The organism is Maribacter polysiphoniae (genome assembly GCF_003148665.1).
In the GTDB taxonomy this organism is placed as follows: domain Bacteria; phylum Bacteroidota; class Bacteroidia; order Flavobacteriales; family Flavobacteriaceae; genus Maribacter_A; species Maribacter_A polysiphoniae.
Genome location: NZ_QGGQ01000005.1, coordinates 1 through 57,671 on the forward strand (window position 1 = coordinate 1; position 57,671 = coordinate 57,671).

Annotated in this window: 43 protein-coding genes (1 of these 43 running past the window's edge); 12 read left to right on the forward strand and 31 right to left on the reverse strand. The window is 41.8% G+C overall.

Going from position 1 to position 57,671, the window contains the following annotated elements:
* From LX92_RS11830 to LX92_RS11840, 3 genes are all read right to left on the reverse strand, one after another.
* On the reverse strand, positions 1-281 hold a 281-nt coding region (locus tag LX92_RS11830; protein ID WP_211315872.1), incomplete at its 3' end, for a transposase.
* Positions 282-363: 82 nt separating this feature from the next.
* Positions 364-1,725: an exonuclease domain-containing protein gene (locus tag LX92_RS11835; protein WP_109650827.1), complete on the reverse strand. Its 1,362-nt coding sequence runs from the start codon at positions 1,723-1,725 to the stop codon at positions 364-366.
* A gap of 187 nt (positions 1,726-1,912) precedes the next feature.
* On the reverse strand, positions 1,913-3,406 hold the full coding sequence (locus LX92_RS11840) for an amidohydrolase family protein (protein WP_109650829.1): 1,494 nt from the start codon (positions 3,404-3,406) through the stop codon (positions 1,913-1,915).
* Positions 3,407-3,484: 78 nt separating this feature from the next.
* Here LX92_RS11840 and LX92_RS11845 point away from each other — a divergent pair, with 78 nt between their 5' ends.
* Positions 3,485-3,691, forward strand: a complete 207-nt coding sequence (locus LX92_RS11845; RefSeq protein ID WP_109650831.1) for an LrgB family protein — start codon at positions 3,485-3,487, stop codon at positions 3,689-3,691.
* A gap of 127 nt (positions 3,692-3,818) precedes the next feature.
* Here the strand turns inward: LX92_RS11845 and LX92_RS11850 are convergent, their stop codons facing one another.
* The 9 genes from LX92_RS11850 to LX92_RS22435 form a co-directional block, all read right to left on the reverse strand.
* The gene (locus LX92_RS11850; protein ID WP_109650833.1) at positions 3,819-4,526 is read right to left on the reverse strand and encodes a hypothetical protein; all 708 of its coding nucleotides are present in this window, start codon (positions 4,524-4,526) and stop codon (positions 3,819-3,821) included.
* Positions 4,527-4,723: 197 nt separating this feature from the next.
* Positions 4,724-5,506: a DUF1828 domain-containing protein gene (locus LX92_RS11855; protein WP_109650835.1), complete on the reverse strand. Its 783-nt coding sequence runs from the start codon at positions 5,504-5,506 to the stop codon at positions 4,724-4,726.
* Positions 5,503-6,000: a DUF6978 family protein gene (locus LX92_RS11860; RefSeq protein ID WP_109650837.1), complete on the reverse strand. Its 498-nt coding sequence runs from the start codon at positions 5,998-6,000 to the stop codon at positions 5,503-5,505. Before LX92_RS11860 ends, LX92_RS11855 begins: the two co-directional genes overlap by 4 nt.
* Positions 6,001-6,228: 228 nt before the next feature.
* Positions 6,229-6,591, reverse strand: a complete 363-nt coding sequence (locus LX92_RS11865) for a DUF6567 family protein (protein WP_109650839.1) — start codon at positions 6,589-6,591, stop codon at positions 6,229-6,231.
* Positions 6,592-6,876: 285 nt separating this feature from the next.
* A complete protein-coding gene (locus LX92_RS11870; protein WP_109650841.1) occupies positions 6,877-7,602 on the reverse strand; it encodes a hypothetical protein in 726 nt (241 codons plus the stop codon).
* A 24-nt stretch (positions 7,603-7,626) separates the two neighbouring features.
* Positions 7,627-7,938: a hypothetical protein gene (locus LX92_RS11875; protein WP_109650843.1), complete on the reverse strand. Its 312-nt coding sequence runs from the start codon at positions 7,936-7,938 to the stop codon at positions 7,627-7,629.
* Between the two features lie 262 nt (positions 7,939-8,200).
* A complete protein-coding gene (locus tag LX92_RS11880) occupies positions 8,201-8,866 on the reverse strand; it encodes a helix-turn-helix domain-containing protein (RefSeq protein ID WP_109650845.1) in 666 nt (221 codons plus the stop codon).
* A 12-nt stretch (positions 8,867-8,878) separates the two neighbouring features.
* Positions 8,879-10,819, reverse strand: a complete 1,941-nt coding sequence (locus LX92_RS11885) for a tetratricopeptide repeat-containing sensor histidine kinase (protein ID WP_146197824.1) — start codon at positions 10,817-10,819, stop codon at positions 8,879-8,881.
* A gap of 77 nt (positions 10,820-10,896) precedes the next feature.
* Positions 10,897-11,055 (reverse strand): hypothetical protein, encoded by a 159-nt coding sequence (locus LX92_RS22435; protein WP_170117840.1) that lies wholly within the window; start codon positions 11,053-11,055, stop codon positions 10,897-10,899.
* Positions 11,056-11,440: 385 nt separating this feature from the next.
* Between LX92_RS22435 and LX92_RS11890 the strand changes: the two genes are divergently transcribed.
* Positions 11,441-12,160, forward strand: a complete 720-nt coding sequence (locus LX92_RS11890; RefSeq protein WP_109650849.1) for a hypothetical protein — start codon at positions 11,441-11,443, stop codon at positions 12,158-12,160.
* 87 nt (positions 12,161-12,247) lie between these two features.
* Here the strand turns inward: LX92_RS11890 and galB are convergent, their stop codons facing one another.
* Positions 12,248-14,989, reverse strand: coding sequence for a beta-galactosidase GalB (gene galB, locus LX92_RS11895; protein ID WP_109651313.1), 2,742 nt, complete (start codon positions 14,987-14,989; stop codon positions 12,248-12,250).
* Positions 14,990-15,106: 117 nt separating this feature from the next.
* The gene (locus tag LX92_RS11900; RefSeq protein ID WP_109650851.1) at positions 15,107-17,056 is read right to left on the reverse strand and encodes a sialate O-acetylesterase; all 1,950 of its coding nucleotides are present in this window, start codon (positions 17,054-17,056) and stop codon (positions 15,107-15,109) included.
* Between the two features lie 381 nt (positions 17,057-17,437).
* Between LX92_RS11900 and LX92_RS11905 the strand changes: the two genes are divergently transcribed.
* Positions 17,438-18,469, forward strand: a complete 1,032-nt coding sequence (locus tag LX92_RS11905) for a LacI family DNA-binding transcriptional regulator (protein ID WP_109650853.1) — start codon at positions 17,438-17,440, stop codon at positions 18,467-18,469.
* 27 nt (positions 18,470-18,496) lie between these two features.
* Here LX92_RS11905 and LX92_RS11910 read toward each other — a convergent pair whose 3' ends face one another.
* The 3 genes from LX92_RS11910 to LX92_RS11920 are packed head-to-tail and all read right to left on the reverse strand — an operon-like array spanning position 18,497 to position 24,200.
* A complete protein-coding gene (locus tag LX92_RS11910; protein WP_109650855.1) occupies positions 18,497-19,930 on the reverse strand; it encodes a DUF1593 domain-containing protein in 1,434 nt (477 codons plus the stop codon).
* Positions 19,931-19,957: 27 nt separating this feature from the next.
* Complete coding sequence (locus LX92_RS11915) at positions 19,958-21,919, reverse strand: sialate O-acetylesterase (RefSeq protein ID WP_109650857.1); 1,962 nt, start codon at positions 21,917-21,919, stop codon at positions 19,958-19,960.
* A gap of 10 nt (positions 21,920-21,929) precedes the next feature.
* Positions 21,930-24,200: a glycoside hydrolase family 3 C-terminal domain-containing protein gene (locus LX92_RS11920; protein WP_223308280.1), complete on the reverse strand. Its 2,271-nt coding sequence runs from the start codon at positions 24,198-24,200 to the stop codon at positions 21,930-21,932.
* 223 nt (positions 24,201-24,423) lie between these two features.
* Here LX92_RS11920 and LX92_RS11925 point away from each other — a divergent pair, with 223 nt between their 5' ends.
* The 5 genes from LX92_RS11925 (at position 24,424) to LX92_RS11945 (ending at position 33,189) form a co-directional block, all read left to right on the forward strand.
* Positions 24,424-26,595, forward strand: a complete 2,172-nt coding sequence (locus tag LX92_RS11925; protein ID WP_109650859.1) for an alpha-glucuronidase family glycosyl hydrolase — start codon at positions 24,424-24,426, stop codon at positions 26,593-26,595.
* A gap of 36 nt (positions 26,596-26,631) precedes the next feature.
* On the forward strand, positions 26,632-27,366 hold the full coding sequence (locus tag LX92_RS11930) for an SDR family NAD(P)-dependent oxidoreductase (protein ID WP_109650861.1): 735 nt from the start codon (positions 26,632-26,634) through the stop codon (positions 27,364-27,366).
* Positions 27,367-27,386: 20 nt separating this feature from the next.
* Entirely contained in the window at positions 27,387-28,559 is a 1,173-nt protein-coding gene (gene uxuA, locus LX92_RS11935; protein WP_109651317.1) for a mannonate dehydratase, read from the forward strand.
* 14 nt (positions 28,560-28,573) lie between these two features.
* Positions 28,574-31,471 carry a glycosyl hydrolase 115 family protein gene (locus LX92_RS11940; protein ID WP_109650863.1) on the forward strand — a complete coding sequence of 966 codons (2,898 nt, stop codon included), beginning with the start codon at positions 28,574-28,576 and terminating at the stop codon, positions 31,469-31,471.
* Positions 31,472-31,611: 140 nt separating this feature from the next.
* On the forward strand, positions 31,612-33,189 hold the full coding sequence (locus tag LX92_RS11945) for an SGNH/GDSL hydrolase family protein (protein WP_109650865.1): 1,578 nt from the start codon (positions 31,612-31,614) through the stop codon (positions 33,187-33,189).
* On the opposite strand, the gene LX92_RS11950 is transcribed toward LX92_RS11945, so the two are convergent.
* The 10 genes from LX92_RS11950 to LX92_RS11990 form a co-directional block, all read right to left on the reverse strand.
* The gene (locus tag LX92_RS11950) at positions 33,190-33,549 is read right to left on the reverse strand and encodes a hypothetical protein (RefSeq protein ID WP_109650867.1); all 360 of its coding nucleotides are present in this window, start codon (positions 33,547-33,549) and stop codon (positions 33,190-33,192) included.
* Entirely contained in the window at positions 33,549-33,698 is a 150-nt protein-coding gene (locus tag LX92_RS22745; RefSeq protein ID WP_223308279.1) for a DUF5989 family protein, read from the reverse strand. The genes LX92_RS11950 and LX92_RS22745 overlap by 1 nt, the downstream gene beginning before the upstream one ends.
* The gene (locus LX92_RS11955) at positions 33,699-35,501 is read right to left on the reverse strand and encodes a carbamoyltransferase family protein (RefSeq protein ID WP_109650869.1); all 1,803 of its coding nucleotides are present in this window, start codon (positions 35,499-35,501) and stop codon (positions 33,699-33,701) included. It lies immediately after the preceding gene.
* A 202-nt stretch (positions 35,502-35,703) separates the two neighbouring features.
* Complete coding sequence (locus tag LX92_RS11960) at positions 35,704-37,626, reverse strand: RagB/SusD family nutrient uptake outer membrane protein (protein ID WP_109650871.1); 1,923 nt, start codon at positions 37,624-37,626, stop codon at positions 35,704-35,706.
* A 9-nt stretch (positions 37,627-37,635) separates the two neighbouring features.
* Positions 37,636-40,752: a SusC/RagA family TonB-linked outer membrane protein gene (locus LX92_RS11965; protein WP_109650873.1), complete on the reverse strand. Its 3,117-nt coding sequence runs from the start codon at positions 40,750-40,752 to the stop codon at positions 37,636-37,638.
* 748 nt (positions 40,753-41,500) lie between these two features.
* Complete coding sequence (locus tag LX92_RS11970) at positions 41,501-42,541, reverse strand: UDP-glucose--hexose-1-phosphate uridylyltransferase (protein ID WP_109650875.1); 1,041 nt, start codon at positions 42,539-42,541, stop codon at positions 41,501-41,503.
* 4 nt (positions 42,542-42,545) lie between these two features.
* Positions 42,546-43,676 (reverse strand): galactokinase, encoded by a 1,131-nt coding sequence (gene galK, locus LX92_RS11975; RefSeq protein ID WP_109650877.1) that lies wholly within the window; start codon positions 43,674-43,676, stop codon positions 42,546-42,548.
* A 166-nt stretch (positions 43,677-43,842) separates the two neighbouring features.
* On the reverse strand, positions 43,843-45,057 hold the full coding sequence (locus LX92_RS11980; protein ID WP_109650879.1) for an ABC transporter permease: 1,215 nt from the start codon (positions 45,055-45,057) through the stop codon (positions 43,843-43,845).
* 7 nt (positions 45,058-45,064) lie between these two features.
* Positions 45,065-45,817 carry an ABC transporter ATP-binding protein gene (locus LX92_RS11985; RefSeq protein ID WP_109650881.1) on the reverse strand — a complete coding sequence of 251 codons (753 nt, stop codon included), beginning with the start codon at positions 45,815-45,817 and terminating at the stop codon, positions 45,065-45,067.
* Between the two features lie 5 nt (positions 45,818-45,822).
* Positions 45,823-47,040, reverse strand: coding sequence for an efflux RND transporter periplasmic adaptor subunit (locus LX92_RS11990; protein ID WP_109650883.1), 1,218 nt, complete (start codon positions 47,038-47,040; stop codon positions 45,823-45,825).
* A 341-nt stretch (positions 47,041-47,381) separates the two neighbouring features.
* Here LX92_RS11990 and LX92_RS11995 point away from each other — a divergent pair, with 341 nt between their 5' ends.
* Both LX92_RS11995 and LX92_RS12000 read left to right on the forward strand, forming a co-directional pair.
* On the forward strand, positions 47,382-47,846 hold the full coding sequence (locus tag LX92_RS11995; protein ID WP_109650885.1) for an Hsp20/alpha crystallin family protein: 465 nt from the start codon (positions 47,382-47,384) through the stop codon (positions 47,844-47,846).
* A 114-nt stretch (positions 47,847-47,960) separates the two neighbouring features.
* Positions 47,961-50,603 carry a cation-translocating P-type ATPase gene (locus LX92_RS12000; protein WP_109650887.1) on the forward strand — a complete coding sequence of 881 codons (2,643 nt, stop codon included), beginning with the start codon at positions 47,961-47,963 and terminating at the stop codon, positions 50,601-50,603.
* A gap of 43 nt (positions 50,604-50,646) precedes the next feature.
* Here the strand turns inward: LX92_RS12000 and LX92_RS12005 are convergent, their stop codons facing one another.
* Together LX92_RS12005 and LX92_RS12010 are read right to left on the reverse strand one after the other, a co-directional pair.
* A complete protein-coding gene (locus LX92_RS12005; RefSeq protein WP_109651319.1) occupies positions 50,647-51,717 on the reverse strand; it encodes a response regulator in 1,071 nt (356 codons plus the stop codon).
* Positions 51,718-51,911: 194 nt separating this feature from the next.
* Entirely contained in the window at positions 51,912-55,154 is a 3,243-nt protein-coding gene (locus LX92_RS12010) for a PAS domain S-box protein (protein WP_109650889.1), read from the reverse strand.
* Positions 55,155-55,448: 294 nt separating this feature from the next.
* Here LX92_RS12010 and LX92_RS12015 point away from each other — a divergent pair, with 294 nt between their 5' ends.
* Positions 55,449-55,901, forward strand: a complete 453-nt coding sequence (locus LX92_RS12015; RefSeq protein WP_146197825.1) for a hypothetical protein — start codon at positions 55,449-55,451, stop codon at positions 55,899-55,901.
* A gap of 67 nt (positions 55,902-55,968) precedes the next feature.
* Here LX92_RS12015 and ligD read toward each other — a convergent pair whose 3' ends face one another.
* Entirely contained in the window at positions 55,969-56,856 is an 888-nt protein-coding gene (ligD, locus tag LX92_RS12020) for a non-homologous end-joining DNA ligase (protein WP_109650893.1), read from the reverse strand.
* Positions 56,857-57,117: 261 nt separating this feature from the next.
* Between ligD and LX92_RS12025 the strand changes: the two genes are divergently transcribed.
* The gene (locus LX92_RS12025; protein WP_109650895.1) at positions 57,118-57,516 is read left to right on the forward strand and encodes a hypothetical protein; all 399 of its coding nucleotides are present in this window, start codon (positions 57,118-57,120) and stop codon (positions 57,514-57,516) included.
* 26 nt (positions 57,517-57,542) lie between these two features.
* Here the strand turns inward: LX92_RS12025 and LX92_RS12030 are convergent, their stop codons facing one another.
* Positions 57,543-57,671, reverse strand: partial view of an exodeoxyribonuclease III gene (locus LX92_RS12030; protein ID WP_109650897.1) — the 3' portion only. The gene runs 636 nt beyond the window's last position; the window shows 129 of its 765 coding nt (coding positions 637-765); the start codon falls outside the window, past its right edge; its stop codon occupies positions 57,543-57,545.

The window sequence follows — 57,671 nt, forward strand, 5'->3', positions numbered from 1 at the left end:
TTTACAAGTTCCGGTTCAAAGCTGCTCTGCCTGTCCTGGGGCGTATCGATGTCGAAGGTGCCGTAGCCGCTCTTGATCGTCTTCTTGCCCTTGCCGTTGCGTTTGTTGCCCTTGGTCCTTTGAACTTCGTTCAAATGCCCCTCCATCTCGGCCTCAAGGGCCTTTTCGATCACGTTCTTCAGCATTGGGGCGAAAGCACCTCCTTTACCGAAAAGGTTCTTGCCGGACATGAACTGGTCAAGCACCTTCTTTTCGAATTCTGTTTGTTCTTCTTTTCTCATGATTCTGTCTGAATAAAATTAATACTTAAATTTATTTCAGACAGAGTTCAGTTTACACCCTCAATAATCCATTATTTAAACTTTAGAGAACTTTGATGCATTCTGGGTTTTTCTTAATGTATCCATGTAAGATTCTATTAATATCCCTATTATCTTTCTGCGCTACAATTCCCTCCAAATAATCATTTACCGAAAATGTCTGTTTCTTTTTCTTAAGATAGCCATACCCTTTGTATAAATTATTCAAAACCAAAACAAAAGAAAACTCTTCTTTCCTTTTCCCTTTCTCCTTAATTACAAAATTATCGGCCTGGAAGCTAACTGATTGTATTGCCTCTTCCACTCTTTTATTATACATTTCAATAGCTTCACTATCTCGGCAAACTCCTTTGCATTTCTTTATTTGATAATCAAAACAACTACTGACATTTGTTTGTAGATTACAATATTTAGGACATAATTCAAATTGTTCGCATAACCGTTCTAAAAAACTTCTTGCCTCAGAAATGGAATAAAATTTCAGTATCGGACTAGGTGTCAATTCTAGTGTATTCCATGCTAAATGCATAATGCCTTTTTTATCCTTATAGGTAATTAATCCACAACCTAAACTTGTCCGTCTCTGTGCTCTATTATATTTTGGAAGTATGTTTTTTATCTCTGCTGATTCTAAAAGTAATGCTAATAGCTCATTACCAGTTTCCGTATAAGTAATATTGGCAGTGGCCATGCACATATCTACCTCTTTCTTCTTTTTATCATGGAAATGACTTAATACACGCTTCTTAATATTATTGGATTTGCCGACATAAATAATTTTTCCCGCTTCATTCCAAAAATAATATACTCCGTGTTTTTCGGATAAATTATCGAAAACCTTTTTAGGTAATAGTGGAGGCAGTGTAGCTCCTCTTGAACTAGGATTTAGAAAAGAACTAATTACACTATTGGATTCTGCTTTGTCTAGGTTCAATAATTTTTTAAATAGTATTACCGTAGCTTCTGCATCACCTCTAGCGCGGTGTCTATCTGTATTGGAAATTCCTTCGGAAATACATAAATTACCAAGACTGTATGATTTTTTATTTGGCAATAACTTTCTTGAAAGGCGAATAGTACATAGTTTTTTTCTTCTGTAATCCAATCCTAATTCTTTAAACTCTTTTGCTATAATTCCATAGTCGAAATTAACATTATGGGCTACAAAAATGCAGTTCTCAGTTATTTCATATATTTTTTTTGCTACTTCATAAAATTTAGGAGATTCTCTAACCATCATATTATCTATGCCGGTGAGACCTATAATTCGTTTAGGAATATGGCATTCAGGATTAATAAGCGTAGTAAATTCATCTATAACGTGAATTCCATCAAAAATAAAAATACTTATCTCCGTTATTTTTACTCCTCCATTAGTCTCTATATCTATGATGGCATATTTCATATTTGCATAACAGCTACACTAATCATGTTTCGGTAAAAATAGAAATATTAATTTTCCCATGCTTCCCTAAAATATTTTGCATTTAGGTTTATAATCATCGTTTATTTGAACTTTTATTCCCTCCCGATAACTATCGGGATTATCGGGAGGGACCAGGGCTTTTCATGGGAGGTTTTGTTGTAGCCGGTTATTCCTTGACTTCTAGATCTTCCCTTTTTATGATCTTACCTCCAATAACAACCTTGTCTATAGCATCATATGCTTCAATATCCATTAAAGGGTTTTTGGCCATCATAAGTAGATTGGCTTTTTTTCCGATAGCCAATGAACCGAGGGAAGAATCTAAATGAAAGGCTTTGGCATTATTAATTGTAGCGGATGCAAGAATCTTATTTAAAGGCACTTCTGCTTTTTTCATTAATTTAAGTTCCCAATATCCATTATAACCAGGTTGATTGGTATAAATTGGACCAGATGGAGTATCTGTGCCAAATAGAATTAGACCGTTATGGTCAGAAAGGTATTTTAAAACTAGCATGGCATGAGCCTGTATATTGCCATAGATTTTATGTACCTCTTCTACATTGGATTCACCAAAAAGGTCTTTGGCGAACCATTGTGCTTCTTCCGTTTTATACCATTCAAGTAAATTTTTAGGAATCACCTTTTTTAAGGCAGGCTGATTAATGAATACCGTATCAACCAAAGCGCCCTCTCCTTCAATGACTGTTAAGGTGGGCGTGTAGCCTATTTGTTTTTGAATTTGTAAATCCAACGTTTCTTTTATTTCTAATGGAAGCGAGTCCGTTGGTACATCTTTGTATTTTTCCCAGTTCCATAGTCCGTGCGCTAAAATATCTACCCCTACGTCAGTCAAAAAGGAATGTCCTGCAAGTGAATTTGCGTGAACCGTTAGCACTAGTCCATTTGCGTGTGACTCATTAAGTAACCCAGTCATTATACTTTTGGTTGGCAAGGGTAAATTGGACATGCGTCCAAAACCTGACTCATAATAAGATTTTACGGCAATAGCCCCGGAATTTTTAATACGCTTAACCACCGCTTTGGGTGTATGGTCGGCTGGCTTATATTTATCTGGAATATGCTCCGCCTGACTCTCCACGTATATGAAATTTGGCTCAATTTCAAATCGATATTCTTCAGGTGTATAAATCATGGGGTAACCATTTGCAATCGCAGCGCCTGAATATCCAACATGATATAAGTCGGGTGTTAATGGTTGTATGTTAAAAGAATTGATTCGTTCATCTGATATACCCCCAAGATTAATGATCGTGGTAAAGCCATAGTATAAATAACTTCTAGGCATTTGGTCATTGAATTCTTTAACTAGATCAGGGTACTTTTCCTTATGGTGTTGAAGCATTCCCTGTACTTCCGTCATATGAACATGACTGTCGATTAACCCTGGGATTATGAATTTTCCAGTTCCGTCGATCTGTTCAAATACTCCGCTTATACTTGGCTCATTTTTGCCCACATAAACGATTCCATCTTTTTCAATCACTAAATGGCCTATATAAGGGCTGTAAGTGCCATCTTCTGTTGAGATTATGGTAACATTCGATATGTATACACCTTCCTTAAGATTCAGTTGTTCATTATTGTCTTGACAAGAGAATAAAAAAGTAGCAAGGAGAATAGTCAGTAAATTTTTCATTAATCAACTTCTTTGGTTCTTTAACCGAAGACGATTGTATTTTAAGATTGTTACAGCTATTGGAATTTTCAGGGTAGTATGCTATATTTTGAGTCATTATTGGCTAAACGTAATAGTCCGTTTGTAAGCTTCCACAGGGGCGCCGCAAGTCATGGTCTTGGAACGGCCCAAGCCATGGCCATAAGTCAACGGTTTGGCGCGTATTCCAGTGTGGGACGTATTTTGAACGGACTGTTTACAGCCCTATTTACGCCTATTATCTTGGCGCTGCTTGGGTTACTATAGTAAGGGGTGTTGTTGGCTCCATGCTATGGTTTACCACTTCAAGAGTGGTAAAAAAAAGGTTGTGCCTATGGTGTATACGTTGTTGGCACGAGCAGGATGCTCGCGCCAGCGGGGGATTATTTGATTTTTAAACGAGGTGTTTTAGAGAGTTGTTAATTAATGTCCAATTAAAATTTTTTACACTCAGGTCCTGATTTATATTTAAAAATCTATCCCTATCTAAATTATAAAGGGTGTAGATTGAAAATTTTTGTCCGTCATTTGTCCGTCCAATAATGTTGTGAACAGTCTTGTCATCGGAATAAGAATAGTAGCTTAGTTTTTTCGAATTAAATATACCCCAACTATCCTTGGTTTCGTAGCAAATATGTTGAGTCAATAAATTGAATTCAAAAAAGGTGATTCTTTTTGGACATTTCATTATAATAATGTTTCGGTTTATTAATTGGAAATTTTCAAAGGCCAGATTACCATTGCAAAATATGTCTAAATAATCCTTAATATATGATTCCAGTTTATCTTGAGATGTTTTTGAGATTATATACTTATCCCCAGTTTCAAAATCGAGCTCCATTTTTTTTGTTGATGGATATCTTTCCAGACCATCACTTTTTTCATCATATTTGTCCAAGATTTCAAAACCAAAAAAGTTGTCCAAAACATAACCAATTAACCAAATAGGAGTAAAAACCCATGTTCTGGGATGAAAAAGTTGTGGCTTGGACATATTTATTAGACTTCGTATAATTTCCTTGAAATCTTTGATCAGGGTATACAAAAGTCCAACAAGAAGTAAAACGAAAACTATAGCAAAAAGATATAATACTATTTCCACGTTTTTATCTTTAAAAAGTAGTTATATAGTATAGTAACGCATGAATTTTGCTTTCTGTCAAAATATTTGCTAAATCCTTTTTTTTCTTTTCCTGTCCAAAGCAACCTCGACCCTTCGGGGCCAAAGATTTTGCGGACTTCATAAAAATGCACAGACCTTTCGTTGTTACCTTAAACTTCGTTTTTGTAAGTAGTGCTTTAAGCGACTAGAAGGTCCTTATTAGCTCTAGTATCTCTTTCTGACCATAAAATATAACTTGCACTCTTTGACTTTAAAGCATCAAGGAATTCACTTTTAACTCGCTTCTCTGAGTCATTTATAATAGCAATTGCACGCACATCTTTTTTAGTTGATTTCTCTCGTACGGGTTTAATATCTTCCCAAGAGAATAGAAAAGTGGATAGATTTTGTTTGTTGACTGTATTAAATGATTTAATTACGATTTCTTTACTTTTTTGAGCTATTTGAAAATCAAAATTAAATTCTAATCCAGTTGCACCCTTAGAGATGAAATCAGGTGTGTATATAATATTTTGAGAGTCAAGATAATTTCTAACGTCTTCTTTGAAAATAGAAGCAACATTGTTTTTCGATAGCACGTAAAGATCATTTACTTCTATTATAGCTTGTAAAAAATTATGTTTAGACTGAGAAAAATTTTCCAAATTTGTTTCTACAAGAATTTCATTATTTACACAATTTAAGCCATAGCTTAGAAGAATAGAGTCTAATAATTCCTTTCTTTTTTTTGAACCTTGGATATGAAGACCTTGTAATTCTAGATTCGCCATTGTTTCGCCATTATCACTCAGGGTTAATTGGTCTCCATGCTTTCTAGCATATATCTCTATTGTGTCATTAAAAGCCCCCAGGAAAGGAGTGTTAATCAGGAACCAATCGGTTGTAGAGCCTTGCTGGATAAAAGTTTTTTCTCTTAACCACTTATAATAATCATCTACGTATGTGTTAACCCAATTCACAATATTGCTTGTTGAATGTTAATTAGAGATTTAAGATTTATTAACCTTGCGAAATTAGTTATTAAATCAGACAAGTCTGAAGCATCATTTATTTCTTTGATTGGAAAATCAGTATCCGCTAAGGGAATCGCCCAAGCAAGGGGTTTGTAACCCTCCACAAATACGTGCATATGATGGTCTTCTGGTTCAAACCATTTTCCAACGTACGGTATAAGGTCCTCTGGTAGAGTATCCTTGATTCCTGTTGGATTCTGATGAGTTCCTTTAAAATCTATTCGTAGAAGGCCTACAAAAGTGTTGCTTTCTAAGTGATGAATAGAGGTTTTGAGTATAATTTTTTGGTTAGAAGTCATTTCCACCCAAAAATTTCTTTCAGAGTCTTGATGCGAAACTAATTCCAACCGATTCTTTTTGTTTTTTAAATCAATTGTCTGATGAGGGTCAGCCAAGACTTTTTCAAGTTTTATTAAATATTCTGCTTTTTGGTTAGTCAATTTTATACTTTTTAATATTACTTAAAACAAAAGGCTAAACGTAACCAGGTACGTTTATTCCATTTTTACTAGTATTAATTTAATGTGTTCTTGATTTTTTCAAAGTGCTAGTTGCGACAGGTTAACACCCCTAAATTTAAAAAACAAATATTAAATAGAGCTAGTATTCAGGCTTTCAAATAGGGTTTGTTGGCCGTCATATAAATAAAATGTTATGGGCTGGTTGTATTAATCCGTGAATTCTACAATATGTCCCGAAACCGTTACCTTATAAAGTCTTACGAAAGGGAAAAAGGAGTGTTTGACTTCAACGGTCTCATTAATAATTGCTTTTGAACTGCCAATAATATTAGCATTAGAAAGCATCTTCGCTTTAGCTTCGGCTACTAAAGCTTTTTTCGATAACCCTCCAATTCCTAGGATATATCTTGTTTGGGCTTCTCCTTGTACACGTTCGATAATTTTGTAGTTCTTTTTAGACAAAACGACTTCTGTGGTATGATTGTTCCTGTTTGTCGTTAATCCGTTGTGTGAAGCACAACTTGTAAAAAGAAGTGTTGCTAAGAATATTAAGCTTATTGATTTTTTCATTTTTTATTTGGCTTTTTTGTTTTGCCGTGTTTGGAATAGTGGTAACTGTTACCACATTTAATTTTTTGTAAGTTGGTACTGTATTTCAAGAAGTGTTGTGGAGCATTGGGGTTTTTTTCTTTTGTTTCATTTTTCAGTTTCGGTTTTTAATCTTGCCCATAACATTTAGACAATATGTTTCAAAATGGATGTTTTGCAATTAGTTTTTTGCGACTACGATGAATAGTTTTTTGGAGCGTGGTCATTCGATAGAAATGGCTACATTTTCATCCCATTTTACCAGCATTACCCCTCCTCAAAAAAGAACTCGTGCAATTCTATTAGGCTGCCCCGTTTGATCTGTACCAGGTCTTTGGTGGCTTTTAAGAATATACCAAGGGAGCGTTCGTTGTAGATAAACTTCATGTCATCGGAATAGTCCGTTACCACGTACATGTCTCCAGAGAGTTTATAAAAGGGGATGGCCATCTTGCTTTTGACCCGTACCCCTTTGTTGACGATTTTACCTTGGGTCAATGTTTCCTCGACATGTGTGTTCACCCATTCCCCAGAGGCGACCCGTACGTAGGCGACCATCATTCTCGTCCATTCGGGTTTGTCTATCAAAAACCATTTGATCTTATTGAAATCGATACCGTATTCGTTGATCCAACCATGACTGGTAAAACCCAACAACACCTGTTTTTTGCCATCCAATTCCGGATTGTCGGCGGGTATGAACTCCTGTATTTTAAAGGTAATGACAGAGGTTGAGGACATGTCTTTCAACTTTTTGCCATCAAAATCCAAGGTTTTTAATGAAAAGCTGGTCATTTCCGGGTTATTGGCCAACAACCATTCGGTAGCGGTAAGTTCTGCCCGTTCCTTCATTTGCTCTACTGCCGCGACGCCAGCGCCTATGGCCGCCAAAGCGCCGACAGCGCCTGCGACCACGGCACCATTGTCTTGGGCATGGCTGTGTTTAGGTAGCATTAGGGATATAATCGTCAGTAATGTGATCAGTTTTTTCATAGGTATATATAATTGTAACATCGGTTAATGGTAGGGGTAATTGCGGCGTCTGTCGTGCCGATCGCCCAGTTCACTTTTTCGTTTTCGGTCCTGTTCGGCCTGCCATTTTTTACCGTGCTCCAATATTTCGGCGTAGGTCATGGTATCCAAAGGCACCTCCTCGAACTCCAGTCGTACCAACGTACCGGCGAGCAGCAAGAATGAAGGGGGATCGAGTTCTTCCTTAATCGCTTCCAAATCGGTTTTGTAGCTTTCTTTACTGTAGTTCCGTTGCATTGGGGAAGTACAGGAGAGTAGTATGGTAGCGACCCCAACTAAAAGAAGTTGTTTTTTCATGATGATGGGTTTGTTTTGGAAGCCTAAAAATAGGACCATAAAAAATGGATCCCTTACAGATTTCCGTAAGGGAATTAAATTTGTTTGTTATAGGATGTCAAATGGGGGATGGGTTTTTTGTCGACTACCCTTAAAAATTGTTGGGGAATAGGTCGTTTCCCGTTTTCGGTTTAAAAATCGATGACCGCGAAAATCAATAAGATCTAATTAAGCCCAATCTTGCAAGTGGAAAGAATGAATTTAAGGTAAGTATGGCCTTACTTTAAATTCTACCCTGTTTAATGAGTTTGGCGATAAGGTGGTGGGTGTTCTTGGCCCCGAACTCATCGAACAACCGACTTACTTTCTTGTCGATGGTGCTTTCGCTATTGGGGGAGATGTTCTTTGCCCTGAGTCGGGCCGAAATCTCCTTTTTAGTATAGCCCTCGGAAAGGTCCTTTAAGATCATAAGGTCGTATTTGTCCATCTCAATGATACTATTGGCGCCGTTCAGATTGATCTGGGGCGAGACATAGGTCCTGTTCTGCCGTACTTCCTGTAGGGCATCGATCAATTCGTTAAGGCTATTTCGGCCTTTACAGACATAACCGTTTATCTTTTGATCGGTAAACAACGGATTTATTTCCACAGGGTTGTCGACCATGGAGTTGACAATGACCTTGACATTGGGGTCTATTCCCCGAACCGCTTCGATAAGGGCCTTGCCCGAGGTTAGCCTGCGGTCTACATGGCTTTCCTTAAAATAGAGGTCCGTAATCAATAATTCATACGGTTCCCCATTCATAAAGGCTACCTTAAAGCGGTTGTAGGCCTTATCGCAATACAACTCCTCTTGTATGCTTTCGATATGGAATCGGTTTTCAAGGGCATCGACAATACCTTTATTGGTGTCTTGGAAATCTTCGGCAATCAGTATTTTTTTGAACATGGTCTGCACTTTTTAATTCGGAATTTCAATAAGGGCCCTAAAACCATCGCCCTTATCCGAATCAAAATTAATGGTTCCATTTATAGTTACAATACGCTTTTCCGTAATCCAAAGTCCATTTTTATTTTGTATGGCCTCTTTGGTGACACCCACCCCATTGTCCTCGTAATCGACCTTCAGTTTTTTCTTGGTTTGCCCAAAATTGATGGAGACCAGGGTGGCCGAACTGTGCTTCTGCATGTTCGTCATTAGTTCCTGAAGTACTTTGTACAGGGTCTTCTTTGTCAAGGCAGGAATCGTGTCCCAGTTGATTTCCTTGCTTCCCGTAACGATCAACTTGGTGGTCGTACAATACATGCCCAACATGCCAAAGAGAAATTCCTTAAACCGGGGCCCGGTATCCACATCGTTGATTTTTCGGGAGAAATTCCGGCTTTGGTTGTACAACACCTCGACAACATCAAGAACCTCATTGGGGTCAGATCCATTCTGCAGCATGAGCATGGCATGGTTCAGTTTTCCCCCAAAATCATCGTGTAATTTTCTGGAGAGTGCCGCTTCGGTCTCATAGGTGGCTTCCAATACGGCGATCTTGTTCTTTTGTTTTAGGCGATTGGCACGTTGTATAAAATAATAGCCCACAAAACCAGCGGCCAATATAACCAGCACCAGACTGGCATAGGAGATGATTTTTTGGTTACGGGCCTTGGCAACCTCCAAGGCACGCTCGGCATTTTCCTTTTCCAACCGCAAAATGGATTCTTGTTTTAGGGTATCGTCGTACTTGTATTTGGCAAATTGGGTCTTTACCTTCAGTTCTTGGGCATAGAGACTGTCTTGCAGAAAAACATAACGATCTCGGAGGGCTACATTATCGGGTGCGAGTTGCATTAAGTGCTTTAGAGCGTCCTTTTCGGCCCTGGGGATATTCAGGGTTTTCGAGAGTTGGATAAGGGAATCAAAATAGGTTCTGGCCTTGGTATGGTCCACGGTGCTATAGTATTCCCCCAAATGGGTGTAGCTTGCCAATTGCCCTCTTTGGTCCTTTATTTCCCGGCGTATACGTAAGGGATACAGGAACGCTTCTTCCTGTATGTTTTCGTGTAACGACCATTGGGCAAAAGCGAGATTGTCGAGGACACGGGCATATTCGTTTTTACTTTTTTGCAATACCGAGTCCCCCGCAATCTCTTGCAACAGGGCAACGGCATCATGGTATTTGTGGTCATCGATATAGGTCGTGGCCAAATTGTTTTGGTAGATCAGTCGGTCCCGGTCCGAGTCCGTCATGGCAATGGCCTTACGATGATATTTTATCGCATCTTCGTAATTCAATAATTTCCGATGGTCCGTCGCAAGCACATTGTAGGCTGCGGAAACGTATTTGGAATCCTTGCTTGCATCCAAATAGTGCAATGCCTCGGTAATGGTTTCCTTGCTGCCGAAAAAATCGTTGTGGTTTTTTTGGATGACCGCCATGGAATGCAGTATTTTCCCCACCCTGCTGCTATCGTGTACCCTTTTTTTATAGTTCTTGGCCTGATTGTAATGGTAGAACGCACTATCGGGCTTATGGGCAAAAAGATCATTGTAGTACGCCATGAGATAATACTGTCGGCCTAGGATGTCGTTGTCCTCGATCTTTCCGGCATGTTCGATAAGACGACTGTTATAAAACCGGAGACTGTCGTATTCCCCACGTAAAAAATGAAGCAGGTTTTTTTGATATAGGACCGAGGAATATAGGGTGTCCCTGTTGCCGTTCCGCAAAAGGCGGTAGGATTTGTTGGCCGCAGTATACCGGGTTTCCAGGGGGGCATTTTTGTCTTTGGAAATAGTATAATAAAAATGGACACTATCGTTGGCCACCGCTGTTTTTGAGGCATTGTCCCGGTGATTTTCCGTGCAGGAAACCAACAATGCGATACAAGCTAAGAACAGAAACCTTTTCAAGAAAATACTTTTGCTTTAAAAGTATTCAAAATTGGGCTATACCCCAACGGTATAGCCCAATTAAATAATGATCTCTGTTATAGTCCTTCCGGTGGTGGTGGCGGAATGTCGCCATCATCGCCTTCAGCGGCCTGCATATTGTAAAGTGCATCCGATTCGGCAACGGAATCGGGCTTACAGGAAAAGAAGACGGTATTCATGGCGATGACCAGTATGGCTATGAGTATTTTTTTCATGAGAATTGATTTAAGATTGGACATACCTATGGCTGTCCGAGTTATTGTTTCAGTGAATTTTGCGATGATCGATCGCTGTAAACTTTGAAGGGATACCCCTTCTGTGTGGGAAGTGGAAATCGGAATGCGGTAGGATCCAACCTACTTCCCAATCGGGCCAAACACTGACCGCATCATCGATTTCCGAACGAATGGGTTTTCTAGAATTGCGATGTTAGCAAAGCATCGCTGTAACCATTCGATGAACAAAGTAAATGGAAGGGGGTGGTAGCATTGCAGACAGGTACCCGACTTGTTTTAGACAGTTTTTAGACACCAATGAAACCAACGGGTTGTGGCGTTTTTTGTGGAAATTTGTCGGTAGGAAATTTGTACTTTTAGGGCGATGGACGAAATTAGGATAGAAGAAATTGTACGCAGGGTATTCGATAAGGCGAAATTCGGATGTGTTTCGCATTCCCGATATGCGTTGTCCAAGTATGTAAGCGAGGTTATTGGACTCAGCTCTAGAACCCTGGAAAGGGCCTATGATCGCTATATAAACGGGGATTTGGAACAGGGTAGTCCAAACGCGGACACTGTCGATTTTTTATGCGGTTATCTAGGCTATGAAAATTATGCCGAATATGTGAGTAAGAATGCCTTGCCCATCAAGGGATCGGAGGATGGGGCCCCTGGTAAGGGGGGCGTTCAAATGAAATGGATCCTGTACTTGGTCGGTATGACCTTAGTGGTGTTTTTTATTACCTCCCTATTTCGGATGAATCAAAAACCGCAATGTATGACGTGGGTCAAGACCCACTATGAGGAAGTCTCGTGCAATACCGAACCATCCATGGTAAACGGAATGGCCGTGGTGCCCTACGACAAATCGAAAATCATGAACTTTAAGAAGGTTGAGGTGACCATGTCGACCCCATTTTTTTCTGAAATCACCAATCAACCCCTAATTTGGTACCATAAAACCAAGGAAGGTGAAATCGAGTATTTCACGGCACCTGGACTTCATCCCGTAACCGGGAAAACCCTTGATGAGATTACACCCTATATGATACAGAAATATGTGCCCATGCATACGAATCATGAGGAATCCTTTTTAAAGTAAGACGCATCCGTAGGTCAAAAGCGCTATAAGACCCTTGGTTTTTGGAAGGGAATGGGGTGGCCTCCACAACACCGTGATTTTTGGGTGCTACCTCTTTTTGGGCACCGCAGTCAATGTTATTTGTGATGCTTTTAATCCATCGGATTCCATCTTTACCGTGATTTTTCCGGTTTTCCCGGGAATGGAACGTACAACAACCAAGGCCGAACCATTAAAGGCTTTGCGTTGGGTTGAAGGGAATTCCGTCATATCGGTAGGGTCCCCATTATCAGTGGCTATGATTTCCCCTGGCCCTTCAATCCCAAAGGCTATGGGATTATCGGCTGTCGGTACGATCAAACCATCGGTATCGGTTAGTTGTATGGTGATAAAGGAGAGGTCCTTTCCATCGGCATTGATTTCATCCCGATCGGCAACAGCGACCATTTGGGCAGGTTCCCCCGTGGTTTTTACGGTTGCTTCGGACCAAACGCTTCCTTTTTTATAGGCAATCGCCTTTAATTCCCCCGGTTGGTAGATAACATCATCCCATCGCAAACGATAGGCATAAGCTGCTTTTTTCTTGCGGCCCAACGATGTTCCATTTAGGAAAAGCTCAACTTCATCCCCTGAGGTAAAAACATGTACAGGGGAGGTCTTGCCTATGCGGTCGGGCCAATTCCAATGGGGTAATATATGCACCATGGGCAGATCGGGACGCCATCTCGATTGGTATAGGTAATAGCGGTCTTTGGGAAAGCCTGCCAAATCAATGATCCCATTGTACGAACTCCTTGATTCATAATAGGGGGTGGGTTCGCCGAGGTAATCAAAACCCGTCCATACAAATTCACCGGCGGAGTAGGGATGCTTGTCCAGGGAGGCAAATACCTTATCGGCACTCGATCCGAAATCAACGGCATAAAGTTCGTAGGCACTGACCTGTCTGATGTTGGAGTCACCTCCCATACCATCGCGGATCGGGGAGCTGGTCAAATCGGTTACGGGAAACAAATACACACCGCGACTGCTGGCGGCAGAGGCGGTTTCGCTACTTAGAATCACTTTGTTGGGGAATTTTTCGTGAAAGGGTCCGTATTGGGGTTTGGTCTTTATCCGATTGGTTACGGTATCAAAAATGGGGTCTTGCCGAATGCCTTCCCCCTGGTAGTTGAGACTGATGACATCCATTGCCGTGGGGAACGGCATATCTGATTTTGCCCAATTCATGGCACTGGTCGTTGGCCGGGTGGGGTCCTCGTCCTTGATGATATCGGATAAGGTTTTGCCTAGGGTAGCACCCTCAATACCGGTATATTGTTCCCCAACCTCGTTGCCGTAACTCCATATCACAATGGAAGGGTGGTTTTTATCGCGGCGTACCATGGCACGGGCATCGGCTTCGTACCAGTCGGGGAAAATCAAATGGAAATCGTGGGGTGTCTTCTTTCTCTTCCAGGAATCGAACACTTCATCAATCACCAAAAAACCCATTTTATCGGTTAATTCCAGCAGCTCAGGGGCAGGCGGATTGTGGGCCATTCTGATGGCGTTGACACCCATTTCCTTTAAAATGTGGAGTTTACGTGTTGCGGCACTGACATTAAAGGCAGCGCCGAGGGCCCCTAGGTCGTGATGCTCATTGACCCCTTGTAGCTTGATTAATTCGTTATTGACCAAAATCCCTTGATTGGGGTCAAATTTTATGTCCCTAATGCCGAAATCCGTTTTATAGGTGTCAATGCCTACCCCGTTTTGGGAGACATGGGTAATGGCCCTGTAAAGATGGGGTGTCTGTGTAGGTGGAGGTCCCCAAAGTCTTGGGTTTTCCAGGGTTGTAGCCGTGTTCAACGTTGCAGTGTTTCCGGCTGGAATCTTGGTGGTTACTTTTTCCGTGGCAGCTGTTTGCAACCCGATGGTTCCATTGTTGATGGGATAGATCTTTGTGATGGTCTCAATTTCAGTATCGGAATCTGATCGGTTCACTACATGGACTTTAATTCCGATTTGGGCCGAGGCTTTGGACACCTTTGAAGTGGTGACGGTAGTTCCCCAGTGGGCAACATGCACCTTGTTGGTTTTGGTCAGCCATACATTGCGATATAGGCCACCGCCAGGATACCAACGGGCAGAGTGGTTGGGGTTGTCCAAGCGTATGGCCAACTGATTGATGCCTTCAAAATTGATATGGGGTGTTAGGTCTAATCGAAAGGAGTTATAACCATAGGGCCACCCGCCCACCAAATACCCGTTTAACCAGACCATGGCATAGGACATGGCCCCGTCAATGTCTAGATAAATAACTTTGTCTTGCTCGGTTTTAGAAATATTGATTTGTCTTCTGTACCAGGCAATGCCGTTACTGGGCAAACGCCCCATACCACCACCGACGTCAGGGTTAGGGCCTTCTTGGAACGGCCCTGCAATCGCCCAATCGTGGGGCAGGGTTACGTTTTCCCATCCGCTGTCATCATAACTCGATTGCACCAAGGGGAAATCGCTACCTGGGTGCCCCTCGGGACGTACATGATGTTTCAATGGGTCTTTTATATAAGGATTGGCTGTGGGTAGAATATAAGGTTTTAAGGCTTTCTTGGAGGCTTTGAGTTGCTCTGCTTCCGTTGCAGGTGTGTCCGCCGCTTTGGTATCATCCACCGTTAGAATTTCAGGACGGACATCATAAAACATGCTATCCGCAACCTCTGGGGATCCATATTTCATAAACTTCCAACCCTCATTGATTGAAATGCGCTCCCGGGTAGGGGATTCCTGTTCCCTACAGGAGAAAAATAAACCGAATAGTAGTACAAAGGGTAAGATCCTTCGTGCTGATAAATAGGTAAAGCTCATGGTTATATGCAATTTAGCACTTGATTTTTTAACTAAAACCGGTTTTCTCCCGTGGCTGGAATAGGTTGCATGGGACTTTCGGTCCCCATCCAATAAAAGGGGGCTACGCCTTCAAAATCATTGATCAAAGGTGTATTTTACCCCTTTTGTGGTCAAATCCCAGGTATCGGTTCTAAATGGCGCCGCCGGGAATTTTTCCTTATTGTATAAATTGCCTTCACCGGCATCATCGGCCCATCCATACCGTACGGCAACAGGTTTCAAAACGGCCTCGGAGGAAACGATCACCTTATCGTCTTTAATGTATGCCTTTGCATAATGGAATACCCTATCAGGCCCTGCAACCTCAAAACCTTTGAGGTAGCCATATTTATCAGGCGTCATCAGTCCGCTGCCATTGGTGTCGAAGGAAAGGATGATGTGTTGGTCCTTTACGGCCATGCCCTTATAGGTCGGTCCCTGGAATACAACATCCTTTTGGTATACGTTGTGTAAGGCTATGGCCGCCAACCGAAGTCCCACATCCTGTTTGTTTTTCGGATGGATATCCTTGGCATTGCCAATATCGGTGGTAACACACATACCGGTATGGGCGACCTCCAATGTTTTTGTTTGGGCCTCCCTGAGTTCTGCCCATGTGCTTCCACTATTGCTGTTTCCTTTAAACTCATCAAAGCTGGAGAGTTGAACGAAATAAAAAGGAAAATCACCCTGGTCCCATTTTTTTCTCCAATCGTTTATCATTAAGGGGAATGCTTTCGTGTATTGTTCGGCCCGGCTGACATTGGATTCCCCCTGATACCATAAGACGCCTTGGAAGGCATAAGGGATCAAAGGGTTGATCATGGCATCGAATAAAAGGGAGGGATAAGTATTTGGGGAGATACTACTTTTTATATCCACCACGTTGAATTTCCACGGACCCGATAGTGGAACGGTGGAGTATTTTAATGTAAGTTTTAGGTTTGAGGGATCTCCCCATATACCACCCCCACCCGTACGGTCGGTAATACGTATGGCAATGGTGTTTTGTCCTTCCTTGAGTACTTGCGCGGGAATTTCATACGTTCTAGACACATCATAACCGTCCGTGGTGCCTACTTCAATACCATTGATATAGGTCACATCCTGATCGTCGATTTGAGCCAGTTCCAAAAGGGCACCATGTTGGGCGTCCTCTGGGGATAGTAGAACGGACTTACGCATCCAGACAGTGCCATCCAATCCACTTAATTGTTGGTTTTCCCATAATTCGGGGGCGTTCATTTCGGGCCAACCCGTATCATTGAAGGTCGGTTCCTTATACGATGTTTCGTTAATACGGTCTACCGATACACCTTGTAATTCCTGTACTTTATCCTTTAAGGATTGCATTTTGGATGCCATGAGAAGGTCCATGTCTACATTGGGCATGTCAGCAATCATCTCCTTAAACTCCCTACTGTTTTGAAAGGCTTCCCTACTGATCCATGTCTCTACGCAAGTGCCTCCCCAAGAACTGTTGATAATGCCGATGGGGATTTTTAGTTCGGCATATAATTTCTTGGCAAAGAAATAACCCACAGCCGTAAAATCGCCTACTGTATTGGAGTTGCATACGTCCCAGTGACCGCCCTTTAAATTGGATTGGGGTGTTGAGGCCACATCCTTTTCAACCAAAAACTGGCGTATCATCGGAAAGTCGGCATCATTGATTTCCTTTTTGGCATCCATGGCCCGGGCAACAGTGAATTCCATATTGGATTGTCCGCTGCAGAGCCATACTTCACCGACCAGGACATCGGTTAGGACAATGGTGTTTTTGCCTTTGATCGATAGGGTATAAGGGCCTCCGGCTATCTCGGGTTTCATATGTACCGACCATTTTCCGTTTTTATCGGCCTTGGTCTTTATCGTTTGTCCATGGAATCGGATTTCGACTTTCTCGTGCGCATCGGCCCACCCCCATACGGGAATGGGTTTGTCTCTTTGCAATACCATGCCATTATCGAACAACAAAGGCATTTGAACATTGGCATTGGCATATAGGCCAAAGGCTAGAAGGAGGATTATGAATTGTTTTTTCATGTGATTGGTTTTTATAATGCTAAATATGATGTTCAATGTATTGTAAGAATCTGCACGCCCTTTGGTGTTCCGTCTCTATTGGACTATACGTCCATCATTTTCAACCCTCTCGGGCATTATGTAAATTTATAACGCAATCGGTTGCTTGTCCTTTTAAATTTTTTTACCTTATGAAATGGAAATCCATCGCCATGCATAAACGGTAATCGAAATCCAGCCCTGTCTTTTAAAGTTAAAAAGGCGTTTAAAGTTAAAAATATAATTTGTTTTAAAGCTGTATATTTGGATTTTACTTTAATCATTTAGGGCTTGGTTTTGAATCGAAGAAGAATGACTTTCCAAAGAAAATACTGCATTGCCTAAATTGAATTATTGAATACGATGAAAAAGCCTAAAAAAGAAGTTACCATATATGATATTGCCGAAAAACTGGGTCTAGCCACATCAACAATTTCGAGGGCACTGAAAGATCACCATAGTATTGGCAAGAAAACTACCGAAAAAGTAAAAAAAGCTGCCGAGGAAATGGGGTTCCGTCCCAATATCATGGCCGCTAGTTTGCGAAACAAAAAAACGAATACGATCGGTGTTCTGATCCCTAGGATCAATAGGCCATTTATGGCTTCATTGGTTAGTGGTATCGAAGGGACCTTACAGAAAAAAGGTTATAATGTGATCATCATCCAATCCAACGATTCTTATGGGAATGAGGTGGAGATGATGAAAGTCCTCTATAACAATAGGGTGAGTGGGGTTATTTGTTCGGTAGCCATGGAAACAAAGGAAAATGACCATTTTCAGCAGTTTATAGAGAAAGGTGTTCCGATAATTTTTGTGGATAGGACGCCCAAGGATATTGCTTGTACCCATATCACCATTGATAATTATGCGGCGGGCTACCAGGCCACCGAACATCTTATAGAACAAGGGTGTAAACGCATCGCCCATTTTTCGGGATCGAAATTCAGAATGGTGTACAGTGAACGGGAAAGAGGGTATGTAGATGCCTTAAAGCATCACGGTTTAAAGGTTGATACCGATTTGATAATACCCTTTAAAACCTTGAGTTACGAGGAAGCCGAAACGGTCACCAGTGACTTGCTAGACTCCAAAAATCCACCAGATGGTATTTTTGCCTCCAATGATACCACCGCTGTGGCTGCGATCCAAGAGGCCAAGAAAAAAAATGTGAAAATCCCTGAAGATCTGGCGGTCATCGGATTTAACAACGACCCCATATCGAAAATCGTTGATCCCGCATTGTCAACGATAGACCACCCCGCTTTTAAAATGGGGGAAACGGCGGCAGAGAAAATCCTAAGTCAGTTACAAACCACGGTGAACAACGATTTGAAGGAGTTCACGGTATTGAATACCGAATTGATCATACGGGAATCCTCAAAACGCAAATAAAACCACCTTATCTTTTTAAAAGACCTGTTATTTAGGTACAATGGTCACAATGATCCTTTTGTATCGCGTAAGGGCCGGAGTGCCTTTATCGGTCAGTTTAAGGATAAAATGCGCGGTCTCTTTCTTGTCCACTACAGGAGCTGTGATATACGCTCCATGCGCGTTTTCCGCCCCATTGATCTTTATTTCTTTCTTATAAGATCCAGCCTCGGGATAATTGAACCACAGAAAACTGAGATTGTCCCCATCGGGATCGGTTGACTGACTGGCATCCAAACCAAAACCTTCGCCGGATTTTACGGTGATATGTTCGGGATGGCTTAGTACAGGTACCGGTGCATGGTTGGCTTCGTTGTACGAACTTAGGCACCAATCCATACGTGCGGCAAAATCATTCTGGAAGTCCTCCCGCCAGCGGGCAAGGGTTATCTTGAAATCGTTGAATGTAACGGTATCCTTCTTTACGGCCCTACCGTATGCGCTGGGGATATATGGGGTATAGCGATCGTTGGCATTCGTCCATATTTCCCGGGTCTCCGGTGCAATTGGGACAATGGAGCCCCCTTTTTTTGTCTTTGAGAAATCGGGTTTATACAATTCGTATCGCCCTCCCCAAGCACCCCAATCCGGATGTTCCGGACTGTTGAGCCCGTTCGGTATCAAGGATAGGAATGAAGGTGTGTCACCTTCAACACCCCATGAAACATCGGGATATTCAGCCCCTAGGGGGCCATGACCCTGTTGTATGTTCTCGGCTATCCAGGTGTTGGTGATTACGTCATTGTTCAAGCCTTTGAAGAAGCTATTGATGCCCGTCCATGTCGCGCTGGCATAATGATCGCCCGGACTCACAACAAAGAAGAGATCGGGAAAATTGTCACGAATCCAAATACCACTGTCGTCCTGATCGGAAATGGTGTAAACCCTTAGTTTTGAGATCAGTTTTTTGGCTTGTTTTTTAGACTTTGTTTTTTGGATCTTGTAAAGCGATTGTGCTAGGGTGTTTACACCGCCCCAAGTCGATATCCATAGGGGGCGATCATCATCTTCCTCTAGGATTTTAATGATCCAATCAGACCCTTCTGAATCCTGACCTTTGCCAACGCCGAGCATGCCATATTTGGGTAAGCCACTTTTTACCAGGGAAAGGAGTTCTTTCTCCGACGGAAATCCCGTTTCGTGTTTTTCAAGGTTGGGTTGTACTTTTCCGTAAGCGTGTATGACCTTTTCAATGAATTGTGGGTCAACACTTGTTTTGTGCCAACAGGAGGTCGTGGCGACCATCCCTTTGATATCCATTTGGTTCGAATACAATAATAAGCGCACAAACGATTGGGTGTCATCGGGGTCAGCCTCGATATCTGAAAGTATAATGACCCTGCTTTTCTGATGGGTCTGGGCTGTAAGCGATTGTAGACAGGACAATCCTATGATTGTGGCAAAAACGAAAAGAATTCTCATGATTTTGATATTGGTTTTACTATTTACTTATTGTTCCTCAATGCGAAAAGGCGATGCCGGCAAACCTTCCTTGTTATATAAATTCGGATTGTCCGGATTGTCCGCCCAAGCATAACGTACGTACTTCGGTTTGGGAATGTCATCACTCCATACAACGACCTTATCCCCTTCTATTTTGGCCTTTGCCCAAATAAATTGCCTGTCTTCACCGGCGATGGCGAATTCACCCAAGGCTTCGTTGTCATTCGTGGTTAACCCACTGCCGGTATGATCGAAGGAAATGATCACCTTGTTCCCTTTTATTTCATGTTCCCGGTACAAAGGACCCGAATATACAAGGTCTTCGTTATAGGCTAGTTTTAATCCGGCTAGCGCCATGCGCTCCCCGACATCCTTTTTATTGTCTGGGTGGATATCGTTCCATTCCCCTAAATCGATATTGACCGTCATGGCCGTGTTGGGAACCGAAAGCGCCTTGAATTGTGATTCCCTCAGCTCGGCCCAACCACTTTCACAAGGCAAGTACGATACCTCCATGAAATTGGGAAGCTGTGCATAGATAAAGGGTAGGTCAGGGGTATCGAAGGCCTGTCGCCAACTCCCTATCAAAGCGTGCATATACCCTGCGTATTTTTCGGGTTGTCCGGCATTACTTTCTCCCTGATACCAGAGAATGCCTTTTAGGGGGAATTGCGTAAAGGGGGCGACCATGGCATTGAATAGGGCAGTAGGTTCATTCTGTGGGTTTATTTTTCGAATAGCAGTGTCCTCGGATTTTTTTGAAGAGGTTGATCCTTGGGGTTTGAATACCTCCCCAACTTTATAATCCCAATACCCTTTGAGGTCGACCGTATCCTTGTCGGTGAAAATACAGTAGGGTTTTACGGTGACAAAACCACCTTTGTGATTATAGTTGGTAACCCGTATCACAAACGTATTTTTACCGGCTTTCAGAAGGTTTTCAGGAACGGTATAACGTCTTTGTGGATATTGATAGGTCGTTTTTCCGACCATTGTGCCATTAATGTACAGCTCATCCGCATCAACGATACGTCCCAGAAAAACACGTGCTTTTTTCCCTGCCATGGATGGGGGAATCTCGATTTCCCTGCGGTACCAGACCACGCCATTCAGGTCTTTGATGCCTTGGTCTTCCCAATATCCTGGAATATTGATTTTTCGCCAGTTTTTGGGTGTAAAGGTTAGGTCGTACCAAGTTTTTTTCCCGCTTAAGCCCTTATCCAAAGGGGTTGGGGATGATTCCTCATCCTGCTTTGGGAATGCTCTTTTTTGACGATTGACAAAGGCCGTATCCTTATTTTCCACAATTATTTTCTGGATATTGGGGTAGGACTTGAATCCCTCTTCAGCGATCCAGGCTTCAATGGGTGTGCCCCCGACACTGGCGTTGATCAACCCAATCGGGATATGGTATTTTTCATATATTTTTTTGGCAAAAAAGTAGGCAACTGCCGAGAAAGGCCGTACTTCCTCACCAACGGCCTTTTGCCAATTCCCGCCTTCCAAATCATCCTGAACCCCCGATATACTGGTTGCCCTAGGTACTGCGTAATGCCGTATCCCTGGATAATTGGCCGTCTTTATTTCATCGGCATATCGCACATCATGGATATTCAATTGATGTACCATGTTCGATTGCCCAGAGCACAACCAAACATCACCGATCAGGATGTCCTTGATTTCGATACGGTTCTTGCCGGAAACGATCATGGTATATGGGCCACCAGCCTTCATTTTGGGCAATTTCAAATTCCATGTGCCATCATTCGTAGCCTTGGTCTTGTATTGCCGGTTGTTGAAATGAACGGTTACTTTTTCATTGGGACTGGCCCAACCCCATACAGGAATCTTTGTATCCCTTTGTAATACAACGCCGTCACTTATTAATTTAGGGAGTTTAACCTGGGCAATTAGCGTATGGGATAGTAAGAATGCCAATGCGACAATTAAAACCTGTAATCTGTTCATTGTACTATAATTAGTTTATGGTAATTGTTGTTTTGTCCATTGTTGGGGCACCCAATTCAGAACTTCGTTTCATCGGACTTGAACCGCCGATGTATATGTTGAACTCACCCGATTCTATACTTCGCGAACCGTCATTGTGAACGATCTTGAAATCTTCCGGGGTCAATTCAAATGTCAGGTTCGTAGCGATACCGGGTGCCAATGTGATTCGCTTGGTACGTACAAGTTGAAAATTGGGAACGGCGACCGTTGCTTCCATATCCGATACGTATACCTGAACCACTTCATCGGATGCTACGTTGCCTGAATTGGTAACCTTGACCTCGACAGTAAGGTTTTCTGTTTTGGCGATTGAAGGGGACGACGCTTTTATGCCATCATAGTTGAATGTTGTATAGCTTAAGCCAAATCCGAACGGGTACATGGGATCCTCATCCATATATTTATACGTTCTTCCCTTCATGGAATAATCATCAAAAGCAGGTATCTGGTCCAAGGATTTAGGGAATGTAATAGGGAGTCTTCCTGAAGGGGATATCTTTCCGAAAAGAATATCCGCAACCGCCGTACCTCCCTCTTCACCGGGGTACCAGGCAAATAGGACAGCATCGGACAAAGCCTCCACTTCTTGAAGGTTTATGGGACTTCCGCTTGTTATTACCGTTACGATCGGCTTTTTGTCCTCAGGATTTTTGTCCGCTCTTTCCCTTAATTCCCTTAAATATGCAATTTGGTTCTCTGGCAGGTCATAATCCAATCTATCTCCGGCGGTATTGGAATCCAAGGAATCCCCCTCTTCACCCTCGATTTGACTGGAGACTCCCAAGACCACTATGGTGACATCACTGTTCCCTGCATGTCCGGTAGCATAATTAATGGGGTTTATCGATGGTTTATTGAGCATGGCCCCCAGGCGATACTGCAATTGACTGGTCGGACGTATTGCGGCGCTGATACCTTCTAGGATGGTCACCATATTGGGGTTGACACCATAATAATTACCTAAAAGTATTTCCACACTGGCGGCATTGGGGCCTGTTACGAAATATTTTGAAAGATCGTTTCGTAAAGGCAGCACACCATTATTTTTTAAAAGCACCATGCTTTTTTGGGCGACTTCCTTGGACAAGGCCCTATGGGCTTCGCTATTGACCACATCAAATGGGATGTTATCATAAGGATTGCTTCCTTTGGGATCGAACAAGCCCAGTTTAAACCTTGTTTTCAATACGATGGCCAATTGCGCATCAATGTCCGCTTCGGTTATCAATCCTTCCTTAACGGCATCACCCAAAGAGGAATAGGTACTTCCGCAGTTAAGGCTGATACCGCTTTTTATGGCCAAGGCGGCGGCTTCGGCGGGTGTTTTAACCCGGCCATGCCCCCCTTCGTTGGGTTGTTTGTATAAATCGACCAAAGCACCACAATCGGTAAGGACATGTCCTTTAAAATTCCATTCATTCCGTAAAACATCGGTAATGAGATAGTTGTTCGAACAACAAGGCTCACCGTTTGTACTGTTATAAGCGCACATGACTGCTTCAACATCCACATCGACCAATGCCTTAAAGGCTGGCAGATACGTTTCCCATAAATCCTTTGGACCCACTTCCGCATTGAATTGATGCCTCATTTTTTCCGGACCACTGTGTACGGCGAAATGTTTGGCACAGGCAGCGGTTTTTAAATAATCCGGGTTGTCACCCTGTAGCCCTTTTACAAAGGCTTGTCCTAAAATAGCCGTCAAATAGGGGTCTTCCCCGTATGTTTCTTGGCCGCGCCCCCATCTAGGGTCCCTAAAGATATTGATGTTAGGGGTCCAAAAGGTTAATCCATTATATTGTATGTTGTATCCTTTTTCGTTCGTGGCATTGTATATGGCCCTTGCTTCATCAGAAATGGCCGAAGACACCCTATAGGCCAAATCGGCATCAAAAGTGGCCCCTAGGCCAATGGCTTGTGGAAAGACCGTTGCGGCCGTAGAACGGCCCACACCATGAAGGGCTTCATTCCAATAGTCGTATGCGGGAATGTCCAAGCGTTTGATTTCCGGCGTGCCATTCATCATTTGGCCGATCTTTTCTTCAAGCGTTAATCTTGACAGTAAATCCTGTACCCGTTCATCCAAGGAAAGCGAAGTGTTACGAAAGGCCAGTGTGTCACTTTGTTGAACACCTAAGTTGGGGGTTGTTACCGAGGGATCGTTCTTTTTGTTCCCACAAGCGCCCATACCTAGAATGAGCAAGGCATAAAACACGGTTTTTACGATTCGTTTTTTCATAATTGTTGGTTGTTTTGGTTACGTTGTAATTAGCGTTTATAAAGTTAATTCACTCAAATATTTTTAATTTTAAATGGATTGTCATAGTTTTACGCAACCGATTGCAAATTATGTAATATTTCTTATTTCCACAATTATTATGGAAAATATTATGAAATAATCATTTATGATCTGAATTAGTTTAGAATTGGTAATAGGTGTAAAATTAGCTGAATTGAGTCTTATGAAGAAATTAGATTTTAGAAAGTATTGTGTCGTATCGCTATTCCTACTTGTATCAGGCTTAAATACCTATGCCAATGATGGTTATAAATTGTGGTTGCAGTATCGTCTGATAGGGGACGAGGCCTTGCGACAATCGTATCAATCGAATATACAGGAGGTGGTTCCGCTAGGGGATTCCAAAACCATTGAAATCGCCTTGCATGAACTGCAGGTGGGGTTAAAGGGCATGTTGGGGCCAGGGTATTTGTCCGTCGACAGGGAATCTATAAAAAACAGTCTGGTTTTCGGACGAAAGGAAAATCTACCCCAAACGATCATCGGTTTCTTTGATAAGGGGTACCATCAAATAAACGAGGAAGGTTTTATCATTAGATCCATTACTGTAAAAGGGAAGAAACAGCTTGTGATCACGGGAAAAACCGATGTGGGCGTCTTATATGGGGTGCATCATTTTTTAAGGTTGTTACAGACAAATCAAGCCATTGGGGAACTGAACATCGTGGAATCCCCAAAACTGAAGGTCAGGGTACTGAATCATTGGGATAATCTGGATCGAACCGTGGAAAGGGGGTATTCCGGTGGCTCCATTTGGGATTGGCACCGCTTACCCGATTATATCGACCAACGGTATATCGATTATGCACGGGCCAATGCATCCATAGGGATCAATGGAACCGTTTTAACGAATGTGAATGCCAATGCACTCATTTTAACCCCACAGTATATAGAAAAAGTAAAGGCCTTGGCCGATGTGTTTCGGCCCTACGGCATCAGGGTGTACCTTACGGCCCGGTTTTCGGCCCCTATGGAGATTGGTGGACTGAAAACGGCGGACCCCTTGGATGCCGGGGTTATTTCCTGGTGGAAGGGGAAAGCAGCGCGTATTTATGCTGAAATTCCCGATTTTGGCGGATTTTTGGTAAAGGCAAATTCCGAAGGACAACCAGGACCCCAAAATTATGGGAGAAATCACGTTGATGGGGCCAATATGTTGGCCGATGCCGTAGCCCCCTTTGGAGGGATTATTATGTGGAGGGCCTTTGTATATGCCGAAAATTCATCGGATGATAGGGCCAAGGAAGCTTATTCCGAATTTGTCCCGTATGATGGTCAGTTTAAGGATAATGTGCTTGTGCAAGTAAAAAATGGTCCCATCGATTTCCAACCTCGGGAGCCTTTTCACCCCATGTTCGGGGCCATGCCCAAAACGCCTTTAATGATCGAGTTTCAAATCACACAGGAGTATTTAGGTTGTAGTACACATTCCGTGTTTCTTTCCACCCTGTTTGAGGAGGTGTTAGAATCGGATACGTACAGAAAAGGTAAAGGTTCTACGGTAGCCAAGGTTATTGATGGGTCACTATCTAATAAGAAATTAACGGGAATGGCCGGAGTGAGCAATATCGGTACGGATAGAAACTGGACCGGGAATGTGTTTTTACAGGCCAATTGGTATAGCTTTGGCCGTTTGGCATGGAACCCGTATATGAAATCCGCCGACATAGCGGACGAATGGATAAGAGCTACTTTTTCCAATGACAAGGCCTTTGTGCAGCCCGTAAAAGCCTTTATGCTGCAATCAAGGGAAGCCACGGTAAATTATATGACGCCATTGGGCTTACACCATATTATGGCGGCAGGGCACCATTATGGCCCGGGACCATGGGTCGATATTTTCGAGAGGGCGGAATGGAACTCGGTTTATTTTCATAAGGCCGACACTTTGGGTGTTGGATTTGATAGAAGTACTACAGGAAGCAATGCCGTAGGCCAATATGCCCCTGAAGTGGCCCGTATGTTCAATGATATCAATACCTGTCCGGAAGAATATTTATTGTGGTTCCACCATGTACCTTGGAATTATAGGTTAAAGAACGGGCAATCGCTCTGGAATGGGATGGCATTAAAATACCAAGAGGGTGTTGATACGGTGGCGGCTATGGTCAAAACATGGAGTAGCCTAGAGGGTTATGTGGATTCCCAACGTTTTAACGAAATGAAAATGTTATTGGACATTCAATATAAAGAGGCAAAATGGTGGCGGGATTCCTGCTTGTTGTATTTTCAGCGATTTTCCAAAATGGAATTGCCTGAAGGGGTTGAAAAACCAACCCGGACATTGGAATATTTTCAATCCCTGGAGTTTCCTTTTGCACCAGGACATCACTAAAAAATAAAGTTTACAATAGAATAATTTATAGAATAGATGGGTAAAACAGCAATAGTCACCGGAGGAGGTTCTGGTTTAGGTTTTGCAACTGCAACAAAATTTTGCAAGAATGGTATTAAGACGTATATCGTTGGTATGAATGAGGAACAAACTAAGGAAGCTTGTATTGAACTTGGTAAGAACGCCGTTCCTGTAATTTTCGATTTGACACATCTGGAAGGTATTCCTGCGATGATCCAGGAAATAGCCAAGGATGGTGCCATAGACATATTGGTGAACAACGCGGGTATTAATATGAAGAAGGAATTCATTGATGTAACCGATGAGGAGTTTTTTAAAATCATCCAATTGAATGTCCTAAGCATTTTTGCCGTAAGCAGGGAGGTGGTCAAAGTGATGAAGGAGCATGAAGGGGGATGTATCGTTAATATTAGCTCTATGGCTTCCCAGTACGGTATTCCAAAAGTAATCGCCTATACCGCAAGTAAGGGCGCCATTGAGGCAATGACCAGGGCCATGGCCGTTGATTTGGCAAAATATGGTGTACGGGTGAATTGTGTGGCTCCTGGATTTATAAAAACCAAAATGTCAGAGAAGGCATTCAGTGATGAACCCCAAAGGAGGGATAAAGTACTGGATAGGACACCGATGGGCATTTTAGGGACCCCATGCGATATTGCGGATGCCGTCTATTTTTATGCCAATAACGAATCAAAATTTGTTACCGGTACCATACTTCCCGTTGATGGGGGGAATAGTATCGGATTCTAAATAGCGGAAAAATGAAACACATGCAACAAACAATGCGCTGGTTTGGTCCTAATGACGCTATTTCCCTAACGGATATTCGGCAATGTGGTGTTTCAGGAATCGTAACGGCCTTACATGAAATCCCTGTTGGCGATATTTGGACGGTAGATGCGATTCAAGAACGCCAACAGACCATAAGGAATGCGGGTATGGAATGGACGGTTGTCGAGAGCCTGCCTGTGCACGAAGACATTAAAAAAGCCAATGGGGCAAGTTTAAGGTATATCGAAAATTATAAGATCAGCTTAAACAACTTGGCGGCTTGTGGCATTAAGGTGGTGACCTACAACTTTATGCCCATTTTGGATTGGGTGCGTACCGATCATGCATTTAAGAATCCCGATGGCAGTAAAGCGTTGCGCTTTGATCAAGTTGCTTTTAACTACTTTGATCTCTTTTTGTTAAAAAGACCCGGGGTTGAAAACGATTATTCCGATGAGGAAAAACAAATGGCCCTTGACTACGGAAATACCCTTTCACAAGCGGATAAGGATTTGTTGTTTAAAAATGTACTTCTTGGGTTGCCAGGCAGTAAAGTGAATTTTACAAGGGATCAAATTTTGGCATTGCTCGAAAATTACAAGGACATTGACAACCATGCGCTAAGGACCAACTTAATCCATTTTTTGTCCGAAGTTGCCCCAGTTGCCGAGGCGTTGGGTATAAAACTGGCCATCCACCCAGACGACCCACCATTTTCGGTTATGGGACTGCCTAGGGTTGTTAGTACCCAGAAGGATTTAAATCGTATTTTTAATGCTGTCCCCTTGAATGCGAACGGACTTTGTTATTGTACAGGCTCTTTGGGTGCGGAACCCCATAATGACCTGGAACAGATCATTGATGACCATGGGGGGCGAATTCATTTTTTACACCTAAGAAACGTGAAAAGGGATTCCAAGGATATTTTTAGGGAGGCCGAACATCTCAATGGGGACAATCCGATTGAAAGCATCATGGAAAAATTGGTGATACTGATGCAAAAAAGGAATGTTGCCTTGCCGCTTCGCCCCGATCATGGATTTCTACATACCATGGAGGAAGGAAAAGAACAATACCCCGGCTATTCCTTAGTGGGAAGACTTAAAGGGCTTGCTGAATTGAGAGGTTTGGAAATGGGGATTCAATATAGATTGAAACACACGCAAAATTAGATTGAAAACTACAAATGATGGCTTTAAAAAATACATGGATTTCCGTCTCGGCATTCTTACTACTGGTTGTAACACTAGGTAATGCCCAAACCATTGATTCCCAAAAATATGTGACCAACACAGCTTCCTCGGAACGTTTTCCATTGGCGTCCAACGGAAAGGTAGCATCAATAGTGGTCGATCAAGATGATTTTCCAGGGGTAGTACGTGTTGCCGGCCATCTTCAGAATGACCTTCAAAAAGTCACTGGTATTCTGCCTAATGTCTTTAACGGTATGGCACAAACCGAAGATTATTTGGTCATTATCGGGACATTGGGAAAATGCGCTATCATCGATCAATGGGCAAAAGAAGGTAAAATAGATGCCGCCCGACTTCAGGGAAAACGGGAAAAATTCACCACCCAAATTGTTGACAATCCTAAGGCCGGTGTGCAAAAAGCCTTGGTTATTGCCGGTTCGGACAAACGGGGAACCATTTATGGCATATATGACCTTTCCTCCCAAATTGGGGTCTCACCCTGGTATTTTTGGGCAGACGTTCCTGTTCGAAGGCAATCGGAATTACACGTGCTTCCGGGTGTGCACACCTTAGGGGAGCCTAAAGTCAAGTATAGGGGGTTCTTTATCAATGACGAGGCACCTGCATTGACAGGGTGGGTCTATGAACGCTATGGGGACTTTAATGCCAAATTCTACGAAAAGGTTTTTGAACTTATTCTTAGGATGAAGGGGAATTATTTGTGGCCGGCCATGTGGCCCCCAAGAAAGTTTAATGTGGATGATCCCCAAAATGCCATTTTAGCGGATGAATACGGCATTGTTATGGGAACATCCCACCACGAACCTTTAACACGTGCCCATGCTGAATGGAATAAGTCGTTAGGGAAATGGGACTATGCTTCCAATGCCAAAGGATTACAGGAATTCTGGAAAGGCGGTATGGAACGTATGGGGGATAAGGAGACCCTTGTGACCATTGGAATGCGCGGTGATGGTGATGAGGCTTTAAGTGAGGAAACGGCAACGGATCTACTGGAAACGATCGTCAAAGACCAGCGAAAGATCATTGCTGAGGTTACCGGGAAACCCGCAGAGGAAACACCCCAGATATGGGCGCTATATAAAGAGGTCCAGGATTATTATGATAAGGGAATGCGGGTGCCAGACGATGTAACATTACTACTTTGTGATGATAACTGGGGAAACCTCAGAAAACTTCCGGGGTTGGATGATGCACCGCGTAAAGGCGGATATGGTATTTATTATCATTTCGATTATGTGGGTGGTCCCAGAAATTATAAATGGTTGAACACCAATCAAATTGAACGTACCTGGGAGCAGATGCACCTAGCTTATGAACATGGGGTGGATAAGGTCTGGATCGTAAATGTGGGGGATATCAAACCCATGGAATTCCCAATACAATTCTTCTTTGACTATGCTTGGGACCCTGATCGATGGAATGCCGATAACCTACAGGATTATTACCGTATTTGGGCAAATGATGTATTCGGGGGAATTGAGACCGATGCTATTGCCGATATCATGAAAAAATACACCAAATACAATGCAAGACGAAAGCATGAGTTGATCGATCCCTCGACCTATAGTTTAATCGATTATAATGAGGCCGATGCCATTGTGGAAAATTACAATGCACTTGGAAGGAAAGCACAAGGCATATACGATCAACTTCCCGAGGAATATAAGGATGCCTATTACCAGTTAGTGCTTTTTCAGGTTTTGGCAAGTGCCAATCTCAACGAACTTTACGTAGCAGCTGCCAAGAATAATTGGTATGCCGAACAGGGTAGGGCATTGACAAATGAGTATGCGAATAAGGTAAAAGCGTTGTTTGATAAGGATATGGAACTGACCGACTATTACCATAATGAAATGGCGGATGGTAAATGGAACCACATGATGTCACAAACCCATATCGGTTATAAAATTTGGCAAGAACCGAAAACCAATGCGATTCCAGAGACCAAGACAATTGACATACCCAAAACATCGGATATGGGTGTGGCTGTGGAAGGTTCTAAAGAATGGTGGCCAAATGCATCCGATGAAGCGATTCTGCCCACTTTTACTTCCTTTGAAAACAACACTTTTTATGTCGATGTCTTTAATCGGGGAACTGAGCCTTTCAGTTATAAAATCAAGTCCAAATCGGATTGGATTGTCTTTTCCCAAACAAAGGGTAGTATTGATAAACAGCAAAGGATAGAAGTAAACATAGACTGGGAAAAAGCACCAAAGGGAACCAACAAAACATTCTTTACGGTAAAGGCGAATAAAAGATCCATCCCGGTTTATGTGCAAACAAATAATCTGGATATCGATGGAGTGAAGGGTTTTATGGAAAGTAATGGTTTTATAGCTATCGATGCGGATCATTTTTCAACTCCCTATGAGCCTGAACCTTTCTCGTGGAAAGTGGTCGATAATTTAGGTAAGACCGGGTCGTCCATAATTTCGTTGCCCATTAAAAAAGGAAGGGTTGCTTTAAGTGAAACCTCCCCTAGGGTGTCTTATGACGTGCACTTTAGGACGAAGGGAAAAGTGAAGGTGCATATGCTGTTTTCACCGACCATCAATTATGCCACACGGGAAGGTATGTATTATGGCCTGTCCTTCGATGGGGAAGATCCCGTGCGTATCAATTACGATTCGGATCCTGATATTTTCAATTATAACGGGAAGGTCCCCAGCAATTGGCATGCGAATGTCGCTGATAACATTAAAGTGATTACCACGGAATTTAAAATCAATGAAACCGGTAACCATACTTTGAATTACTTTAGGGTTGATGAAGGTTTGGTGCTTCAAAGGATCATTATAGAAACAGAGAACAGTCAATTGAAAGAGACTTATTTAGGTCCACCAGAAAGTTTCAGGGTCCATTAAGGCTATTATAGGTTGGGAGCCTATAAAAACACACAGGAATACAAACAGCACTCTAAAACCCACTTATTTTGAATAAGAAAACAATATTTAAAATTATTGCTATTTTACTTCCCTTGTTTCTGATTCTAATTTTAGAATTGATGCTGAGGTTTTTTGGATACGGTGATACTTACCGGCTTTTCAATAAAGTCACTTCAGAAAACAATACGGAGTATCTGGTCATGAATTCCAGTATTTCCAAAAAATATTTTAAGCATACAGGCTTCCATTCCGATAATCAATCGGACTTGTTTCTCAAGAAAAAAACCAACAATACCTTTAGGGTTTTTGTCCAAGGTGCGTCAACGGTAGTTGGGTTTCCATTTTACAAAAACGGTTCTTTTCCTCGAATGCTAAAACATAGACTGGCCTTAACCTTTCCGGATAAGAATATTGAAATAGTAAACACGGGAATTACGGCTGTTAATTCATATACCCTGTGGGATTTATCCGAAAAAATAATAGAACAGGAGCCCGATCTTGTCATCATCTATGCAGGACACAATGAATACTATGGGGCATTGGGTGTAGGGTCCACGGTTTCTATCGGTAATTATCCATCCTTGGTAAGGACTTATTTAAAGTTGAAGGATTCACGCTTTTTTCAATTATTGGAAAATGGGTATTCCATGGTTTTTAAATCAAAGGCAAAAACAAACTATACCGTTGAGGAAACAACCTTAATGGAGGTAATGGCCAAGGAACAGCAAATCCCTATGGACTCCGAGGTATATAATGCCGGGATCGATCAATTTAAAGACAATCTTGATAAAATCCTGAAAAGATATCAAGACAATGGCATTCCCGTGATTATTTCCACTGTTGTGTCAAACGAAAGGGATATCAAACCCTTCATAAGTGCTGATTTGGATGAAGATGGATTTGAAGAAGCATTGAAAAACAATAGAACAGAAGTTTATAAAATTGCAAATGAAAATGCCCTTGCGGCCTATAAATTGGGACAATTTTATAGGAACCAACAACAAGATTCAGCATGCAAGTACTTTCATATGGCAAAGGAATTGGATTTTCTTAGGTTTCGGGCTCCGGAGAAAATCAATGATGTAATTATTGAATCATCACAAAGGGAAGGTGTTTATCTGGTAGATGCCAAGAAAGCATTGCGTGCACATTCCAACAGTGGTTTTATCGATAATGGATTGCTGACCGAGCATGTACATCCAAATGTAAAAGGTAATTTTATTTTAGCCGATGCTTTTTATAACAAAATCAAAGAACTGCAATTACTGGATAATTGGGATAATTTCATTGCTTATGAGGAAGCAATCAATGATATTCCCATAACACGTATAGATTCCATTAAAGGGAAGTTGATCATAGATGATTTAAAACAATCATGGCCATACAATTTGAAAATGTCAGGAACCAATCCGGTTGCACTGTATAATTCAATCAAAAGTCCGACCTACGAAGAGAGGAAGGCGATTGACCTCTATGCGGGCAGGGAAAAATGGCAGGATGTTATGCGGGAAGCTTACCATACATACGAACGTGATGGTGATTTTGAGAATGCCCTTAAAGTGGCGCAATCTTTAATTTCTGAATTTCCCGAGCAACCAAAAGTATATGAAATGGCGGGGAATATTTGCTTGAAAATGAATAGGGTTGCTTATGCGGATTATTATTTTGAAAAAGGGAATCAACTTAAAAGAAAATAACTACCAAGGGTTTTTGATATCCTCTTTGGTGAATACATGGTTTCTCTTTTGAAAATAGGAATTTGATTTTTCCTTTTTGAGGATTTGATTTGCACCGAACAGTCGTTGAAAAAATGATAATGGAACCAAGAAAAGATAAAAACAAATGAACAGTAAGGCATGGTTCATTACCAATCCAAGATAATTGGAGAAAGTGTGCCAAATTTTAGCTATGGCTAAAGCAATTTTCATCGAGATCAACGGAGTGATCAAGAATCCCATGGAAAGGTAAATAAGCCACTCGGTATGGAATAAAACATAAAAAACCAGTGGTGCCAACGCTAAAACGACAAGGGTCTCTAAGACTTTTTCTTTTTTCATTAGAATAAACTGTAAATAAATGGCGCCAAGGCAGAGCCATTGGTTAAGAATATCAAACCACCCAAAATCACGAAAATTAAAATCAATGGGATTAACCACCATTTTTTACGTTCCTTCAAAAAAAGGAAAAACTCTCTAATAAATTCCATCTACTTTACAATTAAATAATTTTCCAAAACCAATATATCAATTCCTGAGTTTATAAAACAACGGTAGGCATTTTCAGGCGTATTGACAATAGGTTCATCCTTAACATTGAAACTTGTATTGATAAGCACACCGATTCCTGTAAGCTTCTTATAGGTTTGTAGTAAGTTCCAGAACCTAGGGTTCATTTCCTTTTTTACCACTTGAACCCTTGCGGAATAGTCGATATGGGTAACAGCCGGTAATTTCGATTTAGGGATGTTCCGTTTTTCTTCAAGACTGAGTCCATTGAAATTGCTTGGCAATTCATGTCTTAAGGGTTGTTTTACTTGGTTGGTAAACAACATATAATGGGAATGTTTTCCTGGCTCAAAATAAGTGTCATAATCTTCTTCACATACGGCTGGGGCAAAAGGCCTAAAACTTTCCCTGAATTTGATCTTTAAATTTAGAAGGGACTGCATATCCGTATCAGTGGCATCTGCTAGGATACTTCTATTGCCCAATGCCCTTGGGCCAAATTCTATTCTTCCATTAAACCAGCCAACCACCTTTTTATTGGCAATATAATCGGCGGTGATGTTCAACAATTCTTCCGTGGATTCAAAATATTGGAAACTACATTTATTCCTTCGCAGTGTCCTTTCAATCTCAAGATTTGAAAAATTAGGACCCAAAAAATTATCAAAAGGTTGTTTTAAGCCGGAAAACGATAAATCTGACTCTAGATAATCGGTGATCAGTGCGGCTCCTATGGCGCCACCAGCATCACCAGCGGCAGGTTGAATGTAAATATCCTTAAAAATGTTCTGATTGTATAACACCGAATTCGCCACACAATTTAGGGCTACGCCACCTGCCAAACATAAATTGTCGGCATGGGTGACCTGCTTTATATGGGTAATCATCCTAACCAAAATTTCTTCTGAGACTTTTTGGGCAGCCAAAGCCAGATCGGCATGCAGCTGTGTCAATTTTTCGACAGGATCTCTTTTTTCAAAACCAAATAGTTTTTGCCATTTTCTTGGATTTACCATTCGTAAGCCTACGGCATATTCAAAATAGTCCTTGTTTAGCTTAATGGAACCATCTTCCCTTATATCCAGTAATCTTTCTTTGATCGTTTGTATGAATTGGGTTACTTGTTCCGATTGCATAGTGCCGTATGGTGCAAGCCCCATCATTTTGTATTCCCCTTTATTCACTTCAAATCCCAAGAAATAAGTGAATGAAGAATAAAACAAACCTAATGAATCAGGAAAATGTAATTCCCCCAAAACTTTTATTCCTTTTTCGCCACAAGCGGTACCATACGAGGTTGTGGTCCATTCCCCGACACCATCAACCGTTAAAAAAGCACTTTTTTTAAATGGCGAGGTGTAGAAGGCGCTGGCAACATGGGATAAGTGATGCTCTGGGAAGACAATAGGGACTTTCGACAGTTTTCTATCTTCATTTAGTTCTTTCAATCTTTTCCTTATGATCTGCTTTGTGAATAGTTTTTCCTTAAGCCAAACAGGCATGGCCTTGGCGAATGATTTAAACCCTTTTGGGGCAAAGGCATAATAAGTTTCCAAAAGTCTTTCAAATTTCAGGAAAGGCTTATCATAAAACGCAATGATGTCGATATCCTTAAGATTGAACCCAGATTCCCGAAGGCAGTATTTTATGGCTTCCTCAGGAAAGGAAGCGTCATTTTTGATTCGGGTAAAGCGTTCTTCCTGAGCGGCGTACAAGACTTTTCCGTCTAGAATAATAGCGGCGGCCGAATCGTGATAATATGCGGAAATGCCAAGTACTTTCATTTAGGTTAGGGTGTTCTTTTTCGTTGATGCAACTTATTCACATTTAAAAATACATATCTGCGACGTCTTATTGGAATTAAATCAATAAATAAAAAGGTTGTCTAATATTTCAAGACAACCTTTTTAAATAAACTAAACTAACTCAACTTGTCACATAATACCGAATGTCCACAAAACGTATTATGTTGTATTTTATGATCGATTAGTAGCCAGGATTTTGATAAGCTGTTTTTTCAGCATCGGTCATATCCAAACCATCTATTTGAGATTGGGGTATCGGTCTTAAATAATGAAACGGTTGAATGGTCCTGGTGGTTGTCACTGGACTATGGTCTGAAGCATCATTACCTGCAATTTCATAAGAAGCCGCATATTCAGCCCATTTTTGGGTACGCACCAAATCAAACCATCGAATGCCTTCACCAAAGTACTCTCGTGAGCGCTCGGCTAGCACATAGTCAATATCAATAACATTCGGAGTGGCAGCTACCATTGCAGCACTATTATCCTCAATTCGTTCTACCTGTTCGCCATTATCAAAGCGCCATTTACCTGCACGCGCACGGATAACATTGATCAAATCACGGGCAGTATAACTTCCTGATGCACCTTTTACGGCTGCTTCAGCCGCTACTAAGTAGAATTCGGAAAACTTAGCAATTGGGAAAGGACGTGTTATAGCCCCATTTGGAGAACCTAATTCAGTTGCAACATCATGGTCGGTACGATAGGTTCCTATTTTCCATAACCCTGGGTAGAATCTTCTATTTATTTCATTTAGGTTTATAACATAATCAGATCTTCCGGCTACTTCCCCGCCGCCAAGATTACCGCCATTTACACTATAATCAACGCTGGGGTCGTATTCATCCAAGAATGTCATAACAGCATCACCAGGGGCTATTTGCATACCATTGGCCGCAGTTAAGGTTGGTGTTGTATCACCACCTTTATGCCAGTTTCCCCTATAACTGGTTACAAAAGTTCCGTCGTAACGGGAATCCAATTCTTTTTCGGCAAACGTTTCTTCAAAAACATTGATGGTTGGGGCCATACGCGTCCAAGGACGGCCATAACTTTGGGCTGCTTCACGCAATACGGCTGAAGTGCCGTCAACACTGATACTTGTATAATTTGAGGTTACCATCCAAGCAGCGGTATTGGCACTACCTCCCGTACTACTCCATCCTAAACTGGCTTCATTGTAAATTTCACTTTCCTCGGTACGATCGGCATACAACATCATTTCGCTATGACGGTCATTGGAACCTTCATGAACATCATAAAAATAATCAAGTAACTTATAAGGTCCTGGATTATCAATACCCTCAACAGCCAGATTATAAGCTTGCTGATAGTAATAGGTAGCCCCATTGCCATCAGGGTCTGTTCTATTGGTATCTGGATACGTAGGAATGTTGTTGGGATTCTCTAGCCACCAGGCATACGTCAAATACGCTTTTGCCAAATGTAATCGGGCTACATTCTTGGTGGCGGAACCTGTTAAACGGGGAGAATCGGGTAGATTATTGACGGCATCAATCAAATCTGGAAATATGGCTTTGGTATATACCTCTGGTACTGTATTACGTACTGAAGCCCTAACTGCGGAATTATTGAATGCCAATTCCCCAGAACCTAGATCCAATGGTACTCCACCATAGGTTTGAACTAATAGGAAGTAGTAAAATGCCCGGAAAAATCTGGCCTCGGCGATTACAGAATCATCCAGGCCTACAGCAGCGGCATTTTCAATGATCCCACTAGCTGTGTTGATGGCAGGGAAGCACGTATTCCAAGCAATACTAGTCGTATAGGTGTCTGGTATTATTTGGCCTTCACCAGATAAGTCCGCATCCTTAAAGTTATTATCTGCACTTTGTGCAAAGGCATACTCATCTGTTCCCGTTTCTAGGGAGTTGTAATAATATGCTTGTCCATATAAGTATCTTAAATGTTCATACAAATAGGTTAAACCTCCTTCAACACCAAGTTCGGTTTGAAAGAAATCCGGCGTGAATACACCCCTTGTTTCCTCTTCCAATATATCTTTTGTACAAGAGCCTATTAACAACGCAATAGAAAGAATTGCTATTGATATAGATTTTATTTTAATTTTTCTCATTACGATTTTTTAAAATGTTATGTTTAGTCCTATCATATAATTCCTTGTTGTAGGAGCATTAGCCCCAACTGTTGGAATCCCGTCGGAGATATTGGTTGTATTTACGGCAACGTTTTGACGATTTCCATTGGAATCGACTCCAGAGTTGGTTTCTGGATCTAAACCGGATTCCCTGTTAAATGATGAAAACATTACAAATGGGTTCTGTGCCGTTGCATAGATACGAAGTCGTTGAACCCCAATGTCTTTTATGAATTTTTGGTTAAAATTATATCCCAATGTAATGGCGCGTATCTTTAGGTATGAGCCATCAAAATAGCCTAACGTACTGCCGTATTTAGGATTGTCACCACTTTGTATACCTCCTGGGGCAGGATATCTGGCATTTGTATTATCCGGTGTCCAATAATCTACATCCACATTGTTTCTTCTCCCGGTCAGTAGATTAACATACCCATTGGAAGAATGCAATGTACTTACGATTGTACCGCCACTTTGGAAAGTACCGACCATGCTTAAATCGATATCCTTATAGGCCAAACGTGTGTTGAATCCACCTTGAAAATCCGGGGTGGGATCTTGTATGACCCTATCATCGGAATTTATTGATCTTGTGGGTGATCCATCGGCATTATAGTCTCCGGTATACTTAACCTTAACCATACCTACATTGCCTCCTGGCTCATAATCCTGCAGATATTGAAAATCTGGATCGGATTCATTCCAAAGTCCCAATCTTTCGTAATCATAGATGACATTGATAGGTGAACCAACAAACCAAAGTTGTCCAACATTTTCATCCTCTCCGGTAGCCAAGGAAACGATTTCGTTTTTATTGGAGTAAAGGTTGATCCCAGCATCCCATGTTAGACCATCCGGGTTATCCAGAATAGTGGCATTAAGGGCTACTTCAATACCTTTGTTCTCGGTTTCACCAATATTGCTGGTTACACTACTTACCCCTGATGATGCGGGAAGACTAAGGTCATATAATATATCGTTGGTTTTGGTGACATAGTATTCTACCGTACCGGATAATCGATTGTTGAACAATCCAAAATCAAGACCATAGTTAAAGGTTTGTGAAAACTCCCATCCTAATTTTGAATTCGGTAATTCACTTACATAATAACCTGTGGCAAATGTGCTGCCATAGTTGTAGTTTACCGTAGATAACCTTCCTTGTGTTGAATAAGGGTCAATCGCTTGATTTGAGGTTTCACCATAACCTACACGTAGTTTTAATTGGTTAATGGATTCTTGCGTTTCCATAAATGATTCATTGGCTATATTCCATCCAACGGAAACGGCAGGGTAGGTAACCCATTCATGGCCTTTGGCCAATCTTGATGAACCATCGGAACGCAATGTCCCTGTTATTAAATAGCGGTCATCATATTGGTACATGACCCTAGCCATGTATGATAGTAATCCAGTAGCGGAATAATCCGTTTTATAATTAGTAATATCCTCAGAAAGGGCAGAATCTAAATTGTACCATAAGGAATTTTCATCTGGAATATTTCGAACCTGCAAATAGGAACTGTCATAATTGGTTTCTTGGGATGAGAACAAGCCCACAAAATTAACCCTGTGTTTATCTGCGAATGTTCGATCGAAGAGTAATTGGTTTTCTATAATATAATCCCTTGTGATGGATGTGCCATAACTGGCAGATGACGGATTACTTTCGTTATAGCTAAATACGCCTTCGCCTGTAAAATTGCCATCCCTGCTTGAACGGAAGTTCAAACCAACATTAATTCGGTATTTTAATCCTTCAACCCATGGTATTTTAACCTCACCGTAGATATTATTATAGGTACCAAAATCCAATTCCTCATTTTTTTTGCCGTCCCCGATTCGGCTAAGCTCGTTTCTAGTGGGAATCCAACTGTCATCAGCTATGGTTTGAAGGCGAACGGACTCAAGGAAATTCCCAGTATCATCATACGGACTTAAAAGAGGTGATGCGGCCAAGGCATCATAAATACCGACAATACTAGAGGTTTTGTTGAAGTTTGTTACTGAATTAATTCCAAATCGGAACAATTCACCCACTTCTTGATCAACTTGGGCACGTATTGAATATCTCTGAAAGGAATCTCCCGGTATAACGGAAGTTTCCTTAAAATATCCCATTCCAATATTATAGGTTCCTTTTTCCGTACCTCCTTGGACACTGACATCATGCGAGGTTTGGAGTCCTGTTCCAAACAGGAGGTCTTGCCAATCCGTATCATTGGCCAAATCTTCATCACCACCAATGGCGTAAAGAGGTGTCCCACCATTATTGGCTGCGACGTCAGCACGTAGTTGGGTAACTTGGGCTGCATTCATCATTGGAAACTTGGAAAAAACTTCCTTGGTCGCGTAGTACGAATTATAAGTGAATTTGGCCTTTTGGCCTTTTTTACCACTCTTCGTTGTAATGATAATTACACCATTGGCACCTCTGGAACCGTAAATTGCGGTAGCGGAAGCATCTTTTAAAATGTCTAGACTTTCGATATCATTTTGATTGATATCACTAAGTCCGCCAGAAAAAGGAATGCCGTTAAGAACGATTAGGGGGTCGTTACTTCCAGAAAGGGAGCGTGTACCACGAATACGAATGGTTGGGGCAGCCCCAGGCCTTGTACTGGTGGTCGAAATATTGACACCCGCTGCACGTCCTTGAAGGGCCTGCTGGAAGTTACTTGCCTGCACTTCCTGTAAGTCATCGGCTTTAATGGAAACCACTGACCCTGTCACTGATTCCTTCCGTTGGGTACCATAACCAATGACTACAACCTCTTCCAATGCATTTTCATTGGTTTCCAGTACTACATTGATTGTGTTTTGGTTATTAACTGAAACTTCCAAGGTTTTATAGCCGATATAGCTAAAAACCAATATACCATCGGACGGTACATTGCTGAGGACATAATTGCCATCAAAATCCGTGGCCGCACCATTCTGGGTGCCCTTGAGAACAACATTGGCACCTGGAATCGGACCATCGGTATCTGATACAGTTCCAGATACCGTTACTTGGGCGTTTACCCCAGCAAAGAACAAAAGAAGTAAGACCGTGGCCCACTTCGTTTTACTGTATTTGCTTTTGAAAAATAAAAAATTCATCATATTGATTAAGGTTAGAAATAAAATTGAGTTAATAATGAGTGTTTGATTCGTTACTTGATATCTGTTCTATATTATCTGTAAAGTGTGTTATATTACCAAAAGTATAAAATACATTTTTATTAAACAACCGATTGTGTTAATAATTTATTAAAATCAAAATTAAGCCTTTGCAAAACATCTTTTAGGTTCGAAGTAAACCGTGTGTTTTTATTTCGCTGAACGCGTGTATTTGTTGAAGTGGTATTGTTTTGGAATGTGGGGTGATTTAAAAAATAAGGTAATCATAAAGCAATGTAAAATAGTAATATAAGGGTGAATCGTGAAATACTTCGGTGGTGATTGGGGTTCTTTTATGGAATTTTAATTTCTCGATTTGGGCTTTGTGTTTAAATTGTGCTACTGTTCCGTCTAAAATATTTTTAGTGTTTATTTCAATAACAAACGGTTGTTTTAAAATGTCTTTAAATGAGGGGAATCAACAAATAGTCGTGGTATATGAATCTGTGGTGCCCAATATATGGTGTATACATGTTTTGTGCTTCCCTTGCCTCGGATACCCTTAGATAGTATCCTTTATCTTTGGAAGCAGCTTGTGATGGAAGAAAACAGTAACCCTAGGAACGTAAAAAAGTCCCTAAATAATTAGGGACTTTTTTTATGGTGAATGCGGGAATGATCAAGGTCAAAGGTCGTATCCTATCCATTGTGGCCCCCATGCATTTGCATAGTGGGATGGTCTATCCCTAAGCTACTGCTTCGAATAATGTACGTCTGAAAGGGCCTTGATAGTATTTGCCGCTTGTTCGGCGGTAATATCCCTTTGGGGGTTCGCAAACATTTCATACCCGACCATGAACTTTTTCACCGTTGCGGAACGAAGTAATGGCGGATAGAAAGACATATGAAAATGCCATTCAGGATGTTCCTTACCGTCTGTTGGGGCTTGGTGTATTCCGGCCGAATAAGGGAATGAGGTTCCAAAAATATTGTCGAGCCGTATGGTGGTTTTTCGCAATATTTCTGCAAATGCCTTTTTCCCATCATTGGAAAGTTCACCGATATGCCCAATCTTTCTTTTAGGGACAATCATGGTTTCATAAGGCCAGACCGCCCAATAGGGGATTAAGGAGACGAAATGCTCGTTTTCGAGAATAATACGTTCATCCAATGCCAACTCTTGGATGATATAATCTTCCAAGATGCTGGCTTGGTGTTTCTTCCAGTAAGCCAATAACCTGTCCGATTTTTTCTGTACCTCTTGGGGAATACTCCGTTGCGCCCATATTTGGCCATGCGGATGTGGATTGCTACATCCCATGATGTCGCCCTTGTTCTCAAAAATCTGAACGTGGTTTATCCCATCCATTGCCCCAAGTTCCTTGTACTCTTGTTGCCATAGGGAAATGACATCGGTAATTTCTTCCCTTGACATTAAAGGTAGGGTGAGGGAGTGGTCCGGGGAAAAGCAAACGACCTTGCAAATGCCCGATTCGGATTCCGCATAGAGCAATCCGTTTTCATATTTTTCTTCCTTTACATCCTTAAGGAGGGCCGAAAAATCATTGACGAATGAAAAAGGTTTTTTATAATCGGGGTTTACCGCACCGCCCATTCTGCCATTGGTCGGACACAAATAACAATTGGGGTCGTACTTTGGTTTGGTCTCCATGGATTGTTTCTCGGTCTTACCCTGCCACGGCCTTTTGGTCCTGTGTGGTGAGACCAAGATCCATTCCCCCGTTAAAATATTGAACCTTCTATGTGGATTTTCGTTGAATTCAGTAGTCATAGGTTTATTTTAAAATGGATGTTCCTTTACTTGGACTGGCCTCGAACCACGATAATTCAAGGTTATAGGCCTTTTTATAGGCTTTTGATGCCGCTGCCACAAAATCGTCAAGGGCATCTTCGTGGATTAAATTAATGGTGCAACCGCCAAAACCGCCACCCATCATACGGGCTCCCAAGACAGCTTCGTGGTTTTTTGTAAAGTCAACCAGAAAATCAAGTTCCGGGCAACTTACTTCATACAGCGTACTCAATCCTTCGTGGGTTTCATAGAGCAATTCGCCAACCCGTTTTAGATTATTGGCCTTTAAGGCTTCAACAGCCTCCAAAACCCTCGTTTTTTCTTGAATGACATATGCACAGCGATTGTAGACGGTGTCATCGATAGTGTCCTTGATTTCGTTCAACATATCCATAGAGGCATTCCGTAACGATTTTACCTCGGGATGGTTCTTTTGTAGGGCCGCAACCCCAGCTTCACATTGGGTCCTTCTCTTATTGTATTCCCCAGACACCAGGTTATGGGAAACATTGGTGTTCAGGAGTAGGATTTTGTAGGGTTGTATTTGAATGGGGATATAGGAATACTCCAAGGACTCGCAATCCAATAGGATCACATGTCCTTCCTTACTCATTACCGAGGCAAATTGATCCATAATGCCACATTTGGTGCCCGCATAGGTATGCTCAGCGGCTTGCGATAGCTCCACGATATCCATTCGGCTGAGCCCAAGGTCGAACATTTCATTGAGGCCAAAGGCCAAACCACATTCCAGGGCAGCGGAGGAACTGACTCCCGAACCAATGGGTACGTGACTTTCCAGGACACAATCAAATCCCCTAACCTTATCCGATCGTTTGGAAATTTCGTTCAGTACACCCAAGATGTAATTTTCCCACTCTACCTTGCTTATTTCAATGGCATCCAACGACAACTCGAAACCGGTATCATAGCCTTTACTGTACACATGGCAGATTTTATCCGAGCCGTTTTTTTGAAACTGGAAGGTGATTTTCTTTTCTATGGCCGTGGGGAGTACGAATCCCATATTATAATCGGTATGTTCCCCGATTATGTTTATCCTGCCCGGTGATTCAATGGTAAGTTCTGGTTTGAAATGGTCTAAAAATTGCATGCTTTTACAGTGTTATTTTGAGCGTTATTCCCTCAGCGTTTTCAACGGTGGTTTTTATGATAATCGAGAGGGATGAAAAATAAACATTAAAGATAGTGATATCGGCTATAGTATGTTTAAGATGATTCTAACCAATGCATACTATTTATTAACCTTTAGGTGTTCATTACTCATAGCGCAACGCATCAATGGGGTTGAGCTTGGCGGCCTTTTTGGCAGGAAAGTATCCAAAAGTCACTCCCACCAATGCCGCAAAACAAAAACCAATGACAATGGAATAAAAGGCCGTTGGGATAAAGAAGTCGGTGAGCCTATAGATGATTTGATTCCCGATCACCCCCAAGACAATACCCAATAGTCCACCGACCAGACTTAGCACTACGGCTTCTATCAAAAATTGGGTCAGAATATCGCTTTCCCGGGCCCCAATGGCCAGACGTGTTCCGATTTCACGGGTTCGCTCGGTAACCGAAACCAGCATGATATTCATGATGCCTATGCCCCCGACAATCAATGAAATACTGGCAACGGCACCCAATAATATGGTCAGGATACCGGTAATATTGCTTGTGATTTCCTGAAGCTCGACTTGGGTCATAATCTCAAAGTCGTCTTCATCTTCCGCTTTTATTTGGTGTGATTCACGCAATAACGCGGTAGCCTCCATCTTAGCGTCACTAATATGGTCCTCACTCAAGGCACTTGCCATGATCATGGTATAGCCCCTTTGGTGGCCATAAAGTCGATTTTGAATGGTGGTATGGGGAGCCAACACAATGTCATCCATGTCTTGCATACCACCAGTACCTTCTTCGGTTAAAAGGCCTATTACGGTAAAGGGTATTTTGTCGATACGTATTTGTTTTCCAATGGGGTCTTGTCCTGGAAAAAGTTCCTCCCGTATGGTCTCGCCGATAACACAGTATTTTTTTGCGGTACGCACATCCTCTTCCGTGAAGAAATTCCCGGATTGCAATTCCCGGCTCGTGATGTAGAAATAATCGTAGGAAACACCATATACCATGGTGGATTTATATCCGCTGGGACCAATGGCCTGTGCGCCTATCGCCAGTAAGGGGGACAATCTTGGCATCCAAACGGAGTTCTTCTGCAAAACTTCAAGGTCTTTATGGTCTATAGGCCTACCCATCCTTACATTAATACCTGCCTTATGTTCCGATTTGGTCTGGATCATCAATAGATTGGTACCCAAGCCCGAAATTTGGTTTTCGACTTCCATAGTGGCCCCTTCCCCGGCCGAAATGGTCATGATCACGGCACCAACACCGATAATGATCCCTAGCATGGTCAATAGGCTACGCGTTCTATTTTTGTAAATAGACTGAAAGGCTACCTTGAATATTTTCAGGAATCGTACCATCTTGTCTTTATTGGGTTGTTAGCGGTTTTTCGAGTGATTTAAGGGCTTCAGTTTTGGTGTTCCTATGTTCGATCTTGGTATCGGAAAGCACCCGGCCATCCCTTAAATACACCATTCGTTTAGCAAACTGGGCGATATCGGGCTCATGGGTGATCATCAGAATCGTTTTGCCCTTATTGTTCAATTGGACGAAAAGATCCGCAATTTCGAAACTGGTCGTACTATCCAAGTTTCCGGTAGGTTCATCGGCCAGTATAAGGGCAGGATTATTGACCAAGGCCCTGGCAATGGCTACCCGTTGTTGTTGTCCACCCGAAAGCTCATTGGTCTTATGGTGGATTCGGTCGGCCAATCCCACTTGCTCCAGTGCCTTTTTGGCAAGTGCCATAGAATTTGAGAACTGTCCGGTTCTGTCATAGATGAGGGGTAATTCCACATTCTCAAGGGCCGTAGTACGTGATAATAGGTTGTAACTCTGGAAAATGAAACCGATTTTTTGGTTGCGTATATCGGCCAATTGATTTTTGTTCAACGCATTTACCTGAATGCCATCCAAATAGTATTCACCCGATGTCGGCCTGTCCAAACAGCCGATAATATGGAGTAATGTTGATTTTCCGGATCCCGAGGCCCCCATGATAGCCACAAACTCCCCTTCTTCTATAACCAAGTCAATATCGGTGAGGGCACGCACTTCGATTTCGCCGGTGTTGAAGGTGCGACTCAGGTTTTTGGTCTCTATGACTTTTTTTGTGGCCATGGCGGTCAATTTTTGGTTTTTATGCCATTGATGGCACGGATTCCTTCCTGTAAGGGCGTGTCATCGAGATGACGTTTTATTTCGGTGTGAAGTCCGGTTTTGATTCCAACCTCAATAAACCTGAAATCCAATTTATCCTTGTCATTCTTAAAAAAGTAACCATCAATGGTCGCAGGCAGGTTTATTTTGAAATTGGCCGGCGTAAATAATTCTTCATGGTTTAGGGCCTCAATGAATCCCTGTTGTACGGAATCGGGAAGCACTGTCCCTGCCTTTTGTTCCAATACCGGTTTTATCTCTTTCAGCATCGCCTCGGTAGGTCTAAAGCGTAAGGCCGAGTTGTTGATCAATAAGACATCTTGGGCGGCATTTACAATGAATTCGAGGTTTGCGGTCATGCCGGGTAGGAGTAGTCCTTTTTTATTGTCCACATCAACCACCACTTGGTAATTGACGACATTGTTTATCTCTATGGGTTGTAGTCGTATTTGACTTACCGATCCATAAAATTCTTTTTCGGGATATGTCTGTACGGTAAATCGAACTGGCATACCATCTTTGATGTAACCGATATCGCTTTCATCCATATCGGCCAGGATTTGCATTTTTGAGAGGTCTTCCGCAATGATGAACATGGTGGGGGTAGCAAAGGAAGCAGCTACCGTTTGGCCTTCTTCCACACTGCGTTCAATCACGGTGCCGTCTATGGGTGAGGTTATATGGGCATAATCCCTACTTACCTCTATATTGTCCACCGCGGCTTCGGCCGCTTTTTTTGTGCTTAAAGCTTGGTTGTAGGCATATTTGGAATCGGTGAATTCCTTGGTCGAGATCACATTTTTTTCATATAGAACCAAATTTCGTTCGTATTCATCCTTGGCCCGGGATAATTGGGCTTCACTAACACCCAGATTGGCCTTTGCACTGGCAAGGTTGGTGTTCAGTAACTTAAGGTCCATCTCCGCCAGAATCTGCCCCGCAGTAACCTGGTCGTTATAATCCACATATATTTTTTTGATGGTGCCCGATATCTGTGTGCCTATTTCCACGGTATTGATGGCTTCAACGGTACCGGTACTCGATACATTGGCCTCTATATTTCCCTTTTCCAAGGTGGTATAGTTATAATCAAGCTTTTTGATATTGATTTTGGGTCTTAAAAACACATAACCTAGCAGGGCGATGGCCAAAATCATTAAAACAATCCATTTTGACTTTTTCATCTCTTTTGTTTTATCCGAATTCTTGGATATGTTTCTGCACCATTAAAATTAAGGGGTAATCTTAATTATTCTTATGACCAAAATCAGTACGATGGCTTTTGGGTGGAAAATAGGGGTATATGTAAGGTAAGTTGTCTTGTGATTTGCAAATAATTGATAATAAGTATCTTAAACAACAAAATATAATAAAGGGTAAGTTGGCCCCATGGTAAATTCGTCAATGGATTTGTGAAGGATTCCCTAAAATGCCCAGGTAATGACCTAGGTCATTTCGTAAGGTTGTAACCCCAATTAATTTAGCGGCGTAATTAAAGGATTGTTTAACCTAAAAACACATTGTAATGTCACTTGTAAAATTTAAAAAAAGACCTTTTGGAGATCTTGTAAGTCAGGATTTTTTCGACATGGATGATTTTTTTGACAATCGTTCCTGGGTGAGGAATATGTTACCCGATACCTTCTGGAATGGTAAAACCACAGAACCAGCGTTAAACATTAAGGAGACCGATGACAAATTCGAAATTGAACTTGCCGCCCCTGGTTTCGCTAAAAAAGATTTTAATATAACGATTGATGATGGATGCTTGAACATCTCTGCTGAAAAAACAAAATCAGAAGAGGAAAAAGAGGATGATTATACACGTAGGGAATTTAGTTATAATGCCTTTGAACGTTCATTGCAATTACCAAAAACCGTTAAGGAAGAGGCTATCAAAGCCAAGTATAACGATGGTATATTGAAATTTGACCTTGTTAAAAAAGAGGAAGCCAAGAAAAAACCACCCAAAGTGGTAGAGATCGCTTAGAGATAAAGATCCGAGAATAAAATGCCCATTTGCCACAACCGAAAATATGTCCATGTGATTAGGTTTGGCCTAAGGGCATTTTCTCATTAAAGAATAATTGTTCAGTATAGGATTATGGTTCAAGAACCTTTCACAATATCTTCCGGTGAATTTTTGGATCTTATGGGTGTTGTTCCTGATCAAGGACGCTCCCTTGACGAAGCCCGATTACTTCTTAAACAATATGGGTATAATCAAATACCCCAATACAAACCCAAAAGCAGAAGTCGAATTCTGGCAGATCAGCTATTTGACCCCATAGTATATATTCTTGCCGTAGCCGCAGTATTGGCCTTTGTCTTTGGTGATGTCATGGAGGCGTTGGCCATAGTATCGGTATTACTGATATCCATAAGTATCGGTTTTTTTATGGAGTTGAAAGCAGTTCGTTCCCTAGAGGCTTTGCGTAAATTGGGAGAGGTAAAAACCACAGTGGTACGTTCCGGAAAGAAACAGATCGTTCGTGCAGCGGAAATAGTGCCCGGTGATATCATTTGCTTACAAAGGGGCGATGTTGTACCTGCCGATGGACGATTGTTTTCTGTGGATAACCTATCCATAAAAGAGTCCGCCTTAACCGGCGAAAGTATTCCTGTCTTTAAAAATGATGATATACTGCCCGCCAATACCTCCTTAACGGAACGAACCAATATGATCTATAGGGGGACTACGGTTCTTACGGGTTTTGGAAAAGCCATTATTTCCACAACAGGGAAAAATACAGAGCTTGGAAGGATCCAACAGATGGGTGTAAATGCGGAAAAGGAAAGAACCCCGCTTGAAACTAAATTGAACCAATTGGGCAAAAGGTTGATATGGCTGACCCTTGTACTTACCTTTCTTATTGTTTTGATAGGCTGCTTTAGGGGTAAGGAACTTCTTTTTATGATTGAGACAGGGGTGGCACTTGCCGTGGCCTCGATTCCTGAAGGTTTACCCATTGTTGCTACCATTGCTTTGGCCCAAGGGATGTATAGATTGTCCAAAAAGGATGTGATCATAAAAAAACTGGAGGCCGTTCAGACCTTAGGTGCTACCGATGTCATATTTACCGACAAGACAGGTACATTGACCGAAGACAAAATGAAAGTATATAATCTTGCTTCTTCGAAAGGGGAGGTGTTGGATGTAGAGGGGGGAGACTTTAAACGTAGGGTAAAGCATGATCCCGTATTAAATAGAATGATCCAGGCTTCCATTCTCTGCAATAATATTGATGTTAATGTCGATAATCCCACGGGTGATTCCATTGAAATGGCTTTGATTGGTTTTGCCCGAGGGCTAGGCTATGATGTCAACGCCATAAAGGGTGAATATCCCGAATATTTGGAGCTTCCCTTCAATGCAAATCGAAAATTAATGGCCACCGTACATCATAATGGTGATTTCGTGGTCTATGCAAAAGGGGCTTTTGAGAGTTTGATTTCCCATTGCCGATATTACCAAGATGAAAACGAAAAGAAACCTTTCGGAAATACGGAAGAATGGTATGAAAAAATTGATTCCTTGGCAGCCCAGGGTTTGCGTATTCTGGCTTTTGCCTATAAGGAAACGGAAAAAGCCCCTACAGAAGATACTATTTTGGACCAACTTGTGTTTTTGGGCATTATCGGTTTTTTGGATCCAGCAAGGAAAGATGTAAAGGCAACCCTTGATGTTTATAAAAAAGCAGGTATAAAAGTGGTGATGGTTACGGGTGACCACCCAAGCACGTCAAAAAAAATCGCACAGGAAGTAGGTTTGCTTGAGGCAAATGCGTCCCCTACTAAAATCATTAGGGGAAATAATATAGGTTTGGAGAACAGTCAGAATAAAGAGCGTGTCCAAAGATTGTTGAATGCCACGATCTTTGCGCGGGTATCACCGGAACAAAAATTGAATCTCGTTTCTTTTTATCAACAGAACGGCCATATCGTAGGAATGATCGGGGATGGTATCAACGATGTTCCTGCCTTAAAGAAAGCGGACATAGGAATTGCCATGGGGATTCGGGGAACAGAGGCAGCACGGGAGGTAGCCGATGTTATCCTTAAGAATGACAAGTTTACGGCCATAGAACTTGCCATTAATCAAGGAAGGGTCATTTTTCAGAATATTCGCCAATTTGTGGTATATCTTTTGTCTTGTAATTTGGCGGAAATCCTATCTGTTGGTTTCGCTGCATTACTGAATCTACCGTCACCTCTGTTGCCTCTACAGATCCTTTTTTTGAATTTGGTCACCGATATCTTTCCCGCCCTGGCCCTAGGTCTAGGAAAAGGGGAATCAGATATTATGGATCAACCACCTAAAAATCCTAAAGCACCGATCATAAACCGAATTCAATGGTATGCTATCATCATTTATGGGTTCAGTATTTGTGCTTCGGTTATGGGTATGGTGGCATATGCGCATTTTGTACTTCGATTGGAGCCGATTATCATTAATAATTTGGCTTTCTATACACTGGTTTTGGCACAACTTCTAAATGTTTTCAATATGCCTAAAAGCCATGGGTCATTCTTCGTGAATGAGGTTACAAGGAACCCTTGGGTATGGGGCGCTATTTTATTGTCAATCGCAATTACGGGCTTGGCCTATCTTATAGCGCCAATAGCGGAAGCCCTTTCTTTAAAAAATCTGTCGGGCGAGACTTTTACAATAGTCCTAGTGTTCGCTTTGGGGTCCCTGTTACTTGCGCAGTTATTGAAAAGGCTTTTAGCCTTTAAGGTTTCTTAATCCAAATACAATCAAAGGTAGTGGGGGAATGATAAATAAGGCATCAATAATTATCCGCAATATTCTGTAGTCGTTCCTTGTCAAGGAGTATTATTCTTCGGGCATGACCCATGGTTATAAGTTTTTCCTCCTTGAATTCGGAGAGGGTCCGTATGGCTGTTTCCGTAGCCGTACCGATCATACCGGCAAAGTCTTCCCGGGGAATATCCAGACCCTCGTAATAGGAGTCTTTAATGATACCTTTCTTATGAAGGGTCAATAGAGCCTTGGCGACACGTTGTCGTACGGAGGAATAGGCCATGTTCACCAATTGGTCCTGAACTTCGATAAGATTGCTGGAAATGATTTCCATAAATTTTTGGGAGACACCCTTCTTGTCATTGATAAGATGTATAAAATCGGATTTCGGAATAGCGTATGCCTCGGTATCGTCGAGTGCAATGGCGGTCTCCAGATAGGTTCCCTTGGGGTTCAACAGCGAAAGTTGCCCTATGAAATCACCGGCCTTGTAGATGCCGGTCACGAATTCTTTTCCCGATTCTGTTGACTTGTACGTCTTGACTGTTCCGTTTTCAATGAAATATAGGGTATGGGCACCATCCTCCTCCCTAAAAATAAAATCCTTCTTGTCATATAATTTAGGATGGTATTCCTTTTCAATATGCTCTAGGTTGAGGTAGTTGTAGGCATCATGAAAAAAATCATTGATGCCCTTCATGCTCTTTGAAAATTCCTTTCGAAGAAAATCGTTCTTTTTGACCCGGGTTTGGATGGCTTCGAGCAGTTCGTGTTCCTCAAAGGGTTTTGTCAGATAATCGTCTGCCCCAAGGTTCATTCCTTTTCTGAAATCCGTTCTTTCTGTTTTGGCGGTTAAAAAAATGAAGGGTATCCCTAGTGTTTCGGGGTTGTTGCTTAATTCTTCCAGCACGGCGTAACCATCCTTTATTGGCATCATGATATCGCAGAGGATGAGGTCGGGTAAATAACGTTTTGCCTTTTCTATACCAATGAGTCCATTTTCAGCGGTCACCACTTCGTAATCATGAAGTGCTAATATATCTGCTGTATTCTCACGTACATCTACATGGTCTTCAATCAATAGGATTTTTTTCATGGCATTTTGTGTAACGTTATTGGTATACATCCTTTTTGTACAGACCTATTTGGGTAAGTCCTCTCTTCTATACACTCCATGGGTTCCAATGGTGTCCATGGTTTAATTAACGGCCAACGATCAGTATTGCTTCGTTCCCCTTATAGAACGATATGTCCATCTTTATTTGTTTTAAGTCACTTTTCCTTTTTAAATTATATGTCCTCTGTTTTCTTCGATGCGGGAAAGGAGACCCAAAAGGTTGCCCCCTTGTTTTCTTCACTTTCCAAGCCTATACTGCCCCCCATAAGTTCGGTGTACTGTTTTACGATATTAAGGCCCAATCCCGTTCCTTGAATGTTCACACTGTTTTTTGCCCTGAAGAACCTTTGGAAAAGTTGGTCTTGTTCATCTTTGGGAATACCAATGCCTTGATCCGTTACCTTTATCGAAACTGTACGGTTTTCTTTGAGCAGGGTAACCAGGATTTCCTGACCCTCTTGGGAATATTTAATGGCATTGCTTAAAAGATTGGTTAAGATATGACTCATTAGTTTGAGGTCTAGATACGCTTCAATGCTATTTTCATTTGCAATTACCTTGATCTTTTGCCCTCTTTTCCGATTCGATTCAAAGTCCGATATGATTTTTTTGGAGAAGTCTACCAAATCCATTATTTCGGGATTGGGTCGTACCCGACCTTCTTCCAATTTCCCCAAGGAAAGGAAATCGTTTAGGATTATCACCAAAGCCTTTACGTTGTGTTTGATTTGGGTCACATATTTTTCACGTTTGGCCTCTTTACCTGGGGCATTTTGTTTTTCAATGAGGATTGCCGAGGAATGGATTGCACTCAGTGGCGTTCTGAATTCATGGGAAGCCATGGAAATAAAGCGCGATTTCAACTCGTTGAGTTCCTGCTCACGTACCAGGGCTTTACGGATTTCAGTCTCTGCCTGTTTTTGTTTGGTGATGTCATTGTAAACAAAAAGGGTCCATTTTACCTCATCGTTTCCACCCATTAAAGGGGAGGTGTTTACAGTGTAATATTTATTGTTGAACTGGGTCTCAAAAGATAGATGCTCACCTTTCATGGTGCGTTTTATATCATTTTTGACCCTATGGATCCGTTCTTTCTTGAAAACCGTAATGTTATCGATACACCTACCTTCAAAATCGGTTTTATCCATGCCCATTCGCCGCATTTCCCCTCCATCTATATAATCGATTTCAAAATCGGCATTAAAGACAATGATGATACCTTTCGGGAAATTTTTGGCTATTGCGGTAAACATTGATTGACTCTCCAAGGCCCTATTTTCGGCATCTTTGGTTTCCTTGATTTGATCTTCAAGATTAAGGTTGGCCTCGATCATTTTTTGAACGGTGGCCTTTAGTTCATTGGTACGTTCGTTAACCGTTTGTTCCAGTTCCCGCGTATACTTTTCCAACAGATAATGGCTTTTCGTCAACTGCTCCCGGATCTGATGCTCTTCTATGGCAATACCGATCAATTGGTTGAGTTCAAGAATAAAGTCCTTGTCTATCTTTGTAGGTATTCTTTGTTTTTTGCAATAAATACCAAAAATGCCCAAAGCCTTTTGGTCCGAAGAAAATATGGGATATGACCAACACGATACCAAACCGTGTTTTATCGCAGCATCATGGTAGTCGGCCCATTGTGGATTGGTCGTGATATCCGGGATGATCATTTCCTTTTTTAAATAGGCCGCCATGCCACATGGACCCATGTCGGGTCCTAGGGGGGCACCTTCAATAATATTGCAAAATCCTTTCGGTAAATTGGGTGCGGCCAATTTGTGGAGTGTTTTCCTCATGGGATCCAATACGAAGATGGAGGCAAAGCAACAGACTAAATGATTTTCCAATACCTCCACTATTTTTTTGCTGATTTTTTCCAGCGATTTCTGTTTTGCGATCATTTCAAGGATTTGGCGCATCTGGTCCTTGATCTGTAATTCTTTGATACGATCCGTCACATTATTCTGTACACCAATAAAATGGGTCAGTTGTTTATGCTTGTTGATGACAGGCGTAATGGTAAGTTCGTTATAGAAGAGGGTACCGTCCTTGCGATAATTCCGAAGCAAGGTCCGGCTGGTTTTGCGGGTCCTTATGGCTTCGCGAATGATGTCGATACCTTCTTGATCCCGATCACCTTTTTGTAAAAAGCGACAATTCTTGCCCAAAACCTCACTGCGTTCATATCCCGTTAGTTTGCAAAATGCGTCGTTGCAATAAATAATGGGAAGGTCCTGTTGACGGGCGTCAACAATGATAATACTATTCCCGGCAGCTTCCAGCGCACTATTTCGTACATTCAAGACATCCTGGATGGCCTTGGTCTTGGTTACATCCCTTAAAACGCAGAGAAAAGTCTCATTTTCAAGGGGCACAAACCGCGTTTCAAAGTCGGTCGGTTTTTGGTTTATGGGTACGGTGATGATCTGTAAGACCGTATTCTTGGTTTCTTCGACCTTTGTAATGGCCTTTTGAATTTGTACACTTATCTTGGGGGGTAGGATTTCCTTGAAATTCTTCCCGACCAAATCTTCAATAGGGCCAACGATGGGCGAATAATCCGAAGCATTTACCTGTAAAATACTACCTTTCTTATCATGTATAAAAATCAAATCGGGTAACGCTGCCAGAACGGCTCTGTTCTTAACCTCACTTTCCTTTAATTCCCTTTCAGTACTTTTTTTCTCGGTGATATCCCGTACAATGGTTAATAGTTTATGATTGTTGAGGGGGACGGTCCTCGATTCGAAATCGGTTTTTTTGCCATTGATGTCCAAGGTATACTCCCGAATTTGGATTTTTTGGGTTTCAATGGCTTGGTTATGGGCTTTTAGGATTTTTTTTGATATTTCCGGCGGAACGATTTGTTTGATGTTCTTGCCAATGACTTCCTCTTTTGGGACTTGTGCTATGGTGTTTTCCGGGGCATAGAAATCAACAATATCACCAGCAAAGTTTTGAATGACCATAATATCGGGCAGTGCGTCTAAAAGGGCTTTGTTCTTAGCTTCTTTGGCTTTTAATGCATATTGCCCTTTTTTTAGGTCGATAGTATCCCTGACGTACGCAATGGTTACGGATTCGTCATTGAACATAATGGGACTGAGACTTATTCGTAAGGGAAATTCTGTACCATCTTTTTTTTGTCCCCATAAATCAAGGGCCTGATCCATTAATCGTGCTCTAGGGGCTTTGGAATAATCCATGCGTTGTTGTTGATGGATTTCCCTTAGTTCTTTAGGTAATAAAAGCTCGATTTTTTCATTCAATAGCTCCCCTTTACCATACCCGAACATGGCTTCAACGGCACTATTCGATTTTATTATTTTACCATCTTCGTCCACCACAAGGATACCTTCGAGGGAAGCATCGAAAATATGTTTGAAAAGGGAGAGGTCTTTGGGGTTGTCTTTCATTATACTTCATTGCTGTTTAATGGCATAAGATAAATTTAACGTAGTTGTAGGTATTTTCCAATGACTTTAGTCATATATATATTGGGAGAAAAAGAATTTTGGACGCCCCATTTAAGGGAGGGGTTATTGGATATAGGGGTATAGGGAAGGTTGGGCTGTTTTGATCCAAGTAGGAGATGGGGTTTTTGTGGGCCAATTGATGTAGATCATTTACTAGGCTCCATCCTTATGGTAATTTAGCGAACAGAGAATAATCCATTACCTATGTATAAGTGTTTTCCTAAGAACAGTCCCATGATATCAAAATTGAAAATAACAGGAAGGCAACATACTTTCTCAGAAACAATACCGCAGTTGGAAAATGTAGAAAAGTTTGTTGGTCGTATAGCGGAAAATAGGCTGTATTCGCCATTGACCGTGTTGTTGAAACTGGGACAGTACGATCAACAGAAAAGTAAATCAGCTGCATGTAATAAGGGATTTATAAATTATTGGAAGCACTTATTGGGACCGTCTACGGAATTTGGATTGTTTTTTAATGAGGATATTGGCACCATTTTTATTGTGGGCCCCTATTCGGCATTGTTCCTACAGGAAGTCGATGGTAAGAAATTGGGAGCCCTTTCCCAGGGGATCTATGGTATTTTAAGGGGATTGGGGCTTAGTGACCAAAAAACGTCGGAAGCTATCCGGAAATTGGGGGAAGGCCAGTATCTTCTTTTGGGTAAAGTCTCTAGGGATGATTAAGGGCGCCTTACGGTCAAAGGATTGGATGGCACGTATAGGAAGGGTGAAAGAAAAGGAAGCCCTAGGTTCATCCTGAAATCAATTTTGCCATGCTCTTTTTCGCATCACTTAGAATCACTGCGTTTTTGGTGAAATTTTCCCAAGGGTCGTTCATATGCTTTAATCGATCAGGCACAGTATGGATGTTGAAGGCCTGTGCGTCCTTTATTTCATACAGTTCCTTCCAGAAAATGGGTGTAGCCACGGGTGCATTTTCCAAAGCCCGAACGGAGTAAGGGCAAACCGCGGTTTGGCCGTAAGAATTGCGAAGGTAATCCAAGAACAGGCGTCCCTTTCGTTCGTCCTTATGGATTGCTATGGTAAAATCCTCAGGGTGTTTTTCTGCCAGATAAGTCGCGACTTTTTTAGCAAAGTCCCGTACTTCATCAAAGTGTTCGACCCGCATTAGGGGTATGGTCAAATGAAGCCCTTTAGAACCGGTGGTCATAACATAGGTAGGCAGCCCTAATTGTTCAGCCAATAAACTGCGTAGTATTTGCACACCTTTTAGAACTTGCCCGAAATTATGTCCGGAAGGATCAAGGTCGAAAATCAATCGATCGGGATAATCGAGCTTATCGATCTTGCTAAGGGAAATATGAAAGGTTATTGTGCCTTGATAGGCCAAATAGGCCAATGTCTCCTTATTGTTGCAAATGACGTGGTTTACCCATCCGTCTTTCTTCTTCACCTTTACGGTTTTTATCCATTGGGGAAAGTAATCCGATGCATTCTTCTGAAAAAAACCTTCTTCCGCAATACCGTTTGGAAAACGGTGCAGGGTCAATGGCCTGTCCTTGAGATAGGGTAGTATATGCCCCGCGACGGAATTGTAATAATCGATCAGGTTTCCCTTGGTGATTCCCGATATAGGGAAAAGCATCTTTTCACTGTGCTTTATTTGTGACGATGGCATGATTTTAAAAGTTTGGAATCGTTTGTACTAATGGGTCAATCCTTGCAATGGGGAATATAAAACAAGACATTTTTATTCACTTCCATTTAAACCATTAACCCGTTGGATATTTTTACTCAAATGAATTTCAAAACATACCGAAAATTAATGTAATACTTTAAATGCCAAAATGATACAGATCATTTTAGGAACAAGGGTAAGTTTGCATTTTTGTAGGGTGATTAACAACGTAGGATTGAAACCGTTATAAAATTCAATAGCATGATTACTACAAAATCAAATCCGAAAACGGAATTACTTTTAGGGGCTAGTCTTGATGTTCTTCATCAGGAAAGTCGTGAATGGATCGATACCATTGCTTTTTGGAAAGACGAAATCAAGTTCTTTTCCAATATTTTGGATAAACGGGAAGCCACACAATCTGAATATGGCAAGATGTTGGATTATCTTGAAAAGGTGCATCAAAATCTCTTTAATTATCTATCGGAGGATATAATGAAGCATGAAAAATTACTCTCACGCCTTAATCAAGGGGAAAAGGGTATTTCCGATGGGGCATACAGGGATGAGCATAGAAGGTTGGGCGAGAGTATGGTTCTTTTTAAAAATGACTTTAGGGAATTCAAAAAGATGGTCTTCGGTTATGCGAAGAAACTTTGACCGGAACAACCCACTTGCAAAAAGGCCTATAGGTCTATTTCCAACCCGATAGGGCAGTGGTCCGAACCCAATACCTCGGAGTAAATAGAGACGGACTTTATTTTGTCTACAAGGGAGGCACTGACCAAAAAATAGTCGATTCGCCAACCTGTATT

What these genes read in the sequence shown, in the direction of transcription:
- LX92_RS12010 (WP_109650889.1), bottom strand. Translation starts at nt 55,154, where the DNA reads ATGAAAGACAACCCCAAAGACCTCTCCCTTTTCAAACATATTTTCGAT.
- LX92_RS11870 (WP_109650841.1), bottom strand. Translation starts at nt 7,602, where the DNA reads ATGAAAAAACTGATCACATTACTGACGATTATATCCCTAATGCTACCT.
- LX92_RS11990 (WP_109650883.1), bottom strand. Translation starts at nt 47,040, where the DNA reads ATGAAAAAGTCAAAATGGATTGTTTTAATGATTTTGGCCATCGCCCTG.
- LX92_RS11905 (WP_109650853.1), top strand. Translation starts at nt 17,438, where the DNA reads ATGAAAAAGCCTAAAAAAGAAGTTACCATATATGATATTGCCGAAAAA.
- LX92_RS12015 (WP_146197825.1), top strand. Translation starts at nt 55,449, where the DNA reads ATGATATCAAAATTGAAAATAACAGGAAGGCAACATACTTTCTCAGAA.
- LX92_RS11950 (WP_109650867.1), bottom strand. Translation starts at nt 33,549, where the DNA reads ATGAAAAAAGAAAAAGTCTTAGAGACCCTTGTCGTTTTAGCGTTGGCA.
- LX92_RS11920 (WP_223308280.1), bottom strand. Translation starts at nt 24,200, where the DNA reads ATGAAAAAACGAATCGTAAAAACCGTGTTTTATGCCTTGCTCATTCTA.
- LX92_RS11980 (WP_109650879.1), bottom strand. Translation starts at nt 45,057, where the DNA reads ATGGTACGATTCCTGAAAATATTCAAGGTAGCCTTTCAGTCTATTTAC.
- galK (WP_109650877.1), bottom strand. Translation starts at nt 43,676, where the DNA reads ATGCAATTTTTAGACCATTTCAAACCAGAACTTACCATTGAATCACCG.
- LX92_RS11960 (WP_109650871.1), bottom strand. Translation starts at nt 37,626, where the DNA reads ATGAGAAAAATTAAAATAAAATCTATATCAATAGCAATTCTTTCTATT.
- LX92_RS11880 (WP_109650845.1), bottom strand. Translation starts at nt 8,866, where the DNA reads ATGTTCAAAAAAATACTGATTGCCGAAGATTTCCAAGACACCAATAAA.
- LX92_RS11995 (WP_109650885.1), top strand. Translation starts at nt 47,382, where the DNA reads ATGTCACTTGTAAAATTTAAAAAAAGACCTTTTGGAGATCTTGTAAGT.
- LX92_RS11940 (WP_109650863.1), top strand. Translation starts at nt 28,574, where the DNA reads ATGATGGCTTTAAAAAATACATGGATTTCCGTCTCGGCATTCTTACTA.
- uxuA (WP_109651317.1), top strand. Translation starts at nt 27,387, where the DNA reads ATGCAACAAACAATGCGCTGGTTTGGTCCTAATGACGCTATTTCCCTA.
- LX92_RS12005 (WP_109651319.1), bottom strand. Translation starts at nt 51,717, where the DNA reads ATGAAAAAAATCCTATTGATTGAAGACCATGTAGATGTACGTGAGAAT.
- LX92_RS11835 (WP_109650827.1), bottom strand. Translation starts at nt 1,725, where the DNA reads ATGAAATATGCCATCATAGATATAGAGACTAATGGAGGAGTAAAAATA.
- LX92_RS11845 (WP_109650831.1), top strand. Translation starts at nt 3,485, where the DNA reads ATGCTATATTTTGAGTCATTATTGGCTAAACGTAATAGTCCGTTTGTA.
- LX92_RS11965 (WP_109650873.1), bottom strand. Translation starts at nt 40,752, where the DNA reads ATGATGAATTTTTTATTTTTCAAAAGCAAATACAGTAAAACGAAGTGG.
- LX92_RS11890 (WP_109650849.1), top strand. Translation starts at nt 11,441, where the DNA reads ATGGACGAAATTAGGATAGAAGAAATTGTACGCAGGGTATTCGATAAG.
- LX92_RS12000 (WP_109650887.1), top strand. Translation starts at nt 47,961, where the DNA reads ATGGTTCAAGAACCTTTCACAATATCTTCCGGTGAATTTTTGGATCTT.
- LX92_RS11865 (WP_109650839.1), bottom strand. Translation starts at nt 6,591, where the DNA reads ATGAAAAAATCAATAAGCTTAATATTCTTAGCAACACTTCTTTTTACA.
- LX92_RS11985 (WP_109650881.1), bottom strand. Translation starts at nt 45,817, where the DNA reads ATGGCCACAAAAAAAGTCATAGAGACCAAAAACCTGAGTCGCACCTTC.
- ligD (WP_109650893.1), bottom strand. Translation starts at nt 56,856, where the DNA reads ATGCCATCGTCACAAATAAAGCACAGTGAAAAGATGCTTTTCCCTATA.
- LX92_RS11915 (WP_109650857.1), bottom strand. Translation starts at nt 21,919, where the DNA reads ATGAACAGATTACAGGTTTTAATTGTCGCATTGGCATTCTTACTATCC.
- LX92_RS22435 (WP_170117840.1), bottom strand. Translation starts at nt 11,055, where the DNA reads ATGAAAAAAATACTCATAGCCATACTGGTCATCGCCATGAATACCGTC.
- LX92_RS11930 (WP_109650861.1), top strand. Translation starts at nt 26,632, where the DNA reads ATGGGTAAAACAGCAATAGTCACCGGAGGAGGTTCTGGTTTAGGTTTT.
- LX92_RS22745 (WP_223308279.1), bottom strand. Translation starts at nt 33,698, where the DNA reads ATGGAATTTATTAGAGAGTTTTTCCTTTTTTTGAAGGAACGTAAAAAA.
- galB (WP_109651313.1), bottom strand. Translation starts at nt 14,989, where the DNA reads ATGAGCTTTACCTATTTATCAGCACGAAGGATCTTACCCTTTGTACTA.
- LX92_RS11900 (WP_109650851.1), bottom strand. Translation starts at nt 17,056, where the DNA reads ATGAAAAAACAATTCATAATCCTCCTTCTAGCCTTTGGCCTATATGCC.
- LX92_RS11945 (WP_109650865.1), top strand. Translation starts at nt 31,612, where the DNA reads ATGCTGAGGTTTTTTGGATACGGTGATACTTACCGGCTTTTCAATAAA.
- LX92_RS11955 (WP_109650869.1), bottom strand. Translation starts at nt 35,501, where the DNA reads ATGAAAGTACTTGGCATTTCCGCATATTATCACGATTCGGCCGCCGCT.
- LX92_RS11925 (WP_109650859.1), top strand. Translation starts at nt 24,424, where the DNA reads ATGAAGAAATTAGATTTTAGAAAGTATTGTGTCGTATCGCTATTCCTA.
- LX92_RS11970 (WP_109650875.1), bottom strand. Translation starts at nt 42,541, where the DNA reads ATGACTACTGAATTCAACGAAAATCCACATAGAAGGTTCAATATTTTA.
- LX92_RS11910 (WP_109650855.1), bottom strand. Translation starts at nt 19,930, where the DNA reads ATGAGAATTCTTTTCGTTTTTGCCACAATCATAGGATTGTCCTGTCTA.
- LX92_RS11875 (WP_109650843.1), bottom strand. Translation starts at nt 7,938, where the DNA reads ATGAAAAAACAACTTCTTTTAGTTGGGGTCGCTACCATACTACTCTCC.
- LX92_RS12025 (WP_109650895.1), top strand. Translation starts at nt 57,118, where the DNA reads ATGATTACTACAAAATCAAATCCGAAAACGGAATTACTTTTAGGGGCT.
- LX92_RS11840 (WP_109650829.1), bottom strand. Translation starts at nt 3,406, where the DNA reads ATGAAAAATTTACTGACTATTCTCCTTGCTACTTTTTTATTCTCTTGT.